This is a genomic window from Streptomyces sp. NPDC001493, assembly GCF_053597235.1.
Genome location: NZ_JBSFHV010000037.1, coordinates 1 through 56,871, shown reverse-complemented (window position 1 = coordinate 56,871; position 56,871 = coordinate 1). Strand labels below are relative to the sequence as shown.

The window sequence follows — 56,871 nt, the reverse complement described above, 5'->3', positions numbered from 1 at the left end:
CTCTCCGAGCAGACCGCCGAGAACGAGGCCTGCCTCGCCGCCCACGGCCGGACCCCCGCCCGGCTCCTCGCGGACCACGGCGTCCTCGGCCCCCGCACCACCGGCATCCACCACACCCACCTGACGCGGCAGGACATCGGGCTGATCGGCGCCTCCGGCACCGGCACCTGCATGTGCCCCACCACCGAACGGGACCTCGCCGACGGCATCGGCCCCGCCGTCGCCCTGCACCGCGCCGGCTCCCCGGTCTCCCTCGGCAGCGACAGCCACGCCGTGATCGACCTCTTCGAGGAGGCGCGCGCCATGGAGCTGAACGAGCGGCTGCGGACGAACATCCGGGGCCACTGGACCGCCGCCGCCCTGCTCCGCGCCGCCTCCGCGACCGGCCACGCCGCCCTCGGCAGGCCGGAGGGCGGCAGCCTCGTCGCCGGAGCCCCGGCCGACCTGACGACCGTCGCCATGGACTCCGTCAGGACCGCCGGACCCGTGGACCGGCTGGCCGCCGAGGCCGCCGTCTTCGCGGCGAGCGCCGCGGACGTACGCCACACGGTGGTGGCGGGCCGTCACCTCGTACGCGACGGCCGCCACACGAGAATCGACGACGTGCCCGCCGCGCTCGCCGACGCCGTCGCGGCCCTCCGCGACTGACACGCGACCCGTCGCGGCCCTCCGCGACCGACACGCGACCAGTGACCCCCGGCAAGCGCGAGCGACTGGAGCAGCAGCCCCGATGACGAGCACCGTCCTCACCCACATCTCCGGCCTGGTCACCAACGACCCCTCCCAGGGGGACGGCACCCCGTTGGGCCTGGTCCGGGACGCGGCCGTCGTCATCGACGGCGACCGCATCGCCTGGACCGGCGAGTCGGCGCGGGCACCCGCCGCCGACCGCGCCGTCGACGCGGGCGGCCGGGCCGTGCTCCCGGGGTTCGTGGACTCCCACTCCCACCTGCTCTTCGCCGGCGACCGCACCGCGGAGTTCAACGCCCGGATGTCCGGGCACCCGTACACCGCCGGGGGCATCCGGACCACCGTCGCCGCCACCCGCGCCGCCACCGACGAGGAGCTCGCGGCCGGGCTCGTACGCCATCTCGACGAGGGGCTCCGGCAGGGCACCACCACCTTCGAGACCAAGTCCGGTTACGGCCTCACCGTCGCGGACGAGGCCCGCGCCCTGGCCCTGGCCGCCGGGCTCACCGACGAGCTCACCTTCCTGGGCGCCCACGTGGTGCCGCCCGAGTACGAGGACGACCCGGCCGGCTACGTCGCGCTGGTCACCGGCCCGATGCTGGACGCCTGCGCCCCGTACGCCCGGTGGATCGACGTCTTCTGCGAGCGGGGCGCCTTCGACGGCGACCAGGCCCGCGCGGTCCTCACCGCCGGGAAGGCGAAGGGCCTGCTGCCCCGGGTACACGCCAACCAGCTCGGCCACGGTCCGGGCGTGCGGCTCGCCGTGGAGCTGGACGCGGCCTCGGCCGACCACTGCACCCACCTCGACGACGCGGACGTCGACGCCCTCGCCGCCGGGAACACCGTCGCCACCCTGCTGCCCGGGGCGGAGTTCTCCACCCGCGCCGCCTGGCCGGACGCCCGGCGGCTGCTCGACGCGGGGGTCACCGTCGCCCTCTCCACCGACTGCAACCCGGGCTCGTCGTACACCTCCTCGATGGCGTTCTGCGTCGCCCTCGCGGTACGGGACATGGGCATGACCCCCGACGAGGCGGTCCGGGCCGCCACCGCGGGCGGAGCCGCGGCCCTGCGCCGCACCGACGTCGGCCGGATCGTCCCGGGCGCCCGCGCCGACCTGCTGCTGCTGGACGCGCCCAGCCACGTCCACCTCGCCTACCGGCCGGGCGTCCCGCTGGCCGCCGGGGTCTGGCGGCGCGGCGTCCGCGTGGTGTGAGCGGCGCGGCGTCCGCGTGTGTGAGCGGTGCCCGGAAGCGCCGCCCGGACACGCGTGTGGCCGCCCGGAGACTCCGGGCGGCCACAGGCACGGGAAGGGCGCGTCACTCCTGGACGGTCAGCCCTTCGCGGAGCCGTCCCAGCGTCCGTGAGAGCAGGCGGGACACGTGCATCTGGGAGATGCCGAGCTCCTCGCCGATCTCCGACTGGGTGAGGTTGGTGACGAAGCGCAGCGACAGGATGAGGCGGTCGCGGTCCGACAGCGAGGCGATGAGGGGCTTGAGGGACTCGACGTACTCGATCCCCTCCAGCCCGTGGTCCTCGTAGCCGATGCGGTCCGCCAGGGAGCCTTCGCTCTCGTGGTCGTCGTGCTGGGCGTCCAGCGAGCCGGCGCTGTAGCCGTTGCTCGCGGTCAGCCCCTCCACGACCTCCTCGCGGGTCAGCCCGAGGTGCTCGGCGAGTTCGCCGGTGGTCGGCGCGCGGTCCAGCCGCTGCGACAGGGCGTCGCCCGCCTTGGCCAGGTCGATCCGCAGCTCCTGGAGGCGGCGCGGCACGCGCACGGCCCAGCTGGTGTCGCGGAAGAAACGCTTGATCTCGCCGATGATCGTCGGCATGGCGAAGGTCGGGAACTCGACGCCCCGGCTCAGCTCGAACCGGTCGATCGCCTTGATCAGCCCGATGGTGCCGACCTGGACGATGTCCTCCATCGGCTCACTGCGGGTGCGGAACCGGGTGGCGGCGAACCGCACGAGGGCGAGGTTCAGCTCGACCAGGGTGTTCCGTACGTACGCGTGGGCGTGGGTGCCCTCCTCCAGGGTGTCGAGCCGCTCGAAGAGCGTCTTCGACAGCGCGCGGGCGTCCAGCGCTCCGACGGTCGCGGGGGAGGGGATCTCGGGAAGTCCTTCGAGACCCTCGAATCCTTCGAAGCCGTCGCCGATGGGGACCTCTCCGTCGCTGGGGTCCTCTTCGCCGGGGGCGGCCTCGCGGCCGTGGACGGCCTTCTCGCCGGTGGGGGCGGCGAGGGGGATGGTGCCTCCGGCGGCGGTGCCGTCGGAGCTTCTGCGCGGGCCGGGTACGGCGCCGATGGCAGGGGAGTCGGAATTGGTCGGTCCCTGAGGACATGCCGACGCCGCGTCGTGGGTACGCGAACCGTCGAGCCGGGGTGACATGGTTCTCCTCCAGTGTCTCGGCATAGGGCTGCCGAAGCCGTTCGTGATGCTGCGGTGAAGCGGCGCCTCCAAAGCCGGTAAGGGGTGGATGAAGCAGGTGTCCCTCTACCCTTACCTGCTCGGCGGTAGGAGTGACAAGCTCCAATTAGCCGTTATGTCCGGTTTGTTGAGATCTCCTGCTACCGCGGGAGAGGCGGACCGCGTAATGTTTCGCGTATGTCGCGGCATGCGCGCGGACACAGGAATACGGGCGGCTCACCCGCCGCTCAAGGCCCCACTGACCAACGGTGAAGAGGGACGGCATGGACCGCGGGACGGTCGGCAGTACGAACCGGGGAAGACTTCTGGTCGAGACCCGGACGGAGGGCGGCAGCGAGATCGTGACGCCGGTGGGTGAGCTCGATCACCACACCGCCGATCTGCTGCGCGAACCTCTGGAGAGTGCGGTCGAGCAAGGGCGCGTGCGCCTGATCGTCGACTGTTCCGGGCTCGAGTTCTGCGACTCCACGGGACTGAACGTCCTGCTCGGCGCGCGGCTCCAGGCGGAAGAGGCCGGCGGGGAGGTCCACCTGGCCGGCATGCGGCCCGTCGTGGCCAGGGTCTTCGAGATCACTGGCGCGGAGGCGGTTTTCACCGTCCACGACACGGTCCAAGACGCCCTGGGCACCTGAGGTGCCCCTCTCGCACCACCCCCGGCCGGATCACGCGCCCCGCGCGTCACACGATCCGCCGGCCGGAGCGGGTGTCGTCGGAGCCCCGCCGGGCAGGAGTCCCGGCGGAGCCACGGAGGCCCGCATCCAAGAATCTGACCTGTATCTGTTCGATGGCGACACGGTGAATCGGTGAGGTGAAGCGCTGATGAGCACCACCCGGCAGCATCCGCCGGGCGGCCTCGGCCGCGAGCCGGACGGAGCGGACACGTCCGCACCGGCCCCGGCCGACCGGCAGTGGCGCACCCTCTCTCTGCGGGAGGCCACCGGCATCGTGCCGATGGCCCGCGACTTCGCACGCGAGGCCCTGCACGAGTGGGGCTGGCTGCCCGCCGAGGGCGCCGACCGCCGCGCCGCCGCCGAGGACGTCCTGCTGGTCGTCTCCGAGCTGGTAACCAACGCCTGCCTGCACGCGGGCGGCCCCGAGGAGCTCCGGATAGGAGCCACCTCCAAGGTGCTGCGGATCGAGGTCACCGACAACGGCGCCGGGCAGCCCGCCCCGCGCACCCCGCACCGGGCCGGCCGCCCCGGCGGCCACGGCATGTTCATCGTGCAGCGGCTCTGCCTGGACTGGGGCGTGGTACGCGTCCCCGACGCACCCGGCAAGACCGTCTGGGCGGAGCTGGCCGCACCCGCGTAACAGCACGTACGGAAACGGCGGAGGGCCGCCGCACCGATCACTCGGTGCGGCGGCCCTCCGCCGTCGTTGCGGGGTACGCGCGTCAGCGCACGTCGCCCATGAGGGACTTCACCTTGCCGCGGTACATGAAGATCGCGACACCCGCGAGCGCCGCGAGCGCGGCCTGCAGGGTGACGATCCCGGTGCCGTTGAGGTCCACGCCCGCCAGGGAGAGCAGGCTGGTGGTGCAGTCGCCCGCGGTGACCGCGAGGAACCAGACACCCATCATCTGGCTGGCGTACTTGGCCGGAGCCATCTTCGTGGTGACCGAGAGGCCCACCGGGGAGAGCGTCAGCTCACCGACGGTCTGCACGAAGTAGATCGCGACCAGCCACATCGCGGCGGCCTGGTGGCCGTCGGTGGCGATGGTCAGGGGCGCCAGGAAGAGGAAGAACGACGCACCGACCAGCACCAGGCCGGAGCTGAACTTCACGATCGTGCTCGGCTCCTTGCCGCGGCGGTTCAGCGCCATCCAGAAGGCGGCGAAGACCGGGGCCAGGGCCATGATCAGGATGGGGTTGACCGACTGGTACCAGGAGACCGGGAACTCCCAGCCGAACACCGAGTTCTTCGCCGAGTCCTCGGCGAAGATCGCCATCGTCGAGCCGCCCTGGTCGTAGATCATCCAGAAGAGCGCGGCGGCGACGAAGAACCAGATGTAACCGGAGACCTTGCGCTGCTCGGTGCCGCTCAGCTCCTTGTCGCGCTTGATGCGCGCCAGGACCATCACCGGGATGACCAGACCGGCCACGGTGATCGGGACCAGCAGCCAGTTCAGCGTGTAGACGCCGGTGACGACCGTGACGATGTAGAAGACCGCGGCGATGCCCAGCCAGATCATCGACTTGCGCAGCGTGGAGGCGCGCTCGGCGGACGAGAGCGGCTTCGGGGTCTCGAAGCTGCGCGCGTCCAGGTGGCGGCTGCCGAGCATGAACTGGAGGACACCCAGCCCCATGCCGACGGCGGCCAGGGCGAAGCCGAGGTGCCAGTTGACGTTCTCGCCGATGGTGCCGATCACCAGCGGGGCGACGAAGCCACCGAGGTTGATGCCCATGTAGAAGATCGTGAAGCCACCGTCGCGGCGCGGGTCGTCCGGGCCGTCGTAGAGGTGGCCGACCATCGTCGAGATGTTGGACTTCAGCAGGCCCGAACCGATGGCCACGAGACCGAGGCCGGCGAAGAACGTGCCCTCGGAGGGGAGGGCCAGTACGAGGTGACCGACCATGATCACCGCACCGGAGATGGCCACCGTCTTGCGCGGACCCCAGACCCGGTCGCCGAACCAGCCGCCGGGCATGGCGAGCAGGTAGACGAGCGACAGGTAGACCGAGTAGATCGCCGTCGCCGTGGCCGGGTTCATGTGAAGCCCGTTGGGAGCGATCAGGTACAGGGGGAGCAGGGCCCTCATGCCGTAGTAGGAGAAACGCTCCCACATCTCGGTCATGAAGAGCGTGGCCAGGCCGCGGGGGTGGCCGAAGAAGGTCGCCCCGCCGGTCTGGCCGGCGGTTTCCTTCGTCAGGCTGGACGCCATGGTCGATCCTTGCTGATGGGGACGTACCGCCGTGGAAGCGGGGTACGTCCGGTGGGGGGTGGCCGGCACCGACGCGTTCAGGGCCCTGCCCCTCGCCTGAAAGGGATTCGCTCCGCCTTCCGGCCCCTGGGAAGAGGTACGGAGACGGGGGACCGACCGCATCGGGATCCACACCCGGCGCGCATCGTCGCGCTCCGGGCCCGGCCCACAGGTCATTCACTCGTTACAAGACTGGCGGGAACCAGCCCGCACATGAAAGGGACCTTCGGCGCGAAACGCTGCCCAAAGGTCCCCATTAGTGCAACAGGCGTCGCAACACCATACGACACGACCTTGCACCATATGGAAGAGTATGAGACATCGATCACAGGTAGGAGTGGAACCGCGGTCGATCAATTGAAGGTCCTGAGGGGGATGGGGGTATGACTCGAAGGCGTTTTCGTGCGCCTCACTCCGGGCCTCCCTCGCGGACTACCATCACCCCATGACCCGTGTACTGCTCGCCGAGGACGACGCATCCATCTCGGAGCCACTGGCCCGCGCCCTGCGTCGGGAGGGCTACGAGGTCGAGGTCCGCCAGGACGGCCCCACCGCGCTCGACGCCGGACTCCAGGGCGGCGTCGACCTGGTCGTCCTCGATCTGGGACTGCCCGGCATGGACGGCCTCGAAGTGGCCCGACGGCTGCGCGCCGACGGCCACGCCGTGCCGATCCTGGTGCTGACCGCCCGCGCCGACGAGGTCGACACGGTGGTCGGCCTGGACGCCGGCGCCGACGACTACGTCACCAAGCCCTTCCGACTCGCGGAGCTCCTCGCCCGCGTCCGCGCCCTGCTGCGGCGCGGCGCCGCCGAGCCCGCCCCGCAGCCCGCCACCCACGGCGTACGGATCGACGTCGAGTCGCACCGCGCCTGGATGGGCGACGAGGAGCTCCAGCTCACCGCGAAGGAGTTCGACCTCCTGCGGGTGCTGGTCCGGGACGCCGGCCGGGTCGTCACCCGCGACCAGCTGATGCGCGAGGTCTGGGACACCACCTGGTGGTCGTCGACGAAGACCCTGGACATGCACATCTCCTGGCTCCGCAAGAAGCTCGGCGACGACGCGGCGAACCCCCGCTACATCGCCACCGTCCGCGGCGTCGGCTTCCGCTTCGAGAAGAGCTGACGGGCACAGAAGGCTGACGGACCGGGAAAGCCGACAGGTACGGAAAGCTGACGGGCACAGAAAGCCGACGAGCACAGAAAGCTGACGGGCAGAAGCACCTCATGCGCCGCCGACTGATCAACTCCACGCTCTCCGTGGTGCTCGTGGTGATCGCCGTCTTCGGCATCTCCCTGGTCCTCGTGGAGACCCGCACCATCAGCAACAGCGCCCAGGAGAGCGTGGACTCCGAGGCGCTGCGCCTGATCAGCGTCGTGGAGAGCCGGCTGCTCGGCGAGGAACGGATCACCGCCGCCGTACTCGACGAACAGGTCGTCGGTGACCGGTACGCCCGTATCGATCTCCCCGGCCGTGCCCCGATCGAGGTCGGCACCCGGCCCGGCGGCAACGCCATCACCTCCGTCGTGAAGGGGGAGGAGGGCGAGCGGGTCACCGTCGAGGAATCCCGCTCGGCCGTCACCCGCGAGGTCGGCCGCACCCTGCTGATCATCGGTGCGGTGGCCCTCCTCGCGATCATCTCGGCCGTCCTCCTCGCCGTACGCCAGGCCAACCGGCTCACCTCCCCGCTCACCGACCTCGCGGAGACCGCGGAACGCCTCGGCTCCGGCGACCCGCGCCCCCGCCACAAGCGGTACGGGGTGCCCGAGCTGGACCGGGTCGCCGACGTCCTCGACGCCTCCGCGGAACGGATCGCCCGGATGCTGACGGCCGAGCGGCGGCTCGCGGCCGACGCCTCCCACCAGCTGCGCACCCCGCTCACCGCGCTCTCCATGCGCATCGAGGAAATCTCCGTCACCGACGACCCGGACACGGTGAAGGAGGAGGCGAACATCGCCCTCACCCAGGTCGAGCGCCTCACCGACGTCGTCCAGCGGCTGCTGACCAACGCCCGGGACCCCCGCACCGGCTCCGCCGTCGTCTTCGACCTGGACGAGGTCATCAAGCAGCAGATCGAGGAGTGGCGCCCCGCCTACCGCGGCGAGGGCCGTGCCGTCGTCCGCTCCGGCCGGCACGGCCTGCGGGCGGTCGGCACCCCCGGTGCCGTCGCCCAGGTGCTCGCCGCCCTGATCGAGAACGCGCTGATGCACGGCGGCGGCACGGTCGCCCTGCGCACCCGCGTCACGGGCAACCAGGTCGTCGTGGAGGTCACCGACGAGGGCCCGGGCGTCCCCGCCGACCTCGGCGCCCGGATCTTCGAACGCTCCATCAGCGGGCGCAACTCCACCGGCATCGGACTCGCGGTCGCCCGCGACCTCGCCGAGGCCGACGGCGGCAGGCTGGAACTCCTCCAGCAGCAGCCGCCCGTCTTCGCCCTCTTCCTCGGCAGCGTCGCGCGCACCCCCGAGGAACAGGAACGCCCGGTCCGCTGAGCGCGGGACCGGGCGGGCTGGGTGTCGCGGTGCGGGGTGCGGTCAGTTCCGTACGGTGTCCGGCGCTACCGGCTCCGAGGGCTGTCGCCGCCCGGGAAACTGCTCCGCGACGACCACGGCCTCCTTCTCGGGGAGCGCCTTGAACACCCAGGTGCGGTACGACCAGAAGCGGAAGAGCGTGGCGATCCCGATGCCCAGGACCTTGGCGACGTTGCTCTGCACCGGGGTGTCCCAGCCGAAGCCGTACGTCGCCGCGTACAGCACGCCCGTCTCGATCACCGCACCCACCGCGCTGAACAGCAGGAACAGCACCAGTTCGCGGGTCCGGCCGCTCTTGTCGCGGTCCCGGTAGGTCCAGTACCTGAACCCCACGTAGTTGAAGAGGATGGCCACACAGGTGGCCATCAGCCCGGCCCGCACGGTCGGAATGTCCGTGGTGCGCCAGATCAGGTTGGATACCGCGATGTTGACCACCAGCCCGAGCGCGCCGACCACGCCGAACTTGGCGACCTCCCGGGCCAGCCGATCAAGCCGGGTCCGCAGTGCGCCCCGTTCGCTCATGATGATCGTTCAGCCCCGTCCGGTCGGTTTCGTCAACCCGCTCATGCTAACCAGCCCGACCGTGTGATGCCCCGGGCCTCGGGGCACCTGTCCAGCGACGACGGCGTCACCCGCCCCCGGGGGCCCTTTCGGGCCAGAGTCAAGGGGCACCTGGCTGGCGGATACCCTGGGGGCGTGACGTTCCCGGTAGTCGGCATGGTCGGCGGCGGTCAGCTCGCCCGCATGACCCACGAGGCGGGCATCCCCCTCGGCCTGACATTCAAGCTGCTCAGTGACACCCCGCAGGACTCGGCCGCCCAGGTGGTGAACGAGGTCGTCGTCGGCGACTATCGCGACCTGGACACCCTCCGCGCCTTCGCGCGCGGCTGCGACGTGATCACCTTCGACCACGAGCACGTGCCCACCGAGCACCTGCGGGCCCTGGAGGCCGACGGCATCGCCGTACGCCCCGGACCCGACGCTCTGCGGCACGCCCAGGACAAGGGCGTGATGCGGGCCCGGCTCACCGAGCTCGGCGTGCCCTGTCCCCGCCACCGCATCGTCACGGACCCCGCCGACGTCACCGCCTTCGCGGGCGAGGGTGACGGCTACCCGGTGATCCTCAAGACGGTCCGCGGCGGCTACGACGGCAAGGGCGTCTGGGTGGTGCGCTCCGAGGCGGACGCGGCCGAGCCCTTCCGTGCCGGAGTCCCGGTCCTCGCCGAGGAGAAGGTCGCCTTCACCCGCGAGCTCGCGGCGAACATCGTCCGCTCCCCGCACGGCCAGGCCGTCGCCTACCCCGTCGTGGAGTCCGTCCAGGTCGACGGGGTCTGCGACACGGTCATCGCCCCGGCCCCCGGTCTCGACGAGAAGCTGGCCGGCGAGGCCCAGCAGCTCGCGCTGCGGATCGGCGCCGAACTCGGAGTCGTCGGCCACCTCGCCGTCGAGCTCTTCGAGACCCGTGCCGCCGACGGGACACCCGGCATCCTCGTCAACGAACTGGCCATGCGCCCGCACAACTCCGGCCACTGGACCCAGGACGGCGCGATCACCTCGCAGTTCGCCAACCACGTCCGCGCCGTGCTCGACCTGCCGCTCGGCGACCCGCGCCCGCGCGCCCCCTGGACGGTCATGTGCAACGTCCTGGGCGGCGACTACCCCGACATGTACCAGGGCTACCTGCACTGCATGGCCCGGGACCCGCAGCTCAAGATCCACATGTACGGCAAGGACGTGAAGCCCGGCCGCAAGGTCGGACACGTCAACACCTACGGCGACGATCTGGCGGACGTGCGGGAGCGCGCCCGGCACGCGGCCGACTACCTACGAGGGACGATCACCGAATGACAGACCCGCGCACCGCACCCGTAGTCGGCATCGTCATGGGGTCGGACTCCGACTGGCCCGTCATGGAGGCCGCCGCCCAGGCCCTGGACGAGTTCGGCATCGCGTACGAGGTGGACGTCGTCTCCGCCCACCGGATGCCCCGCGAGATGATCGCGTACGGCGAGCAGGCGGCCGGCCGCGGCCTGAAGGCGATCGTCGCGGGCGCGGGCGGCGCCGCCCACCTGCCCGGCATGCTGGCCTCCGTCACCCCGCTGCCGGTCATCGGCGTCCCGGTGCCGCTGAAGTACCTGGACGGCATGGACAGCCTGCTCTCCATCGTCCAGATGCCCGCCGGCATCCCCGTCGCCACCGTCTCCGTCGGCGGCGCCCGCAACGCCGGACTCCTCGCCGCCCGCATCCTCGCCACCGCCGACGAGGAGCTCCGCGAGCGGATGACCACCTTCCTCGGCGAGCTGAACGAACAGGCCACCGAGAAGGGCCGGCGGCTGCGGGCCAAGGTCGAGGGCTCCGGATCCTTCGGATTCGGGAAGTAGGCAGGCAGCGCCATGGACCACGCGAACCACACGAACCACGCGGACCACCTGCGACGGGCCCGGGATCTGCTCGCCGTCCACCCCGTCGTCGACGGCCACAACGACCTCCCGTGGGCCCTGCGCGAACAGGCCGGCTACGACCTGAACGCCCGTGACATCGCCCAGGACCAGACCGGCCTCCTCCACACCGACCTGCCCCGGCTCCGCGCCGGAGGCGTCGGCGCGCAGTTCTGGTCGGTGTACGTGCGCTCCGACCTCGCCGGCGACGAAGCCGTCAGCGCCACCCTCGAACAGATCGACATCGTCGGCGAGATGCAGACGCGCTACCCCGCGCACCTGCGCCGGGCGCTGACCGCCGACGACATGGAGGCGGCCCGCACCGAGGGACGCATCGCCTCCCTGATGGGGGCCGAGGGCGGCCACTCCATCAACAACTCGCTGGCCACCCTCCGCGCCCTGCACACCCTCGGCGTCCGCTACATGACGCTGACGCACAACGACAACCTCGACTGGGCCGACTCCGCGACCGACGTCGCCCGCCTCGGCGGACTCTCCGAGTTCGGCCGCGAGGTCGTCCGCGAGATGAACCGTTGCGGCATGCTCGTCGACCTCTCGCACGTGTCACCCGGCACCATGCGCGACGCCATCGCCACCAGCGAGGCGCCCGTCGTCTTCTCGCACTCCTCCGCCCGCGCCGTCTGCGACCACCCGCGCAACGTCCCCGACGACGTGCTGCTCCAGCTGCGCGACAACGGCGGGGTGGCGATGGCCACCTTCGTACCCAAGTTCGTCCTGCCGGCCGCCGTCGAGTGGACGCTCGCCGCCGACCGGAACATGCGCGAGCACGGGCTGCACCACCTCGACACGTCCCCGCAGGCCATGCGGATCCACGAGGACTTCGAGGAAGCCAACCCGCGCCCGGTCGCCACCGTCGCCACCATCGCGGACCACCTCGACCACATGCGCGAGGTGGCCGGCGTCGACCACATCGGCATCGGCGGCGACTACGACGGCACGGCGTTCCTCCCCGAGGGCCTGGAGGACGTCTCCGGCTACCCGAACCTCGTCGCGGAGCTGCTGCGCCGCAACTGGTCCGAGGCCGACCTCGCCAAGCTCACCTGGCGCAACGCGGTACGCGTGCTGCGCGACGCGGAGGCGGTCGCCCGCGACCTCCAGTTCCGCCGGAGCCCGTCCCACGCCACCATCGAGCAGCTGGACGGCAAGGGCCAGGCCTGACGGCCCTCCGCCCGGCCCTGGAGTACGTACGCCGAGAGGCCGCCCCGATCCCTCGGGTGCGGCCTCTCGGCGTACGTACGTATGACGTGAGGGCGGTGATCAGGCGGTCGGGCGGCCCATCGCCCGGTACGTCCACCCGGCCGCCCGCCACACCGCGCTGTCCAGGGCGTTGCGGCCGTCCAGCAGTATGCGGTGCGCGGCGACCTCGCCCAGCGCCTCCGGGTCCAGCTCGCGGAACTCCCGCCACTCCGTCAGGTGCAGCACCACGTCCGCGCCGCGCACGGCGTCCAGCGCGGACTCCGCGTACCCGAGGGTCGGGAAGAGGCGGCGGGCGTTCTCCATGCCCTTCGGGTCGAACACGGTGACCTGCCCGCCCTGGAGGTGGATCTGCCCGGCCACGTTGAGCGCGGGGGAGTCGCGCACGTCGTCCGAGTCGGGCTTGAAGGTCGCGCCCAGCACGGCCACCCGGGTGCCCAGGAACGAGCTGCCGCCCACGGCCTCCCGGGCCAGCTCCACCATGTGGCCCCGGCGGCGCATGTTGATCGAGTCCACCTCGCGCAGGAAGGTCAGCGCCTGGTCGGCCCCCAGCTCACCAGCGCGCGCCATGAACGCCCGGATGTCCTTGGGCAGGCACCCGCCGCCGAAGCCGATACCGGCCCGCAGGAACTTCGAGCCGATCCGCTCGTCGTACCCGATCGCCTCCGCCAGCTTCACCACGTCCCCGTCGGCCGCCTCGCAGACCTCGGCCATCGCGTTGATGAACGAGATCTTGGTGGCGAGGAAGGAGTTCGCCGAGGTCTTCACCAGTTCGGCGGTGGGGAAGTCGGTGACGACGAAGGGAGAGCCCTCGGCGACCGGAACGGCGTACACCTCGCGGAGCAGCTTCTCGGCCCGCTCGCTCTCCACCCCGACGACGATCCGGTCCGGGTGCAGGGTGTCCTTCACCGCGAAGCCCTCGCGGAGGAACTCCGGGTTCCAGGCCAGCTCCGCGTCCGCGCCCACCGGGGCGAGCCCGGCCAGCAGCTCCGCCAGCCGGGCCGCCGAGCCGACCGGCACGGTCGACTTGCCGACCACCAGCGCCGGGCGGGTCAGGTGCGGGGCCAGCGAGGCGAAGGCGCTGTCCACGTAGCTCATGTCGCAGGCGTACTCGCCGTGCTTCTGCGGGGTGTTCACGCAGACGAAGTGCACGTCGCCGAAGGCGCCCACCTCCTCCCAGGAGGTGGTGAACCGCAGCCGCCCGGTGGAGCCCGGAATCCCCGCCACGTGCTTCTGGAGGATCTCCTCCAGACCGGGCTCGTACATCGGCACCCGGCCCGCCTGGAGCAGCTCGATCTTCTCCGGCACCACGTCGAGCCCGAGCACCTCGAAGCCCAGCTCGGCCATGGCCGCGGCATGGGTGGCGCCGAGGTAGCCGGTGCCGATCACAGTGATCCTGAGGGCCATGGGTGCTCCTGGATGAAACGGACGGACGTGCCTCGCCGAGCATAGTCGGGGCCGCCCGCCCGCCAATTCCGCCCCTTGTGCCCCTTGCGTACCGCTTCTTCCCCGCCCTGGGGCGACCGCGACCGCCCCGCCACTCGCTGTCGTCAAGCTCACGCGTCCGACGCGTAGGCCATCGCGCGCGGGCGGGACTAAAATTGGGTTACTGAACGGTAGTTAGCATCTTTGGGGAGTGAGCGTCTTGGCGGGTTCGACCGATTTCGACCTTTACCGTCCGGCCGAGGAGCACGACATGCTCCGCGAGACGATCCGGTCGCTCGCCGAGGCGAAGATCGCCCCGTTCGCGGCGGCGGTGGACGAGGAGGGCCGCTTCCCGCAGGAGGCGCTGGACGCCCTGGTCGCCGCCGACCTGCACGCGGTCCACGTACCGGAGGAGTACGGCGGCGCCGGCGCCGACGCGCTCGCCACCGTCATCGTGATCGAGGAGGTGGCCCGCGCCTGCGCGTCCTCCTCCCTGATCCCCGCGGTGAACAAGCTCGGCTCCCTCCCGGTGATCCTCTCCGGCTCCGAGGCGCTGAAGAAGAAGTACCTGGGCCCGCTCGCCAAGGGCGACGCGATGTTCTCGTACGCCCTCTCCGAGCCGGACGCGGGCTCCGACGCGGCCGGCATGAAGACCAAGGCCGTGCGCGACGGCGACTTCTGGGTCCTCAACGGCGTGAAGCGCTGGATCACCAACGCGGGCGTCTCCGAGTACTACACGGTGATGGCCGTCACCGACCCGACCAAGCGCTCCAAGGGCATCTCCGCGTTCGTCGTCGAGAAGTCCGACGAGGGCGTCTCCTTCGGCGCCCCGGAGAAGAAGCTCGGCATCAAGGGCTCCCCGACCCGCGAGATCTACTTCGACAACGTCCGCATCCCCGCCGACCGCATGATCGGCGAGGAGGGCACCGGCTTCGCCACCGCGATGAAGACCCTGGACCACACCCGCATCACCATCGCGGCCCAGGCGCTCGGCATCGCCCAGGGCGCCCTCGACTACGCCAAGGGGTACGTCCAGGAGCGCAAGCAGTTCGGCAAGCCCATCGCCGACTTCCAGGGCGTGCAGTTCATGCTCGCCGACATGGCGATGAAGCTGGAGGCCGCCCGCCAGCTCACCTACAGCGCCGCCGCCAAGTCCCAGCGCGTCGACAGCGACCTCACCTTCTTCGGCGCCGCCGCCAAGTGCTTCGCCTCCGACGTCGCCATGGAGGTCACCACCGACGCCGTCCAGCTCCTCGGCGGCTACGGCTACACCCGCGACTACCCGGTCGAGCGCATGATGCGCGACGCCAAGATCACCCAGATTTATGAAGGCACGAACCAAGTCCAGCGGATCGTCATGGCGCGCAACCTGCCGTAACGGGGAAGCGGCAGGACGGCCCGCCGGTCACGGCGGGGCCGTCCTGCCGCGCGCGGCGCAGTCACGTCAAAGTGATCCGGCCTGCGCTCCGATGGTCCTTCAGGCGGTGTAGAGCGTCGGGCGCTCCGCGACCTGTTCAGGGGCAAGCCCCTCCACGGTCAGATTCCCCGTCCAGAGCTGGTCACGGTTGGCGTACGGCGCGTCGAACCGGACACACATGCCTCCCGGCTCCAGCTTCCATCCCCGCTCCGGGAATTGCGCGATGCGGTCGCTGCCGCACACGAGCGCCCGGGTTGCCTGGGTGAGCAGCCACTGGGCCAGCTCTTTCTCGTCGGCTGTGGGGCGCCCGCAGTTCCTGGCCATCCGCCACAGGTGCCTCCACTCGGTCCCGGGGGTCAGTGGGCCGAGGACCGCCACGTCTCCGATCAGCCGGGTGTCCAGGTGGTGCGTGGCGTAGCCGACAACCACGCCGAACAGGGCGAAAACGGTGACTCTGCTGCTCCCGGTCAGACCCTCGCCAGATGCCATGGGCGGTACCTTCGCTCAGTGGAGGACCCGACTGCCCGCGACCCGCCAAGGCCCTCCTTCGTACGAGTGGGACACGACGGAAACCCTGCGGTGGGCGAGTCAGCAGCCGTCCCCGTCGCCGCAGCAGGCCGGCGGATTGCAGTTCTTCGCCGCGCCCCACATCCGCTCGTCGACCTGGAAACCGGCCGCCTTGACGCGCTCGACCACCGAGTCGATCGGCGGGCGGGTGCGGACCGCGGCCTTCGGTTCGTGGTCCAGGAAGTAGCCGAACTGCTCCTGGCACCAGGAGGCGTAGGCGCGCGTGTGGAGGGCGAACGAATGCCAGCCGGGGTCGACGTCCCGGGACGGAGTCATGTCGAAGGCGCGCGCGTCTCCCATGACCTTCAGGAAGGCGAGTGCCTGGTCCACGATGCTCCGGGCCATGGGCAGTTCGTGACCGTACTCCTCTGCGCAGAACGCGGACACTCTCTCGAACAGCTCGGGACTGACGAGGTCCCGGCCGCGCCGTAAGACGGCAGACGCATCCCTCGTGGTCGCTGTGGTCATGACGAGGCTCCTTCTGGTGAGGGTGGAGGCCGGACGGCATGCGGAGGCGCGAGGGGGACGACAAGTACGTCTCCCGTACGCACGGCACGCCCGAAACGTGCCGTTCCGTGCGTCTGCCGCGTTCCTTCACCGCCCTGCGGGTTCACCGCCCATCGTGGCGGGGCCGGGCGCGGCTTTCCAGCCTTATTCCTGTTCCCGCAAAAGGTCGTCCCGGACGGACTCGACCCATTCCCTCATGACGTCACCGGAGAGAGCGGAGGCGCTGAATCCTTCGAACTTGGCCACGTACAGAGCAACGTCTCGGGGGTCCGTCACCACTGTCTCGGCGTGCGCCATCTCCATGGTCACGGTGCGCTCGTCCCTGATGGAGAAGGAATGTCCGGGGAAATCGTCCTGAGGCTGGGAGAGTGCGACGACCCGGACATCGACATGAGGCAGCCGGGAGACGGAGATCAAGCGGTCCAGTTGCGCTGCCATCATCAAGGGCGGAAGGATGCGCCAGCGGAGAACCGATTCCGTGATGATGAAGCGAAATTCCTTGCCCTCCGCGTACAGGACGCTCTGCCGCGCCAGCCGTGCACCGATGGTGCGTTCCAGCTGCGCTGGTGGCAGGCCCTTTCGGACGAAGACCGCCCGCACATATTCAGGGGTCTGCATCAAGCCCGGGACGAGTGAAGGCTGAAACAGGCGCAGCAACGTGGTCCGTGACTCGAGAGCCTGTACCTGTTCCTGTTTGCGGCTGTGGCCCAGGCGGCGAATCAGGCGCCATGCCGTGACTTCTGTGGCCGCCTCTCTGGCGGCGGCCATGTACTCCGTCTTCACCTGATCCGACACGCCCATGGCGGTGAGGATGCAGTCGACATCGGTGACGCTCGGGGCTGCGCTCCCGGTCTCGATCTTGGAGAGCTTGGACCGGGACATGGCTGCGCCGCGGGCGACCGCCTTCGCTTCCATTCCGGAAGCATTCCGCAGTTCCCGCAGCGCCGACCCGAGACTCGATTTGTTCACGCGCCGTACTTCGCCCACCAGTCGGAGAACGGCACGGCATGGGCCATTGCCTTGTTCCTGTAACTGAGGAATGTGGTCAACTGATCCTCGTCGGGGAAAGCTGTTCCGAGGTATTTCCCTGCACTGTCGTAGCTCATGGTCCCGATGATCCGTTCATCGAAGAGCCAGAAATCGGGGGCGTCGGGGATCGGGTTCTCCTGGTCCGTCGTGTCCAGGATGAAGAACTCCTCCCCGGCGGCCATGTTCCGTCGGTATCCCCAGGACAGTTCGAATCGCAGATATTCCGTGAGTGGACGGGCGAGGACGTGCACGCGGTAGATCCGTTTTCCCGACCGGACCGCGTTCGCGACGGTTTTCGTCCAGGCGGCCGTCCTGTAACTCTCCGGCTGTGGCTCACCGGCAAGGAATGCGTGATACGCGTCCACGCCACCCGACTTGCTGTAATCGTCCAGAGTTTCAAGTCGGAACGCGTCCTGCTCGAATTCTTCGAGCCATTCACCAAGCGTCCTGGACGAGGTTGTCATCAATAACCTTCCGGATGAGTTCGATCGGGATTTCCACCAAGGACTCGTGCGCCGGAATGTCCAGTCCATGGTCGGACAGACGGTTCCCCTGGACGGCGAGCGTTCCCCGGTCCGTGGTGTAGATGGTCGGGCACTCTCCGTCGTCGCACTGGCCCACCAGTCGTGTCAGCTTCACGGCCTGCCCCCTCGTGGTCGGATGTCCCCTCTGATGCTCGCGGGCTCCACCCCCGGGGAACAAGGGGCCCGGGATTCCGTTTCTGGAAACCGGCGTATCGGGGAGGGACTGCCTTTGCGTGCCAACTCCCCGAAACTTTCGCCGAGTTCATGCGTTGTATCGGATCGTGTGAGAGTCATTGACACCCTGGAAACGCCCCGTTTACCGTCACCGCCGAAGCGTGCAAGGGGATCACTCCGTCCGAGGGGAAGCAGTCCATGGCTCGAAAAGTTTCGAAGGCCGGTCTGGCCGTGACGGTGGCGCTCGCGGCCACCCTGGCCACCGGTGTCGCCGTGGGAGCCGCCGGGGCCGCGGACACGGGGGAGCACCCGGCGGCGAACGGCGGGAGCGGGCGGAGCGCCACCGCGCACGCGCGGAAGGCGGGGACGCACTGGGTGAACACCTGGACGTCGATGCCGCAGCTGACCGAGCCGAACAACATGCCGCCCGCCCCGTTCAACCAGGACGGCAAGGTCCTCGACGACGCCACCCTGCGGCAGACCGTCCACGTGTCGGTCGGCGGGAAGCAGGTGCGGCTGCGGTTCTCCAACGCGTTCGGTGGCGCCGCGCTGCCGCTCACCTCGGTGTCGGTGGCGCTGCCCGCCGGGGGCCGGGCCGGAGCCAGTGCGATCCAGCCCGCGACCTCCCGGAAGGTGACGTTCGGGGGGAGCGCCTCGGCGGTCGTCCCGGTGGGCTCGCAGGTCGTCTCGGACCCGCTGGACTTCGACGTGGCGCCCGGGACGAACCTCACGGTGACCGTGTACCTGGCGGACGGGCAGGCGTCGAACAGCATCACCTCGCACCCCGGCTCGCGGACCACCTCGTACATGCTCGCCGGCGACCACGTGCGGGACGAGGACCTGGCCGGTGCCGCCTCGGCCGCCCACTGGTACTTCCTCAGCGGCGTCGAGGTCTGGTCCCCGGACACCACCGCCGCCGCCGTCATCGTCGGCGACTCGCTCACCGACGGCCGGGGCTCCACCACCGACGCCAACAACCGCTGGCCGGACCAGCTCCTCGACCGGCTGCGGTCGCGCCCGGACACGGCCGGTACCGCCATCCTCAACCAGGCGGCCGGCGGCAACCGCGTACTCAACGACGGCCTCGGCCCCAACGCCCTCTCCCGGGTGGACCGCGACGTCCTGGCGCAGAGCGGCGTGGAGTGGGCCCTCGTCTTCGAGGGCGTCAACGACATCGGTACGGCCGCGGCCACCGAGGCCGCCCAGCAGAAGACGGCGGACGACCTCATCGCCGCCTACGACCAGATCATCGTCCGGGCCCACACCCAGGGCATCCGGGTCTACGGGGCGACGCTGACGCCCTTCGGCGGCAACGCCGACTACGACGACCCGAACGGCTACCGCGAGCAGGCCCGGCAGAAGGTCAACGCCTGGATCCGCACCAGCGGCCGGTTCGACAGCGTGGTCGACTTCGACCGCGCGGTCCGCGACCCGGAGAACCCGCGCCAGATCCTGACCGCGTACAGCGACCCCGACCACCTGCACCTGAACCCGACGGGCTACGGGGCGATCGCCGCCGCCGTCCCGGCCGGGCTCTTCCACCAGGAGCCGCTGCCCAGGGGCTTCGGCTTCAACTGACCCCGCTCCGGCCGTCGCGGGCCCGGCGGACGCGACGGAGCCGGGACCCCGAACGGGTCCCGGCTCCGTCGCGTGTCCGGAGGGTCAGCTGCCCTGCACCGTCACCTTCTCGTCGTTCTTCAGCTGCTCCACGAGCTGCTTGACCTTCTCCTTGTCCCAGATGAGGTTGCCCCCACCGGTGCTCCGCCCGGAGAGCGGGATGTTCATCGACGTACCGTCGCCGCCGGTGACGCCCTTCATGGCGAAGAACATCCGGGCCAGCGACCAGAGCGACATGTCCTTGTCCACGACGAGGGTGTCGAGACCCGCGCCCAGCACCGGGTACAGCGTGAACGGGTTGATCAGCGTCGACGGGGTCGCCGTCTGGCTCGCGAGGGCCGCGAGGAACTTCTGCTGGTTCTTCGTACGGTCCAGGTCGCTGCCCGCGAAGGCGTAGCGGGTACGGACGAAGGCGAGGGACTGCTCGCCGTTCAGCGTCTGCTTGCCCGCCTGGAAGTCGGCGCCGGAGTTCTTGTCCTTGAAGGCCTTCGGGATGTCGAGCTCGACCCCGCCGATCGCGTCCACGATGCTGGCGAAGCCGCCGAAGCCGATCTCGACGTAGTGGTCGATGTGCAGCCCGGTGTTGTACTCGACGGTCCGCACCAGCAGCTCCGGGCCGTCCTCCGCGTACGCGGCGTTCAGCTTCACCGTCCGGCCGGTGCCCTCGTACCTCTTGCCCGACTCGGAGCCCACGAACGAGGGGATCTCCACGTTCGAGTCGCGGGGCAGCGAGACCAGCGTCGGCCCGTTCGACCCGGTGTGCAGGATCATCATCGAGTCGGTGCGCTTGCCCTCGGCCGAGCCGGTGTGCAGCTTCTTCTTGTCCTCGGCCGACATGCCCTCGCGGCTGTCGGAGCCGACGATCAGGTAGTTCGTGCCGTCGCCCGTGTCCGGGCGGTCGATGACCTTGGAGAGGTCGACCTCGCGCTTGAGCTTGGAGTCCGCCCAGAAGTACGTCGAGACGGAGACCGCCAGCACGACGACCACCAAGGCCAGCGCGCCGATCTTGATCCGGCGCCGCCAGTCCGGCGCGGGCCGGCCCTGGACGTAACCGCCGTCGCCGCCGCGCCCGCCACCGCCGCCGCCCGGCCCGTGGCCCTGGCCGTGGCCCTGGCCGTGTCCCGGCCCCTGGGGCGACCCGTAGACCTGGCCGGTGTTGTAACCGCTGTCGTACCCGGGCCCGGCGGCCTGGCCGTACGCGTCACCCTGGCCGTACGGGTCGCCCTGGCCGTACGGGTCGCGCCGAGGCGCCTCGGGGGTGCCATACCCCTGACGCCCCTGGTACCCCTGCCCCTGCGGCGGCACCTGAGGAGCGGGCGGCGGGGTGCGTCGCTGGACACGGGGCATGGAGCGCGCACCCTCGGGCTGGGGGGAGGCGCTGCCCCGGCCGTAGCGGTCGCTGTCGTCGGTCCATCCGGGCCTGTCACTCATGCGGACCAGTCTGCCGCCCCCGGGCACGCGGATCACAGGGTGTGAGAAGAAACGGTTCAGGGCTGTTGCGAAGCTGATGCAAATTCGGTCACGCATCGGCCGCATACAGTGGACGGTATGACAAAACTGGCCAATCGCCCCCAGGACGGAAGCAGCCCCGAGGACGGAAACAGCCCCGTGGACGGAAGCCGTTCCCGGACCAGCACGGACGGCGGTGACGGCCGCGACGGTGCCGGTGACCTCCCCGGCAAGCCCACCGAGGCGTCCCGCACCACCCTCAGCCACATCATGACCGGCACCGACACCAACCTCCTGGGCACGGTGCACGGCGGCGTGATCATGAAGCTGGTGGACGACGCGGCCGGGGCCGTGGCCGGCCGGCACTCGGGCGGGCCCGCCGTGACCGCCTCGATGGACGAGATGGTCTTCCTGGAGCCGGTCCGGGTCGGCGACCTCGTGCACGTACGCGCCCAGGTGAACTGGACGGGCCGCTCCTCCATGGAGGTCGGGGTACGGGTGATGGCCGAGCGGTGGAACGAGTCGACCCCCGCCCAGCAGGTCGGCAGCGCCTACCTCGTCTTCGCCGCCGTCGACGCGGACGGCCGTCCCCGGCCCGTACCGCCGGTGATCCCCGGCACCGAGCGCGACAAGCGGCGCCACCAGGAGGCCCAGATCCGCCGTACGCACCGCCTCGCCCGGCGCCGCGCGATCAAGGAGCTGCGCGAGCAGCGCGCCGCGGACGGCATCGACGAGAGCTGACCACGGCCGCGGACGAGCTCTCCGCCGGAGTCACGGGCAGACGACCTCGTCGCCGGTGACGGCGTGGAACGTGCCCCGGGGTACGGTCTCCGCCCGCACCGGCACCACCGCCTTCCAGTCCGCCCCGACCGTCACCCGCAGCGTGGCGCCCTGGCCGGGCGCCGCCCGCAGCTCGCTGCCGGGCAACGCCGTGGCCAGCGACTTCGCCGAGCGGTCCCAGCGCGGGTCGTAGGTGATCAAGGTGCGCGCGAGGTCGCGGACCGGGCCGTTGAGGGGCGCCGTGGTGGTGTTGAAGCCGGTGGCGCGCAGGGCGTCGTCCAGTTCCTTGCCGAGACCGGCCCGCGGCGTGCCGTTGTAGACCTGGACCCGGATCTGCTGGGGCGCCACGTCCACCACCGTGGCCTTCGACTCCGAGGGAGCGGCGGACGGCTTCGCTGCGGTGAGCGGCCTGTCCTCGCGCAGGGTCCGGAACAGCGCGTCCGCCCGCGCGGTGTCCCACTTCACGGTCGACCCGATCCCCTTGACCGGGAAACTCGGGTCGCCCACCGGGACGGAGGCGAACTCCGACGAGGCGGCGGTGAACCCGCGCATCGCCGAGCCCAGCTCCAGCAGCTGCTCGGTGCCGAACCCCTCGTCGGCCCGTACCGACCCCAGCATCGCCGAGACGACCTGCTGGAACTTCACGGGGTTCAGCAGCACCCCCTTGCTGGTCGCCCGCTCGATCACCGCGGCGACGAACTTCTGCTGCCGCTGCATCCGCCCCAGGTCGGCCGCCCCGTCGATGTGCCGCGAGCGGACGTACTGGAGGGCCTGGCCCCCGTCGAGCTCGTGGGTGCCTGCGGGGAGGTTCAGACCGGTGTACGCGTCCTTCAGCGGCCGTACCGTGCAGATGTCCACGCCGCCCAGCGCGTCCACCGTCTTCATGAAGCTGGTGAAGTCCGCCTCCAGGTAGTGGTCGATCTTGATCCCGGTCAGCTGCTCCACGGTGCGCACGGTCAGGTTCGGCCCGCCCTCCGCGTAGGCGGCGTTCAGCTTCACCGGGTGCGCGGCGTGCTGCTTGCCGGTCGTCCCGTCGGTGTGCGCGGGGATCACGGCGTAGCTGTCGCGCGGCAGGCTCACCACGCTCGCCCGCCGCCGGTCCTGGGAGAGGTGCACCAGCATGAGGGTGTCGGTGCAGTGGCAGGGGGCGCCGCCGAGCCGGTACTTCTTCTTCTCCGCCGCGGTGATGCTGTCGCGGCCGTCGGTGCCGACGAGCAGCAGGTTCGTCCCGCGGCTCCCGGGGGGCCGGTTCTTCATGTCCCGGAAGGGGTCCACCCGGTCGATGCCGGTCTCCAGCCCGGTGACCAGCGCGTGGCCGATGCCGCCCGCGCCGAGCACCAGCACCGAGAGCCCCGTCGCCAGCCGCATCCCCCAGCGGGGCCGTTCGTCCTGCCGCCGCGATCTCGGCGGCCTCCCGGACGGCGCCGGACCGCGCCGCGGCGGGGTGCGCCGGGGACGCGGTGGACGGGGCGGCCTGGGCGGCGTGGTCACGAGGGGGAAACCTCCTGGGCGTGGGCAGACCGTCCGTACGGTAAGTCCATACGATCTCCTCTCCGGGCTGCGACCCGGCGGGACGCGCCGTTGTCCCCCGTAAGCGGTAACGTGGCCGCGCGCACCACCTGTCGATCAACCGCCGTCTCCCGTGGTGCGACCCGGAGCCCGGCGCCCCCGAGGACCCCCCGAGGACCACATGTCTGCCGCGCAGTACCCCGCCGTCTCAGTGATCATGCCGGTGCTCGACGAGGAGCGGCACCTGAGGAACTCGGTCCGGCACATCCTGGAACAGGAGTACGCCGGTGAGATGGAGGTGGTGATCGCGCTCGGCCCGTCCAAGGACCGCACCGACGAGATCGCCGCCGAACTGGTGCGCGAGGATTCCCGCGTCCACACCGTCCCCAACCCCACGGGCCGCACCCCCGCCGCCCTCAACGCCGCCATCGCCGCCTCCCGCCACCCGATCGTGGTGCGGGTCGACGGGCACGGCATGCTCTCGCCCGACTACATCGCCACCGCAGTCCGCCTCCTGGAGGAGACCGGCGCCCAGAACGTCGGCGGCATCATGCACGCCGAGGGCGAGAACGCCTGGGAGGACGCCGTCGCCGCGGCGATGACCTCGAAGATCGGCGTCGGCAACGCCGCGTTCCACACCGGCGGCCAGGCGGGCCCCGCCGAGACCGTGTACCTCGGAGTCTTCCGCCGCGAGGCGCTGGAGCGGGCCGAGGGGTACAACGTCGAGTTCATCCGGGCCCAGGACTGGGAGCTGAACTTCCGCATCCGCGAGGCCGGCGGCCTGATCTGGTTCTCGCCCGAGCTGAAGGTCCAGTACCGCCCCCGCCCCTCGGTGCGGGCGCTCGCCAAGCAGTACAAGGACTACGGCCGCTGGCGGCACGTCGTCGCCCGCTACCACGCCGGCTCGATCAACCTGCGCTACCTCGCCCCGCCGACCGCCGTCTGCGCCATCGCCGCGGGCATCGTCGTCGGCGCCGCGGTCACCCCCTGGGCCTTCCTGGTCCCCGCCGCCTACGCCGCCGCCATCACCGCCGGATCGCTGCCCGCCGGCAAGGGGCTGTCGCTGAAGGCCCGCGCGCAGATCCCGGTCGCCCTCGCCACCATGCACATGTCCTGGGGGTACGGCTTCCTCACCAGCCCGCGCTCGCTGGCCCGGCGCGTCATCGCCGGCCGCCGCCCGTCGCTGAGCGAGCAGACCGCCTGACGGCCCGCCAGGGCCATGAACAACGAGGGAGGGGCTCCACCGCGACGGTGGAGCCCCTCCCTCGTGTGCGTGGTCCCGCGCCTACCAGGTGAAGTTCGGGTTCACGTGCATGCAGGCGTTCTCGTCGTCACCGTTGAGGGCCTTCGCCGATTCGGGGGTCTTGTCGTCCTTCGCGGCGGGGTAGCTGCCCCCGTCGCGCCAGTCGGCACCGACCGCCAGGGAGATCCCGGAGACGTCGGTCGACTGCTTCACCAGCGACACCGGGATGCCGAGCGCCTTGGCCACCGCCTGGGCGTCGCCCTCCAGTTCCGCGCTCGGGTACAGGACGCTGGTCCGCGCCGAGGCGGTGATGTCCGAGGAGTCGAGGGTGGCCCGGACGAAGCCGGCGTCCTTGAGCAGGTCCCGTACGTCACCGGCGCGGCCCGACGCCGGACCCTGCGTGTCGGACGCGGTCGCGTTGCGCACCGCCACGGCGATCTCGTCGACCGGCGCGGACGGGTCGGTGGGCGTGGGCGAGGCCGTCGCGGTGGGCTTGGACGCCTTGCCGCCGTCGAGCGGGACGTCGTCGCGCACCATCCGGAACAGCTGCTCGGCGTCGCCCGGCTTCGGAAGGACCCGGTCCTTGAGCGCCCCCGTGCCGTAGACGTTCGGCATGGTGGTCATCGTGATCCGCTTGGTCGGAACCTTCTTCAGCTCCCCGGCCAGGTCGTACAGCCCCTTCGGGTCGAGGGCCTTGTCGACCGTGAGCGCCTTGCTGGCGGCCTCGGCGAGGTCCATCAGCTTCCCGGGATCGGTCAGCTTGGTGCCCTTGCGGAGCTCGCGGACCATCGAGTTCAGGTACTGGTGCTGCGCCTGCTCCCGGCCCAGGTCCGTGTTGTCCTCGAAGCCGTAGCGGGTCCGCAGCCACTGGAGGGCCTGCTTGCCCTTGATGGAGGTGGTGCCCTCCTCCAGCTTGAGGCCGGAGCCCGAACCGGTGCTGTTGTGCGAGTAGATGTTGGCGTCGACACAGACGGGTACGCCGCCGACGGCGTCGGCCATCGACACCACACCGGCGAAGTCGATCATCATGAAGTGGTCGATGGTGATGCCGGTGAGCTCGTACCAGGCGGCGACCGTGCAGCCGGGGCCGCCGCGCCCCAGGCTCGTGTTGGTCATGACCAGGGACGTGGACGCCTCGTAGACCTTGCCGGTCTTCGGGTCGGTGCACTTGGGCATCTTCAGCATGGTGTCGCGCGGCATGCTGACCACGGAGATGTTGCTGCGGTCCGCCGAGACGTGCAGAAGCATCTGCACGTCGGCGAGAGGGGTGGAGTTGAAGGTCTCCTTCGCGCCGCCCAGCTTCTGGTTGGCCGCGGTGTTGCGGGCGTCGGAGCCGATGATCAGGATGTTCAGCGGAGTCTGACCGGCCGCGTTGGCCTTGTGCTCGGTCATCTTCTTGTCGCCGAGGGTCAGGTTCTCCTTCTTTATGTTGTGGTTCAGGTGCTGGTAGTACACGTAACCGGCCGCGCCGGTGGCGAGTATCAGCAGGGAGAGCACCGAGGCGACCCACCGCAGGACGCGGTGCTTGCCCTTCCTGGGCTTGCGCCCGGACGGTTCGGCGCCGCGGCCGGCCTTGTGGCCCTTCCGCGGGCCCGGGACGGTGCCTGAGCCCCCCGTACCGGATCCGGGCTTCCCGGCTTCCCCCGTACCGTCCCCCGCCGCTTCCCCGTCGGCGTAGAGACTGTCGTCCCAGCCGAGTTGATCGGCCTGCTGGACGCGTGGTCGCGTCCCCTCCCCGGGCGTACTGTTCCGTCCCAACGGGACCCCCCTGCTGCTCAGACTCTCGCGGTGGTGCGGCGAACGGGTTTCACTCGCTGCACACCGCCTTGTCGGCGCTAGCCCTCTGGATGTCGGTGGGCGCCGTGGCGGGTGCGTCGACGGCGACCCCGGCCCCCTTGAAGTCGGCGCCGAGCGTCAGCGTCATCGCTTCCAGCCCTTCGGCGTCCGTGGTGCCCTGCTTCAGCGCCGAGGCGGGCAGCCCCATCATGTCGGCGAGCGCCCGGGCCTGGTCCGCCTGGTTGGGCGCGTACTCGAGCGTCGTCTTGGCGATCTTCTCCGGCGCGTTCGCCTTGTTGGTGGACTTCAGCACGCCCTTTTCGAGCTGGAGCCAGCTGACGGTGGCTCCGGCCGCTCCGGAGATCTTCCCGCCGTTGTACACGTCCACCCGCACGTCGGCGGCCTTCGCCCGCGCCCCCTCCAGCAGGGCGTCCTGCGCGCTCTTCTGCTTCGCGGCGTCGGCCTTCTGCTGCGCCGCCACCTCGGTGAGGGAGACGTCCTGACGCATCGTCTCGAAGAGCTGCTCGGCCTTGGTCGGATGGACGACGACCGTGACCGGCTGCGGCTCGTCCGGGTTGTCTATGACCGGCACCGTGGTGAAGGTGATGTTCTTCGCCGGGACCTTGGAGAGCTCCTTGGCGAGGGTGGTCAGCTTCGCCACCGAACCGATGCCCGAGTCGACCGTGAGCGCCTTGGTCGCCGCGTTGGCCAGCTTGAAGAGCTTCGTGGGGCTCGTCAGGGTGTCGTCCGACTTCATCTGACGGATCATCGAGCCGAGGAACTGCTGCTGGACCTTGATCCGGTCCAGGTCGCTCTCGTTGCCGAAGCTGTGCCGGGTCCGCAGCAGTGCCAGGGCCTGCTCGCCCTGCACTTTCGACTCGCCCTTCGGCAGCTTGAGGTGGGACTTGGAGTCGTTGATCGGTTTGGCCATGCAGACGGTGACGCCGCCGACCGCCGTGGAGAGCTCCTTGACCGCGTTGAAGTCCACCATCATGAAGTGGTCGACCGACAGGCCGGTGAGCTCCTTCACCGTGCGCATGGTGCAGCCGGGGTCGCGGCCCTCCTGGCCGAGGCTGATGTTGAAGCGGTCGTTCGGCGTTCCGGGGATGACCTTGGTGGTGCCGTCCTCCTGCTTCGTCTCGCAGTCGGGTATGTCCATGACCAGGTCGCGCGGGATGCTGAGCGCGGTCGCGTTGGTCCGGTCCGCGGAGACGTGGAAGAGGATGTTGGTGTCGGCGTGGCCGGCGCTGCCGGCGTCGCCGTAGCCCTCGTTGCCCTTGCCGGTGCGCTTGTCGGTGCCGATGATCAGGATGTTCATCGGGCCGGAGCTGGTGACGTTCTTGTTGCCGGCGGAGCCCACGTCGACGGTGCCTATGTTGCCGTTGAAGTGCCGGTAGAGGGCGTAGGCGCCGCCCGAGCCGGCGACGACGAGGAACGCCGTTATGCCGCCGGTCCACACCAGCCACTTCTTCTTGCCGCTCTTCTTCGCCCTGCGGGTGCGGCGTCCCGCCGGGGCCTCCGCCGCGCGCTTGGGCCCGCCCGCCCGGCGGCTGCGCTGGCCGGGAACCCGCTCGTCCCCGCGCGCTGCCGAGTCCTCGCCCGATTCGGGAGAGGGCGCCCGGCGACGGCCGCCCGGACGGGGTTCTCCGGCGCTCGATTCGTTTCGGCCCCGCGGAATGCGAGGACCTTCGCCCACTCGCGGAGAATGCTCTTCGGAGTGGTTCAGTCGCAGTTCGTAATTGCCGGTCTGCGGGTTCAGGACCCACTGGTCCGCGGGGTCGATATCGTCCCGTCCACGGCTTTGCGCATCCACGGTTGCCTGGGTCCTCCGTCGGTGCCACGCGAGGCGCCTTCCCCGAAAAGGCGCTCCGAATCTGCGTTCCAGAAGTGCGCGGCCGGAAGGCCGGACGCACCGGATCGCGTCACACTATCCGCCCGTTCCGGAGTGCAGCGACGAGCGTGACACATTCCACGGCCCCTACAACCGGGCATTCCGCCCATTCCGCTCCGATTGTGCCGTTCCGCTTGGGAATTGCTTTACCGCTTACACAGGTCATCCGCAGCATTCGTACCCGAGTAAGTGGGGTTCGGCGTCGCCCTGGCCGCACCGGATGCGGTTCCGGGCGCCGCTTCCGCCCTTTCCGCCGGGGTGGGGCCGTTGCCCGAATTCTTGGCCGGTACGACGGTGACCGGAGCGTCCTCGCGCAGTTGCTTGAAAAGCCGGTCCGCGTCCGGTTGCACCAATTCGTCCCGATTCGCGTTCTGTCGGTAGGGCCGACGCGGGACGGTCAGGAACTGCACTTTGTCCGTCGGTACGTTCCGCATTCCTCGGACCAGTCCGTAGAGATCCCGCAGCGAGTCCAGTCCGGCGTCCGTCGTCAGCGACTTCGTGGCCGCGTCGAGAACCGGGTAGAGCCGGGTCGGATTGAGCAGGACACCATTGCTCTGCACCTTGTTCACCAGGGCGGCGAGGAATTGCTGCTGCCGGTTCATCCGCTCGGTGTCGCTGCCGTTGCCCAGCGACTTGCGCGCGCGTACGTAGCCGAGCGCCTGTTCGCCGTCGAGCGTGTGCCGTCCGGCGGGGAGCTTCAGATGCGCCGCCGGGTCGTCGATGGGCTCCCGGAGGCAGATCTGCACGCCGTCCACCGCGTCCACCATGTCCTTGAACCCGCTGAAGTCCACCACCATGTGGTGGTCGACGCGGATCTTCGTCATCAGCTCCACGGTCCGTACCGTGCAGGCCGTGCCGCCGATCTCGAACGCCCAGTTGAACTGGGCGGTCTGCGCGCCGGTCGCCTTGCCTCCGGAGCCGTGGCAGCTGGGGATCTCCACCATCAGGTCCCGGGGCACGGACACCGCGGTGGCGCTCTCCCGGTCCGCCGCGAGATGCAGCAGGATCACCGTGTCCGAGCGCTGCGCCCCGCCGTTGTCCCGGCCGTACTTCCGGTTGTCCCCGGCCCGGCTGTCCGAGCCGATGAGCAGGATGTTCTGGGCGTCCGTCACCAGGGCGGTGGGGCGCTCCCGCTCGTACGCCCGCAGCTCGGCCTCGGCGCCGGTGTCCGTGCGGATGTTGCCGTCCAGCTTCCGGTACAGCCACCAGCCGACGCCCGCCGCGGCCAGGAGGACGAGCGACGCGCCCAGCGCGGTCCAGCGCACCCAGTGCCGCTTGTGGCCCTGGGGGCGCACGGCCTCGGGGCGGGCCGCCCACGTCCCCGGCCCACGGCCGTCACGGCGCCCGCCGTCACGCGATCCGCCGTCCTGTGGACCGTCGTCCCGAGGCCCGTCGTCCCTGCCCCCGCCGGTGTCCGGGCCGCCGGGGCCGTCGGAGCCGGGGCCGGGTTCGGCGCCCGGGTCGGGGTCGGGGTCGGCCGGCGTGCCAGCGCTGTCGGTCACGTCTGCGTCCATCCTCGGGAGGTCGGTACCGCCGATGATGTACCCGAGTCGCCGCCCAGCCCCGGGGGACCGGGCCCGCGAGGGGCCGGACGAGTGACCCTCGCGGCGCTTTTCATACCGGTGCGGTCCGGGCCCTCCGTGCGGGCCCGGGCGCCGGGCCCGGCCGGTCAGACCGCGCGGTGGGTGACGCGCTCGCTCTCCACCCGCTTCGCCAGCCCGTTCTCGTCCAGCTGCCCGAGATGACGGCAGAGCACCACCGAGCCGCCCGACGCCAGCGGCGCCCAGAGCCCGGCGGCGAGCCCCTCCCAGCTGTCGTACGAACGCCCCGACAGCAGCCGTGAACCGGGCGCGAGCCCCAGCCCGGCGGCCTCCTCGCGGGCGCGGGCGACGAGCTGCGCGCCCGTCAGCTCCGTGCCGTCCACGACGAGCGCGGGGGCGTCCGGGTCCACCGGCTGGAAGGGGGCGAACCGGTCGCCCTGGCTCGGCACCTCGACCGCGTAGTCGGCGAAGCCCTCGGGCGCGACGGGGAAGCGTCCGCCCAGCGGGCGCAGCGCCAGGGCGATGCGCTCGCCCCGGCAGGCGCGGGCCCGCTCCACGGTGTCCGGGCCGGTCACCACGAGGTCGGCCGCCGCCGGGTCCCCGCCCACTTCGGCGACCACGCCGACCGAGGCGCAGGCCAGCAGCCAGACGGCCGACTGCCAGTGCGCGGGGAGCAGGAGAGCGAGCCGGTCGCCCGGTTCGGCGGCCAGGTCGCCCTGGAGCAGATTCGCGGTCTTGGCCACCCAATTGGCGAAGGTGGCGACCGAAAGTTCGACGCGCTCGCCGGTGGCGTCGTCGTAGAAAGTGACCAGGGGGCGGGCCGGGTCCGCGAGGAGCGCGGATCGCAGCAGGTCGGCGGGGGTGCGGTCGCTGGCGTTCATCCGCGCAAGCGTACGCGGCGGTGGCGCCGGGCGGCCGGTGAACGGGGATGCGGGGCCACCGTTCGGCAGACGGGCCGTCAGGGCGATCGGGGGGTCTGTCGAGTGGCCGGGCGTATCAGCCTATTTGAGGATCAATGACATGCGTACTCTCCACGCCGCAACGATCGGCGTCACCTGTGCGGCCGCACTCACCCTCTCGCTCGCCGTGTCCACCCCCGCGCTGCCCGTGGCGCCGGCCTCGGCGGCCCCGACCGCCGACCCTCCCGGCTCGACGCAGTCCCTGCCGCTGGTGCCGCTCACCGAGAACCGGGCCGCGGGGGAGACGTCCGCCGTCGTGCCGCAGGGCCTCACCCCCAAGGAGGTCAAGCCCTTCTCCCTCCTCGGCGTCGTCTGGGACGACGCGGCGGCGGAGCTGCCCGGCACGGTCGAGGTCCGGACCCGCGCCACCTCCACCGCCCGCTGGTCCGGCTGGCAGTCCGTCGAGACGCACAACGACGAGCACGCGGCGGAACCCGGCACCCCCGAGGCCGAGGCGGCCTCCGTGCGCGGCGGGACCGCCCCGCTCTGGGTCGGCGCCTCCGACGCCGTCGAGGTACGGGTCCGGCCCGCCGTCACCGACCTGTTCGGCCGCGCCGCGGAACCGGCGGCCCTCCCGAAGGGCATGCGCCTCGAACTCGTCGACCCCGGCGCGGACCCGGTGCCCGCCCCCGCGAGCACGACGGCGACGGGCACGACGGCATCGGGCGAGGCCGGCACGACGGGCCCGGCCGGCACGACGGGTGAGGCGGGCACGGACGCGGCGGTCCCGCCCGACACGGACACCGCCGACGTCGCGTGGCTGCCCGCGCTCAGCCGCGCCCAGACGATCGCCGACGCGCAGGCCCGCGGGCTGGGGCTCCCGGCGGAACCCGACGACCAGGACGGGAAGGCCGACCAGGACGGGACGCTCGACCAGGACGGGACGCTCGACGAGGACGGGACGCTCGATCAGGACGCGAAGCTCGACGAGGGGGCGGACGCACCCCGGGCCGGGGCGGCGGTCGCCGCGGCGAAGCCGTACATCGGACCCCGTCCGGGCATCATCACCCGCAAGGGCTGGGGCGCGGACGAGAGCCTGCGCGAGCGTCAGTTCGCGTACACCACGACGGTGAAGGCGGCCTTCGTCCACCACAGCGCCACCGGGAACAACTACACCTGCTCCCAGTCGGCCTCCATCCTGCGCGGCATCTACCGGTACCACGTCAAGAGCAACGGCTGGCGGGACATCGGCTACAACTTCGCCGTCGACAAGTGCGGGAACATCTACGAGGGCCGGGCCGGCGGTGTCACCAGGGCGGTCCTCGGCGCGCACACCCTCGGCTTCAACACCAACACCATGGGCATCGCGGTCCTCGGCAGTTTCGCCAGCACCAACCCGCCCACCGCGGCGGTGAACGCCGTCGCCAAGCTCACGGCCTGGAAGCTCGGGCTCTTCGGCATCAACCCGAAGGGCACCGTCACCCTCGTCTCCGGCGGCGGCAACAGGTACAAGAAGGGTAGTTCGGTCAAAATGAACGCCATTTCCGGGCACCGCGACGGATTCGCAACCGAATGCCCCGGGGCACGTCTCTACAAGAAGCTCGGCACGACCCGCACCACGTCGGCCCGCCTCCAGGGGCGCTGACCGGGGGCGGGCCGGCGGGTCTGCATACACTGGCCAGCCGAACGAGGCCCGGCCCCCGGCAGGAAGCAGAGAACAGACGCCGTGACAGAGGCAAGAGAAGCGATCCTCCTGGTCGGTGGGAAGGGCACCCGGCTCCGTCCCCTCACGGTCCGCACCCCGAAGCCGATGGTGCCCGCGGCGGGTGTCCCCTTCCTCACCCACCAGCTGGCCCGCGCGCGGGCGGCCGGCGTCGAGCACATCGTGCTGGCGACGTCCTATCTGGCCGAGGTGTTCGAGCCGCACTTCGGTGACGGTTCGGACCTCGGCCTGCACATCGAGTACGTCACCGAGCGCGAACCGCTGGGCACCGGCGGCGCGATACGCAACGTGGCCCACAAGCTCACCTCGGGCCCCGACGAGCCGGTGCTCATCTTCAACGGCGACATCCTCACCGGCCTGGACATCCGGGCCCTGGTGACCACGCACACCGACTCCGGCGCCGACGTCTCGCTGCACCTCACCCGGGTCCAGGACCCGCGTGCGTTCGGCCTCGTCCCCACCGACGCCTCGGGCAGGGTCAGCGCCTTCCTGGAGAAGCCGCAGACGCCCGAGGAGATCGTCACCGACCAGATCAACGCGGGGGCGTACATCTTCCGCCGCTCGGTCATCGACTCCATCCCCGCCGACCGGCCGGTCTCCGTCGAACGCGAGACCTTCCCCGGCCTGCTCGCCGCGGGCGCCCACCTCCAGGGCATGGTCGACTCCACGTACTGGCTCGACCTCGGCACCCCGCAGGCGTTCGTACGCGGCTCCGCCGACCTCGTCCTCGGCCGCGCCCCCTCCCCGGCCGTTCCCGGCCGCTGCGGCGAACGCCTGGTACTGCCGGGCGCGCAGGTCGCCCCGGACGCCAAGCTCAGCGGCGGCACGGTCGTCGGCGAACGCGCGGTGATCGGCGAGGGCGCCCGGATCACCGGCTCGGCGGTGCTCGCCGACGCGGTGATCGAAGCCGGGGCCGTCGTCACCGACTCCCTCGTCGGAGCCGGCGCCCGGATCGGCAGCCGTACGGTGCTGGCCGGCGCGGTCATCGGCGACGGCGCCCGGGTCGGCGCCGACAACGAACTCCGCGACGGGGTCCGCGTCTGGTGCGACGCCGTCCTCCCGGACGGGGCGGTCCGCTTCTCCTCGGACCAGTGACGCACGCGGACCGGTGACGCACGCGGACCGGTGACGCACGCGGACCGGTGACGCACGCGGGCTCGCGTACCCGTGACGCACGCGGACCGGTTCGCGCACCCCACGGGCCGGGACTTCGGCATGTGAGGCACCCGGGGCCGGTGAGGTACGTCTCCGGGTCCGGTGGTCCCGGAGACCGGAGCCGTACCCTCGGAGGGGCACCCCCGCACCCCGAACCGCCGAGGACACCGACCCGTGGCAGGACGCTTCGCCCCCCGCACCGCGCGCACCGGCCTGCCCCGGCAGACGCCGGCCGCCGCGCGCGGGGGCGTACCCGCCGCCTCCGGGCCCGTCCCCGCGGAGGTCCCGCTGACGCGGGAGTGGACCCCGCCGGGCCCGCTCGACCTGCGCCTGGTCCTCGGGCCGCTGCGGCGCGGAACCGGCGACCCCACCTTCCGTACGACCGACGACGGCAGCTTCTGGCGGGCCACCCGCACCCCGGCGGGCCCCGGCACCCTCCGTGTCCGCGCGGTGCCCGGCGGCCGGGTCGGGGCGACCGCCTGGGGGCCGGGCGCCGACTGGCTCCTCGACCAGCTGCCCGAGCTGCTCGGTGCCACCGACGACCCGGACGCCTTCGAACCACGCCACCGGCTGCTCGCCCTCGCCCGGCACAGCCGCCCCGGGCTGCGCCTGCTGCGCACGGGGCTGGTGATGGAGTCCCTGATCCCGTCGATCCTCGAACAGAAGGTCACCACCACCGAGGCCTACCGCGCCTGGCGGCTCCTGGTCCGCGCGCACGGCACCCCCGCCCCCGGACCCGCCGCCGAGCTGGGGCTGCACGTCATGCCCGACGCGCGCACCTGGGCGCTGGTGCCGTCCTGGGAGTGGCACCGGGCCGGCGTCGACGCCAAGCGCTCGGCGACCGTGCTGCGCGCGGTACGGGTGGCCCGCCGCCTGGAGGAGGCGGCCGGAATGGAGCTGCCCGAGGCGAAGGCCCGGCTGGAACTGATCCCGGGCATCGGCCCGTGGACCTCCGCCGAGACCCTCCAGCGCTCCAACGGCGCCCCGGACGCGGTCACCACCGGCGACTACCACCTGCCGGGCATCGTCGGCCACGCCCTCGCAAACGACCGGCACGCCGACGACGCCCGGATGCTGGAGCTGCTCGCCCCCTACGAGGGCCAGCGCCACCGGGCGACCCGACTGATCCTTCTCTCCGGGGCGTCCCGGCCGCGCCGCGGCCCCCGGATGACCCCGGGCGACATCGCGTCGCTCTGAGCGGGGCAGGAAGCCGGGATCCGGGGCGGACGTTCAGCGCACCGTGAGGAAGTCCTCCGCGTCCCGGGGCGCCCGCTCGCGGGGCGCCGTCGCGGGACGGCCGATGGCCACCGCGCCCAGCGGGTCCCAGGAGTCGGGCAGGTCCAGCACCTCGCGCACCACGGACCGGCAGAACATCGTGGAGGACACCCACGCCGAGCCGAGCCGCTCGCCCGCGAGCGCCACCAGGAAGTTCTGCACCCCGGCCCCGGCCGCGACCACGAACATCTCGCGCTCCGCGGTGTCCCGCCGCTCGTCCCCGTAAGGGTGCGAGCCGTCCATCACCAGGCACGGCACCGCCAGGTACGGCGCCGCGCGCAGCACGTCGCCCCGGCGCACCCGCTTCGCGATCGACCCCTCGCTCTTCCCGTCGCGCCGCAGATCGGCGATCCAGGCGTCCCGCATCGCGTCGAGCAGCCGGGTCCGCGACTCCTCGGACTCCAGCAATACGAACCGCCAGGGCGTCGTGTGATGCGGCGCCGGAGCGGTCACCGCGGCGGCCACCGCCCGCCGGACCGCCCCCGGGTCCACCGGGTCGTCGGTGAACTCCCGGACGGTGCGCCGCAGCGTCACCGCCTCCCGGACCGCCTCGGACGTGCCGAGCCGGAACATGTCGTCGGCGGCGCCCCGCACCAGCGCCCGCGCCCCGGTCTCCTCCTCGGAAGCGGCGGAAGAGGCGGAGGCGGAGGCGTCGCCCGCGGTGACCACGTGCCCGAGCCCGCGCACCACCGCGACGGGCAGCCCGGCCGCCTTGCCCTTCACCAGGTCGCCCGCGGCGGCCAGCTCGTCGGCGGTGGCGACCACCGTCGCGTTCAGCGGATTGCCGTACGCGTCCGTACCGCCCCGCAGGTCGTCCAGGACCCGCACCCCCGCCGCGCCGATCGCCACGTCGGTCAGACCGGCCCGCCACGGCCGCCCGAAGGTGTCCGTGACGACGACGCCGACCTCCACGCCCAGCGTGTCCCGCAGCCCGTCCCGGATCACCCGGGCCGAACGGTCCGGGTCCTCCGGCAGCAGCAGCACCGTCCCGGCAGGGGTGTTCGAGGCGTCCACCCCGGCGGCGGCCATCACCAGGCCCTGCCGGTTCTCGACGATGCGCAGGGTGCCGCGCCGCGCCACCACGCGCACGGTCTCCGCGTCGATCGCGGCCTCGCGGTCGGTCGCCTCCATGATCCGGCCCTCGGCCTTGGAGACGATCTTCGAGGTGACGAGCAGGACGTCACCGTCGGCCAGCCCCGGTTCGGCGGCGGCGATCAGCTTGGCGATGTCGTCGCCCGCCCGCACCTCGGGCAGTCCGGGCAGCGCCCACACCCGGAACGAGGGAACCGCACCCGTCTCCGCCGTGCTCACGCCCGTACCTCCTCGGCCAGCGCCAGCGCCTGACGGGCCATCTCGGCCGTGGCGTCCACGTCCGTCATCATCAGCGGCACCGCACGGCAGCGGATCCCCGCCGCCTCCACCGCGTCCACCGCACCGGCGTCCACGGTGTCCACCAGCCAGCCGTCCAGCAGCCCGGAGCCGTAGTGCTCGGCCACAGCCGCCGCCGTCGACTCCACGCCGACCGCGGCCAGCACCTTGTCGGCCATCCCGCGCACGGGGGCGTCACCCACGATGGGGGAGAGGCCGACGACCGGTACCCCGGCCTCGGCGATCGCCTCCCGGATGCCGGGTACCGCCAGGATCGTGCCGATGGACACCACCGGGTTCGACGGCGGGAAGACGATGACGTCCGCCGCGGCGATGGCCTCCAGCACCCCCGGGGCCGGCTTGGACTGCTCCGCGCCGACCGGCACGATCGCCCGCGCCTCCACGGACGCCCGCAGCCGCACCCAGTACTCCTGGAAGTGGATGGCCCGGCTCTCGCCGTCGATCTCCACGGCCACATGCGTCTCGACCCGGTCGTCGGACATCGGCAGCAGCCGGACCCCCGGCTGCCAGCGGGCGCAGAGGGCCTCGGTGACCGCGCTGAGCGGGAAGCCCGCGCCCAGCATCTGGGTACGGACCACGTGGGTCGCGAAGTCGCGGTCGCCCAGCCCGAACCAGTCCGGCCCCACACCGTAGGCCGCGAGCTCCTCCTTGAGGTGGAAGCTCTCGTCGGTGCGCCCCCAGCCCTGTTCCTCGTTGATGCCACCGCCGAGGGTGTACATCACGGTGTCGAGGTCGGGGCAGACCTTCAGCCCGAACAGATGGATGTCGTCGCCGGTGTTGCCGATGACGGTGATCTCCGCGTCGGGTGCGGCCTGTTTGAGGCCACGCAGGAAACGAGCACCACCGATACCGCCGGCCAGAACCACAATGCGCATGCCTCCAGTCTGTCAGCCGGGCCGCCCCCTCCGCGGGGCGGGTTCTCAGGCCGGTACGGCGTCCAGGGCCGCGGGGGCGCACCGCGCGGTGTGCATCGGCATCTCGGTCAGGCCGGGGAAGTACACGTGCAGGCTGACGGCGGGCGCGAGGGAGTCGTTGACCACCTCGTGGACGTAGCCGGGTGCGAAGACCCGCTGGCCGTCGGCGCCGATGGTGCGGCTGCCGCGCTCGGTGCGCTCGGTCAACTCGCCCTCCAGCACGGTCAGTACGCCGGACGACGGGCCGTGGTCGTGGAGCCCGCTGCCCTGTCCGGGGACCCAGCTGAGCAGCCAGACCTCGTAGCCGGGGCCGGTGCGCAGGCGGTGGTACCAGCGGGTGGTGGCGTCGTACTGGACGAGCGGGGCCCACTGGGCGCGGTCGGCGGCGATGGAGCGGGCCAGTCCGGCGAACTCGGCCACGGTGGTGGGGTGTTGCTTCGGCGGCAGGAGCAGGTGCTGGACCTCCAGGAGGTCGCCGGCGATCTGCAGGTCGCTGTCGTTGTTCATGGATGCGGTGGTCCTCGGCATCGGTGGTGCGCGTGGGGGTGTGGCTCGGTGGTGGTGCCCGGGAGCCCGCGGGTACACGCCGGTACGGCGGTTTCCTGCGCGGGATGCCCCGGGGGCGGGGTGCTGGGGGCCCACGGCGTCCGGCCGCTGCCGCACCCGCGCGGGGTACGGACAAGGAAGCGGGAACTCGGATTCAGAGCGGGAGCACTGATCGGAGCCGGAGCCGCGAGGGCATCAACAGCAGCGACAGCTGGAACAGCAACAGCGGGCCTGGACAGCGGTGCGGAACCCACGGTCGTGGGTGGCGTACATCGCGACGGTCGCTGGCATGGTGCCAAGGAGACCGGCTCGTTCCCCGCGCTGTCAACTCGGCGTCCCATTTGGCGGCAATGTTTCACCCCTTCCGGTCGCCGGCACTGAAGAAAGGTTTGTGCACCGACGGGGCAGGACAGGTGGCGCATCATCCGGGGGCTCAAACCTCGCTGACGGTCCGTGACTCGTCTGTGATCTTGGTCGCTTCGGTGATCGAATCGAACCGGCGAGGAAACTCCGTTCGTCTCACTCGCTGAAGAAGCGAGGGGTGCCTGAGCCCTGGGCATATGTCACGTTTTTGGTGATTTGGTAACCTTCCGCGTATGTTTGGTTCCGCAGAGTGAATACCGGGGCCAATAGCAGAAGCTCGCTTGACCGGCTCAGAGCTACACACTTGTAATTTCACTCGTGTTGTTCGGCCGCACGGAGAGTGACGGTCACGTCACGGGGACGTAAGAGACAGACGAGGGGCGCACATGACCGAGCTGTTCCAGCAACTGCTGGTCGAGGACGCGGACGAGGAACTCGGCTGGCAGGAGCGCGCACTGTGCGCCCAGACCGATCCCGAGTCCTTCTTTCCCGAGAAGGGCGGATCGACCCGGGAGGCCAAGAAGGTCTGCCTCGCCTGCGAAGTCCGATCCGAATGCCTGGAGTACGCCCTGTCGAACGACGAGCGGTTCGGCATCTGGGGCGGACTCTCCGAGCGGGAGCGGCGGCGCCTGAAGAAGGCCGCGATCTGACCGGTACGGCTCCGAGGGCCCGAGCCCTCCGCGGCGCACGGGCCTGACGCACGGTCAACCCGACGGGCCGACCGTACGGCTTCGCATCTTCACGACACCTCCACCGCATCGCCCCGCCGCCTCCGGCGCGGCACCCGGCACACCACCCGGTACGACCGCAGGGCCGCCACCGCTCCGCACGGCCCCGCACCCATGAGCCCCACCCGTGCACGGCCTCCCGATGGCCCGTGGCCCAGACCCTTCCCCCCAGGGTCCGGACCACGGGCCATCGGCGTGACCGCACCCCGCCCGTACCCCGGCCGCACCCCGCCGGGCACCGCTGCCCGGCCTCCATACCCTGCGGGGTGCGGCCGGGGTTCACCCGCTCGGCGCCGTCGCCCCCGATCCGTACCGTTAGTGTGGGGCCCCGTCCGAGACACGCCAACGCCCCGCCGGGGCGCGCGTGTACACCGATGCAGCCTCACCGGGGGGAACGCCCCCGGAACCCGGCCGGAGGGCCCGTACCTCGATGTCCGTGCAGAGTCACCCGGCGGCGCCGAACGCGTCCGTCGCCCCAGAGTTCCCCCGGCACGTCGTCACCGCCGTGCTCGTCTCCCACGACGGCGCGCGCTGGCTGCCCGACGCGCTCGCGGGGCTGCTCGGGCAGGAGCGCCCCGTACAGAACGCCGTCGCAGCCGACACCGGCAGCGCCGACGACTCCGCGCGGCTGGTCACCGAGGCGCTGGGCGGTGACCGCGTGCTCCACCTCGCGCGCCGGACCGGCTTCGGCACCGCCGTCGACGAAGCGGTCCGTACCGCCCCGGAGCTGACCGTCGACGACCTGCCGTACCTCAAGCGCCCCAGCGGCTGGGACCCCGTCACCAGGACCTGGCGCGACGACGCCTACGACCTGCCGGAACTCCCCCACGGCGAACCCGTCCAGTGGCTCTGGCTGCTCCACGACGACTGCGCCCCCGAGCCCGACGCCCTCGCCGAACTGCTGCGCGTCGTCGACACCGACCCGCACGCCGCGATCGTCGGGCCCAAGCTGCGCGGCTGGTACGACCGCCGCCAGCTCCTCGAAGTCGGCGTCACCATCGCCAACAGCGGCCGCCGCTGGACCGGACTCGACCGGCGCGAACAGGACCAGGGCCAGCACGACCAGGTCCGTTCCGTCCTCTCCGTTTCCTCCGCCGGCATGCTGGTGCGCCGCGACGTCTGGGAGGAACTCGGCGGCTTCGACCGCAGACTCCCCCTGATGCGCGACGACGTGGACCTCTGCTGGCGCGCCCACCAGGCCGGCCACCGGGTGCTGGTCGCCCCCGACGCCGTGCTGCGGCACGCCGAGGCGGCCGCCCGCGAGCGCCGCCCCATCGACTGCGCCGGACGCTCGGTCGTCGGCCCGCACCGCGTCGACCGGGCCGGCGCCGTCTACGCGATGCTCGCCAACACCCCGGTCAAGAAGCTCCCCTGGGTGCTGCTCCGCCTCGTCGTCGGCACCCTGCTCCGCACCCTCGCCTATCTCGTCGGCAAGGTCCCCGGCCAGGCGCTCGACGAGGTCACCGGTCTCGTCGGCACCCTGCTCCGGCCGGGCAGGATCATGGCCGCCCGCCGCGCCCGCGGCAAGGGCACCGTCGACCCGGCCGAACTCCGCTCCCTCTTCCCGCCGCCCGGTGCCACCGTCCGCGCCACCGTCGAACAGGTCGCCGGCAACTTCGGCTCCCGCTCCGACGCCGACGCCGCAGGCGGCTCGCGCCACGGAGCCGTCGAATCCGGCCCCGGCGGCGACGACGCCGACTTCCTGGAGATCGAACAGTTCGCCCGGCTCAAGCGGATCGGCCGCAAACCCGGCCCCGTCCTCTTCGCCCTCCTGCTGTTCGTCTCCCTGCTCGCCTGCCGAGGCCTGCTCGGTGGCGGCGCGCTCGCCGGCGGCGCCCTGCTGCCCGCGCCCGACGCCGTCTCCGACCTCTGGAGCCGGTTCGCGGACGGCTGGCACCCGGTCGTCACCGGCTCCACCGAAGCGGCCCCGCCCTACCTCGGCGTGCTCGCCGCCGTATCGGCCCTCTTCTTCGGCTCCACCGGCTTCGCGCTGACCCTGCTGCTCGTCTGCTCGGTACCGCTCGCCGGACTCACCGCCTACTTCGCGTCCCGGCCGCTCATCGAGTCCCGCCTGCTGCGGGCCTGGGCGAGCGTCGCGTACGCCTTCCTGCCCGCCGTGACCGGAGCGCTCGCCACCGGACGCCTGGGCACCGCCGTGCTCGCCGTGCTGCTCCCGCTGATGGCCCGTACCGCCGTCTCGGCCCACGGCCTGCGCGGCGACGGACGGGTCCGCGGCAGCTGGCGGGCCACCTGGGCCTTCACCCTGCTGCTCACCTTCACCACCGCGTTCACCCCGATCGTGTGGCCGCTCGCCGTCGTCCTCGGCCTCGGCGTGCTCGCCCTGCGCCGCCGGGACCTCGCCGCGTACGGGCTCCGCTTCCTCGCCACCGCCGGCACCCCGCTGCTCGTCCTCGCCCCCTGGTCGCTGAGCCTGCTCAGCCGGCCGTCCGGCTTCCTCCGGGAGGCGGGCCTGGACCTCGGCACGGGCACCGCCTCCGCGGTCGACCTGCTCTCGCTGAGCCCCGGCGGCCCCAAGGGCGGCGGCTCCGTCCTCTTCATCGGCATCGTGCTCGCGGCCCTCGCCGCTCTGCTGCGCGGCGAACGGCAGACCGCGATCCGCGCCGCCTGGGCCGCCGCGCTCGTCGGCCTGCTCTTCGCGGGCCTCAGCAACGGCTCCACCTGGGCCGGTCCCGCCACCCTCGTCTACGGAACCGCGCTGATCGCCGCCGCCCTGCTGGGCGCGGACGGGGCGCGCATCCGCGTCGCCGCCCTCAGCTTCGGCTGGCGGCAGCCGGTGGCCGCGCTGATCGCGCTGGCCTCCGCCGCCGCGCCGGTGGTGGCCGCCCTCGCCTGGATGGCGGGCGGCGCCGCCGGACCGCTGGAGCGGCGCGACCCGGTGCAGGTCCCCGCGTTCGTCGCGGAGGAGAGCATCACGGCGGACCAGCCGCGCACCCTGGTGCTCGGCGGGACCTCGGCGGGATCGGTCTCGTACACCCTGGTCCGCGGGTCCGGCGCCCGGCTCGGCGACGCCGAACTGACCGCGTCGACCGGCAGCGACAGCCACCTCGACAAGGTCGTCGCCAACCTGGTCGCCGGCTCCGGCGCCGACCAGGGCCACCAGCTCAGCGGGTTCGCCGTGCGGTACGTCCTCGTACGCGACGGCGCCCCGCGCGAGATGGCCCGGGTCCTCGACGCGACCCCCGGCCTCAGCCGCCTCAGCCAGCTCGACGGCAGCGCGCTCTGGCGGGTCGACCAGGACGTCGCCCGCCTCATGATCGTCCCGGCCTCCGGCGACGGCGAGGGCGTGGTGGTCCCCTCGGGCACCGTGGAGTCCCACACCAAGATCCCGGCGGGCGATGACGGCCGGCTGCTCCGCCTCGCCGACGCGGCCGACCCCGCCTGGCAGGCCACCCTGGACGGCAAGCCCCTCACCCGCAAGACCGTCGACGGCTGGGCGCAGGGCTTCGAGCTCCCCGCGTCCGGCGGCCGGCTCGACCTCACGTACGACACCCCGATCACGCACTCCGTGTGGATCTGGGCGCAGATCGGTCTCGCCGTGGTCCTCGTCGTCATGGCCCTGCCGGGCCGCCGCCGCGAGGTCGACGACGACCTCCCCGAGGACGCCGAAGCCGCTGCCGCCGCCGACGCGGCCGAGGGCGACGGACGCCGCGCCCGCAGGCTCCGCGCGGCCGCCGAGGCCGAAGCGGCCGCCGCCGCGGAGGCCGCCGAAGCCGCTTCGGCCTCCACCTCGGATTCCGCTTCCGCCTCCGCCGACGATGAGGGCCTGGCGCCGGACGCGTTCGGGAGCGGCGCGGACCCGGCCGCCGACGACCGGTCCGAGCCGGAGCCGTACGCCCCGGCGCAGGCCGACGGCGGCGCGTACATCCCGGCACAGGCCGGGGACGGCGACTACGTCCCGGCGCAGGCCGAGGGCGACGGCACGTACGCCGCGATTCCCCAGCAGGGTTACGCGGACTGGGACGGGCAGCAGCAGTACCAGCAGGCCGAGTACGCCCCCTACCAGGCGGAGCAGTACCCGGCGGAGCAGTACCAGCCCGAGCAGCACCAGCCGGAGCAGTACGGGGCCGACCAGTACGCGACCGACCAGTTCCAGCAGGTCGACCCCTACCAGCAGGCCGACCCGTACCAGCAGGGACACGTCTACGACCCGTACGGCTACGGGCAGCAGCAGCAACAGCAACAACAGCAGCAGTACCAGGGTTACGAGACCCAGGCCCCGTACGACCCGTACGCGGGGCAGCAGTACGGCGTCCACGACACCGACGAGCAGGTCGACCCGAACGCCCCGGACCAGGCGCCGTGGCAGACCCGTAACGCATCGCGAGGCGAGTCCGAGTGAAGTCCACCCCCCTGTCCCTCATCGCGGGCACCGTCGCCCTCGCCGCCGTCACCGGCTTCGCCGCGTTCAACGCGCCCGGCGGCTCGGCACCGGCGAAGGCCGCGTCGGCGTCCAGGCTGCCCGTCGAGCGGTCCAGCCTGCTCTGCCCGGCACCCAGCGACTCCGAGCTCGCTGAAACCGCGTACACCTCCTACACCCCGGCCGGGAAGGGGGCGAGCGGGGAGTCGGCCGCCGAGCTGAAGGAGACACGGCCCGTCACGGACGACGGCACCACCACCGAGAAGTCCGAGAAGTCCGAGAAGTCCGACAAGAGTGCCAAGACCGACAAGGCCGACGCGGGCAAGGCGGAGAAGACGGTCGTCGCGCTCAAGGAGGCAGGAAAGCCCGTCACCGCCGACGCCGACGGCGCCGACGCGCCCGCGCTGGTCGGCACCGCCACCGGCGCGCTCGCGCCGGGCTGGAGCGCGCAGCAGACCACCTCGGTCACCGCCGGCTCCACCCGGGGGCTGCTCGGCGTCAGCTGCACGGCGCCCGACACGGAGTTCTGGTTCCCCGGCGTCAGCACCGCCGCCAAGGCGCAGGACTACATCCACCTGACCAACCCGGACAGCGGCGCGGCCATCGTCGACATCCAGCTCTTCGGCCCGGACGGCGACCTCAAGGCGGACGTCGGCGACGGGATCGCCGTCCCGGCGCACTCCAGCGTGGCCATGCTGCTCTCCACCCTGACCGGCGAGGCCGTCGACGACGCCACCGCCCACGTCACCACCCGCAGCGGCCGGGTCGGCGCGGTGGTCCGGGGAGCCCGGGAGGACAGCGGCAGCGACTGGCTCACCGCCTCGGCGGACCCGTCCGCCACCGTGGTGCTGCCCGGCATCCCCGCCGACGCCACCTCGGTCCAGCTGATCGCGTACGCGCCCGGCGAGGACGACGCGGACCTCAAGGTGCAGCTGATCGGGAAGTCGGCGACCTTCTCCCCGGCCGGCAACGACACCCTGCACGTCAAGTCGGGGATGACCGCGAGCGTCGACCTGAAGAACGTCACCCGCAAGGAGCCGGGCTCGCTGCGGCTGACCCCTGTCGAGGGCGAACGGGCCACCCCGATCGTCGCCGCGCTGCGCGTGGTGCGGGGTACGGGCTCCGCGCAGGAGATCGCGTACATCCCGGCCACCCGGCCGGTGGGTGCCCGGGCGAGCGTGGCCGACAACCGGGCCAAGGGTTCGACCCTGTCGCTCGTCGCGCCCGGCGCCACGGCCCAGGTGAAGGTCACCGCCTCGGCGGGCAGCGAGGGCGGCGAACAGACCGTCAAGTCGTACACGGTCAAGGGCGGGACGACGCTCGCGTTCACCCCGCCCGTCCCGTCCGGTCTCAAGGGCTCGTACGCGCTGACGGTGGAGACGGAGTCGGGCGGCCCGGTCTACGCGGCCCGCACGCTCGCCCTCCCGGAGGACGGGGTGCAGATGTTCACCGTCCAGACGCTGCCGGACGACCGGGGCACGGTCGACGTCCCGGCCGCGGTGCAGGACCTGACGGTGCTGGACGACTGACGGCACGGGCCGGCCGACGGCCTCCGACCTCGTCGGTACGGGCGGGGCTCAGTCCTGCCCGTACCGGGGGTCCACGGACTCCGGGGAGAGCCCCAGCAGGTCCGCGACCTGCTCGACCACGACCTCGTGCACCAGCAGGGCCCGCTCGTCCCGGGTCTTCGACCGGATCTCGACGGGGCGCCGGTAGACGACGATCTGTGCGGGCCGCCCCTTCGCCGCCGAGATCGCGCGCCCCAGCGGCACCGTGTCCTCGGCCGTCACCTCAGGTACCTCGAGCACCACGAAGTCCACCTCGGCGAGCTGCGGCCACCGCCGCTCCAGGCGCTCCACCGAGTCCTGCACGAGATCGGCGAACCTCTCCGCGCGGTTCATCGACAGCGGCACCTGCGGCGGCGCCACCGGCCCGCGCATGCCGCGGCCGTGTCGGTCGCGGCGCCGGGGCCGGGGATCGGGCGAGGGCGAAGGTACGGAACTGTCCATCACCGACGCAGCGTAACCCTCCCGGCGGGGGTGGTCGGCCGCCCGGGCGCGGGGCGGTGCCGCATCGTCCGCGCATCCCCCGAGACTCGTCTCAACCTCGATTTTCCGGCCAAGTTGAACCACATTTCGGCCCGGCTCGTGATCACCGAATCCTCACGCCCCGCCCTTCCCGCCACCACGGGGCGCCCACGCGCACACACAAGCGGAACCTCTGTGACCAGCCGCTCTCCCCTCGACCGCGGATCGCCACGGCCCCCGGGAGACCCGCTGCCACCGGGGACGATCAACGACACGGTGGCCCGACCCGGGGGAGAGTCGTCGCAGCCCGCTCAAGAGTGCGGTACCGTCCAACATCGTGAGCCCTGTACGTCGCTGTTCGCGCACCGCGTGCGGCCGTCCTGCCGTCGCGACACTGACGTACGTCTATGCCGACTCGACTGCGGTCCTCGGCCCGCTCGCCACCTACGCCGAGCCCCACTGTTACGACCTGTGCGCCGAACACAGTGAGCGCCTCACCGCGCCCCGGGGCTGGGAGGTCGTCAGGCTCACCGACTCCTCCGCACCACCCCGCCACAGCGCCGACGATCTCGAAGCGCTCGCCAACGCGGTCCGCGAGGCCGCCCGCCCGCACGACCGGGGCCAGGACGGCACCGTCCGCGGCCCGCGCACCGCCGACCCCGTCGAGGTCGCGCGCCGGGGTCACCTGCGGGTCCTGCGTTCCCCCGACTCCTGACGGCGCCCGCCCGCAGCCGCGTACCGCCGCCTCGGCCCGCCACCCCGGACCGCCGGTGGGCGGCCCGTAACGGCGTACCGGCGGCCGGGTAGTTTGGGCGCTCAGCCCAGACCCCAGGAGGACCGGCCGTGGTTGCTGATCTGTCGCAGCTCGTGAAGGCGTACGACGTACGCGGCGTCGTACCCGACCAGTGGGACGAGCCGCTCGCCGAACTCTTCGGCGCGGCGTTCGTCCAGGTCACCGACGCGGACGCGATCGTCATCGGCCACGACATGCGCCCGTCCTCGCCCGGCCTCGCGGGCGCCTTCGCCCGCGGCGCCCGGGCGCGCGGCGCCGACGTCACCCTGATCGGGCTCTGCTCGACCGACCAGCTGTACTACGCCTCCGGTGCGCTCGGTCTGCCCGGTGCGATGTTCACCGCCTCGCACAACCCGGCGCGGTACAACGGCATCAAGATGTGCCGGGCCGGTGCCGCACCCGTCGGCCAGGACAGCGGCCTCACCGAGATCCGCGCGCTCGTGGAGCAGTGGTCCGAGGAGGGGGCGCCCGCACCGGCCGCCGACAGGGGCACGCTCACCGAGCGCGACACCCTCGGCGACTACGCCGCCCATCTGCTCGGCCTCGTCGACCTCACCGCGATCCGGCGGCTCAAGGTCGTGGTGGACGCGGGGAACGGCATGGGGGGCCACACCGTGCCGACCGTCCTCGCGGGGCTGCCGCTCGACGTCGTACCGATGTACTTCGAGCTCGACGGCACCTTCCCGAACCACGAGGCGAACCCCCTCGACCCGGCCAACATCGTCGACCTCCGGGCCCGCGTGCTCGCCGAGGGCGCCGACCTCGGGCTCGCCTTCGACGGGGACGCCGACCGCTGCTTCGTCGTCGACGAACGCGGCGTGGGCGTCTCGCCCTCCGCCGTCACCGCGCTCGTCGCCGAGCGGGAACTCGCCCGCAACGGCGGCAAGGGCACCGTCATCCACAACCTGATCACCTCGTGGTCCGTCCCCGAGGTCATCCGCGAGAACGGCGGCACCCCCGTCCGCACCCGCGTCGGCCACTCCTTCATCAAGGCCGAGATGGCCGAGCACGGCGCGATCTTCGGCGGCGAGCACTCGGCCCACTACTACTTCGCCGACTTCTGGAACGCCGACACGGGCATGCTCGCCGCCCTCCACGTGCTCGCCGCCCTCGGCGGACAGGACGGCCCGCTCTCCACGCTGCTCGCCACCTACGACCGCTACACCGACTCCGGAGAGATCAACTCCACCGTCGCCGACCAGGCGGCCCGCCTCACGGCGATCCGCGCCGCGTACGCCGACCGCGAGGACGTGACCTTCGACGAGCTGGACGGCCTCACGGTCGCCACCACCGACTGGTGGTTCAACGTCCGCGCCTCCAACACCGAACCCCTGCTGCGCCTGAACGTCGAAGCCCGCGACGAGGCCACGATGACGGCGGTACGGGACGAGGCACTGGCCCTCATCCGGGGATAGCACGCGGGGGAGGGGACAGCACGCGGGGGAGTGGGGCTCGGGGGAGTGGGGCCGCCCGGCCGTGGGCGCCGGTCCAGGGACGGCCGCAGGGCCGTCCCGGTGCGGGGACGCGGTCCGTTCGTCTCCGGGCCGCAGCCCGTTCGCCCCGCGGCCACGTCCGCGTACCGTCGCCGGGCGATGCTGCGAGCGACGCCGGTGAGTCCACCCGGTCGTCGCGCGGCCCCGGTGCCTTCCCGCCCGGCCGCCGCGCAGCGGGGGACCGCGGTCCTGCCGGACCGCGACCCCCGCCCCCGGCGGTAGGCTGGCCTCGCCCCAACCGCGCGAAGTTCAACCGCATGTTCGAAGGGACCCGCCCCATGGCGCTCGAAGCCGGCCTTCTGGAGATCCTCGCCTGCCCGGCGTGCCACTCCCCGCTCGACGACCGCACGGCGGACGACAGCCCGGAGCTGGTCTGCACCGGTGCCGACTGCGGTCTCGCCTACCCGGTCCGCGACGGCATCCCGGTCCTCCTCGTCGACGAGGCCCGCCGCCCCGCGTGACGGGACGCCAGGCACGTACAGCCGGCGCCTCCGGAACCCCCGGCGGCGACCGACCGCGACCGCGCCCGGCACCCGCACCCTGATCCGTACGGTGATCGGAGGCCCACCGCCATGCTCGACGAGACGTTGCTCGACGCCCCGGACGCCCTGGCCAGGGCAGACCGCCGAGGGCTCCTGCGCGGGGCCGCCGAGGCCGGCGCCCGCGTCCGTACCGCCGCCCTGCACACGGCCGAAGCCGGCATCGGAGCGCTGACCCCGGAGGGCAGGCCGCGCTCCGTCCTCGTCGCGGGCCCCGGTACCGCCGCCACCGGAGTCGCCGACATCATCGGCGCCCTCGCGGGAGCCGCCGCACCGGTCACCCGCATCCGCCCCACCGGGGTCGCCCCGGCCGGCGGCGCACTGCGCTGGACCCTGCCCGGCTGGGCCGGCCCGGTCGACCTGCTCCTCATCGCCACCGCCGACGGCGCCGAACCCGGCCTCTCGCTCCTCGCCGAACAGGCGTACCGGCGCGGCTGCTCGGTCGTCGCCGTCGCCCCCACCCGCTCGCCGCTGCGCGAAGCCGTCGAGAGGGCCCACGGGCTCCTCGTGCCCATGGCCGCCGCCCCGCACGGCGAGTACGACGCCGAGACCTCGGCGGCGGGCCCCGGCACCCTCTGGGCCCTGCTCACCCCGCTCCTCGCCCTGCTCGACCGGGTCGGTCTGCTCGCGGCGTCCGAGGAGGACCTGCGCAAGGTCGCGGACCGGCTGGACCGCACCGCCGAACGCTGCGGGCCCGCCATCGCCACGTACAGCAACCCGGCCAAGACCCTCGCCGCCGAGCTCGCCGACACGCTGCCGCTGGTGTGGACCGAGGGTGAAGCGGCGGGCCCGGTCGGCCGCCGGTTCGCCGCCGTCCTCGCCGAACTCGCCGGCCGCCCCGCGCTCACCGCGCCCCTCCCCGAAGCGCTGCCCTCGCACGGCGCCCTGCTCGCCGGGGACTTCGCCGCCGGAGCCGACCCCGAGGACTTCTTCCGCGACCGCGTCGACGAGCAGGAAGCACTGCGCGCCCGCGTCGTCCTCCTCCGCGACCGGCCCACCGGCGGCCTGACCGCCGCCCCGGCAGCCCGCGAACTCGCCCTCGGCCACGACACGGCCATCAGCGAACTCGAACCCGACGAGGGCAGCGAACTCGAAGCGCTCGCCGAACTCCTCGCCGTCACCGACTTCGCCGCCGTCTACCTCTCGCTGGCCACCGAGCCGCCGACCGCCGAGAACCCCACCTGACCTGGCCGACCGGCCCGACCCGCGGCCGTGCCGGGCCTGCCGCTCTGCCCGACCGGCAGGGCGGCGGCCGCCCCGGGAGCCGGAGCGTGGACGCCAGGACTCCGGGACGCCGGGACGCCGGGACGCCGGGACGTCCGGATGCATGGTCATCCGGTTGCCCGGTTGCCCGGGAGCCTGGTTGCCGGACGCCCGTTACTCGCCCGGATGCCGGAGACGCCGTCCCCGAGCCGGTCCCGTCCGTCACACCCGCACCACCTGTCCCACCGCCGTACCTGCCCCACCCGCCCCACCTGCTCCACCCGCACCACCTGCTCCACCGTCGTATCTGCCCCACCTGTCCCACCGCCGTACCTGCCACGCCGCACACCTTCACGAAAGCCCGAGGACAACTCCATGGACCGGCTCTCCAACACCGTGCGCCCCTACGCCTGGGGCTCCACCACGGCCATCCCCGAGCTGCTCGGCACCCCGCCCACGGGGGAGCCGCAGGCCGAGATGTGGATGGGAGCCCACCCCGGAGCGCCGTCCCTGCTCACCCGCGACGGTGCCGAACTCCCGCTCGACCAGGTCATCACCGCCGACCCGGCCCGCGAACTCGGCACCGCGACCGTCGAGAAGTTCGGCCCCCGCCTCCCGTTCCTCCTCAAGCTCCTCGCCGCCGGAGCCCCGCTCTCCCTCCAGGTCCACCCCGACCTGGAGCAGGCCCGGCTCGGCTTCGCCGACGAGGAGGCCCGCGGCATCCCGCTCGACGCCCCGCACCGCACGTACCGGGACGCCAACCACAAGCCCGAACTGATCTGCGCCCTCACCCCCTTCGAGGGACTCTGCGGCTTCCGCCGCCCCGACGAGGCCGCCGCCCTGCTGGAGGCGCTCGGCGTCGACTCCCTCAAGCCGTACACGGACCTGCTGCGCGCCCACCCGGAGGAAGCCGCCCTCCGCGAGGTACTCACCGCGATCCTCACCGCCGACCCGGAGGAGATGGCCGCGACGGTCGGCGAGGCGGCCGCCGCCGCCGAAGCCCTGGGCGGCGACCACGCCCCGTACGCCGAAATCGCCCGCCACTACCCGGGCGACGCCGGGGTCATCGCCGCGATGCTCCTCAACCACGTGCGGCTCCAGCCCGGCGAGGCGCTCTACCTCGGCGCGGGCGTCCCGCACGCCTACCTCGACGGCCTCGGCGTCGAGATCATGGCCAACTCGGACAACGTCCTGCGCTGCGGACTCACCCCCAAGCACATCGACGTGCCCGAACTCCTGCGCATCGTGCGCTTCGAGGCCACCGAGCCCGGCGTGCTGCGCCCCGAGGCGGCCCCCTCCGGCGAGGAGCCGTACGAGACCCCGGTCGACGAGTTCCGGCTGTCCCGTTTCGACCTCTCGCCCGGCGCCGCCCCCGCCGACCTGACCGCCGCCACCCCGCAGATCCTGCTCTGCACCGCCGGATCGCTCCGGACCGGCGAGCTGGACCTCGTTCCGGGCGGCTCGGTCTTCGTCCCCGCGGGCGAAACGGTCGAAGCGTCAGGTAACGGCACACTCTTCCGGGCCACCGTGGTGGCCTGACGTACCGTCCGTCCCCGGTGCTGCAACAATGTGCGGCCGTACCGCGGCGATCCGGGTGCGCAGCACCGATCCGCGTTTGCAGCACCGAGGAAGGGACACCAGGCAACCCATGAGCGCGTCAGGCGGAACCAAGGCGATCGTGGCGGCACTCTCCGCCAACCTCGCCATCGCGGCGGCCAAATTCGTGGCGTTCCTCTTCAGTGGCTCCTCGTCGATGCTCGCGGAGAGCGTCCACTCGCTGGCCGACTCGGGCAACCAGGGACTCCTGCTGCTCGGAGGGAAGAAGGCGCAGCGCCAGGCCACCCCCGAGCACCCCTTCGGCTACGGGCGCGAGAGGTACATCTACGCCTTCCTCGTCTCCATCGTCCTGTTCTCGGTCGGTGGCATGTTCGCGGTCTACGAGGGCTACGAGAAGATCAAGCACCCGCACCCCATCGAGGCCTGGTACTGGCCGGTGGGCGTGCTGGTCTTCGCGATCATCGCCGAGGGATTCTCCTTCCGCACGGCGATCACCGAGTCCAACCAGACCCGCGGCACGCTGAGCTGGACGGACTTCATCCGCCGCGCCAAGGCCCCCGAGCTCCCCGTCGTACTCCTGGAGGACTTCGGGGCGCTCATCGGCCTGGTCCTCGCCCTCGGCGGCGTCGGGATCTCGCTCGCCACCGACGACGGCGTCTGGGACGGCATCGGCACCCTCTGCATCGGCATCCTGCTCATCGTCATCGCGCTGGTGCTCGCCGCCGAGACGAAGTCCCTCCTCCTCGGAGAGTCGGCGGGGGCCGAGCAGATCGAACGGATCAGGGACGCCGTCGTCGACGGCGACACCGTGACCGGCATCATCCACATGCGCACGCTCCACCTCGGTCCCGAGGAACTGCTGGTCGCCGCCAAGATCGCCGTGCAGCACGACGACACCGCGACCGAGGTCGCCAACGCCATCAACGCCGCCGAGACCCGCATCCGCGCCGCCGTGCCGATCGCCCGCGTCATCTACCTGGAGCCCGACATCTACAACGCGGACGCCGCGTCGACGGGCACCAACCCCGGCCGGTCCCCCCTGGCCGGCGCGTCCGAGCAGCCCACCGAGGGCGCGGCGGGCCCGACCGGCGCGGACGGCCCGACCGAGGTGGACGGCCCGGCGGGCGCCACCGGTCCGGACGGCGAGCACCCCTCCGGTCCGGGGCACTGATCCCAGCCGTTCCGTACGTCCCGTGAGCGCACCGTTCCCCCGTGGGCCGGTGCGCTCACGGCTGCTCGGTGTAGATTCGTACGCGTACCAGACGTCGCTGCTGATGGCGGTCGATCGGCCCGCGGAAGCGGACCGGCCGAGGGAGAGAGGGCCTCCGACGGACTGCGCTGCGAGTCCCGGGCATTCCTGTGCCCGGAGCCGCACAGCCAGCCAGCCCACCCTCGACCCTTACGAGGAGCAGACCCGCCATGACGACGGTCACCCAGAACCAGGACTTCAAGGTCGCCGACCTCTCCCTCGCGGCCTTCGGCCGCAAGGAGATCACCCTCGCCGAGCACGAGATGCCCGGCCTGATGTCGATCCGCAAGGAGTACGCCGCCGCGCAGCCGCTGGCCGGCGCGCGCGTCACCGGCTCCCTGCACATGACGGTGCAGACCGCGGTGCTCATCGAGACCCTCGTCGCCCTCGGCGCCGACGTCCGCTGGGCCTCCTGCAACATCTTCTCCACCCAGGACCACGCGGCCGCCGCCATCGCCGTCGGCCCGACCGGCACCCCCGAGGCCCCCGCCGGCGTGCCGGTCTTCGCCTGGAAGGGCGAGACGCTGGAGGAGTACTGGTGGTGCACCGAGCAGGCCCTGACCTGGCCGAACAGCCCCACCGGCGGCCCGAACATGATCCTGGACGACGGCGGTGACGCCACCCTCCTGGTCCACAAGGGCGTCGAGTTCGAGAAGGCCGGCGCGGCCCCGGACCCGTCCACCGCGGACAGCGAGGAGTACGCCCACATCCTCACGCTCCTCAACCGCACCCTCGGCGAGTCCCCGCAGAAGTGGACCCAGCTCGCGTCCGAGATCCGCGGTGTCACCGAGGAGACGACGACCGGCGTCCACCGTCTGTACGAGATGCACCGCGACGGCACCCTCCTGTTCCCGGCGATCAACGTCAACGACGCCGTCACCAAGTCGAAGTTCGACAACAAGTACGGCTGCCGCCACTCCCTGATCGACGGCATCAACCGCGCCACCGACGTCCTCATCGGCGGCAAGACCGCCGTCGTCTGCGGCTACGGCGACGTGGGCAAGGGCTGCGCCGAGTCCCTGCGCGGCCAGGGCGCCCGCGTGATCATCACCGAGATCGACCCGATCTGCGCGCTCCAGGCGGCCATGGACGGCTACCAGGTCGCGACCCTCGACGACGTCGTCGAGCAGGCCGACATCTTCGTCACCACGACGGGCAACAAGGACATCATCATGGCGTCCGACATGGCCCGGATGAAGCACCAGGCGATCGTCGGCAACATCGGCCACTTCGACAACGAGATCGACATGGCCGGCCTGGCCAAGATCGACGGCATCGTCAAGGACGAGGTCAAGCCGCAGGTCCACACCTGGACCTTCCCGGACGGCAAGGTCCTCATCGTCCTCTCCGAGGGCCGCCTGCTGAACCTCGGCAACGCGACCGGTCACCCCTCCTTCGTCATGTCCAACTCCTTCGCGGACCAGACCCTGGCCCAGATCGAGCTCTTCACGAAGCCGGAGGAGTACCCGACCGACGTCTACGTGCTCCCGAAGCACCTCGACGAGAAGGTCGCGCGTCTCCACCTGGCCGCCCTGGGCGTCAAGCTCACGACCCTCCGCCCGGAGCAGGCCGCCTACATCGGCGTCGAGGTCGACGGCCCGTACAAGTCCGACCACTACCGCTACTGATACCACCCGCCGCCGGCCCGCCCCCGCAGGGGGAGGAACCGGCCGACGGCGACCGGAACAGTCTCAGCAGCAGGTCCGAGCGCAGGCCCCCGCACCCCCGTGCCGGGGGCCTGCCCCGTACCCCGCCCGCGCAGCCCGAAGGACCCCATGCCCCGCGGCCGATATTCGTTCCACGATCCGCACGATCACACCCCCCTCGGTGAAGAGCACTTCCACTGCGCCCCCGGCCCTTCCGGCTGGCGCTACGTCGCCCAGAGGACCGCTCCCTCCGGCGACCACCTGGGCTCCACCGACCTCGCACTCGACGAGCTCGGCCGGCCCATCCGCCTGGAACTGCACGCGGGCGGCTGGCAGATCCGCGGCGCCGCCCTCGAAGGCGTCACCTGGGTACGGACCGACCCCACCGGCACCGAAGCGACCGAGGGCAACGTCCGCGCCCACGCCTTCTCCGGCACCTCTCCCGCGTTTCTCGTCGCCGTCACGCGACTGCTGCGCCTCACCCCCGGTTCCCCCGAGACCCGCATCCGTCTGGTCACCTTCACGGATCCGGTCCTCGCGCCCCTGACCGTCGATCAGTCCTGGGCCCTGGTGGACAGTGAAGCGCACCCCACTGACAACGGCCCCCTGCACGTGGACACGTACCAGGTCAGCGACTTGAACACGGGGGAGCGGCACACAGTGCACCTCGCCGGGGACGTGGTCCTCGCCGCCCCCGGCATCGAGCTCGAAGACCTCGAATCCCCGCCCTCCCCGAAACCCGCACCGCGATCCGAGCAGCCGGCCGAGTAGCGCGCCGGCCCAGTCGGACCGCGGCTCAGGCAGGCGGCGCGAACCCGGTGGAGGCAGGCGCGGCGGCAGGGGCCGCGGGTGACACCGGCACCGGCGGTACGGGTGCCGCGAGCGGGCCCGGCACGGCCTTCGGGCCGGCGACGGGCGCACCCGCGGGCGCACCCCATCCAGCCGTCCCGCCGGCCGTCGCACCGACCCCCGGTACGGGCGCTCCCGCCACAGCCCCCGGCACCCGGTCCGCCGCGCGTTCGGCCGACAGCATCCGCCGTACCTCGCGTGTCCGGCGTTCGTGCAGCACGGCGGCCAGATAGGCCGCGTGGGGCACGCCCTCCGGCGGCGGCACGGCCGTCCTGGCCGCCAGCTCCCCGGCAAGCCTCTCGCCGATCGCGTACCCCACGGCGGGATCGAGTTGGTGCAGGCGGGAGACGTACTGGCGTGCGGAGAGCCAGAACTCGTCCGGCACGGCCGACAGGTCCAGCTGGGCGAAACGGCCCGCGAGCCACGGCGGAGGCGGCGGCAGCGCCCGGGACCGGTCGTCCGGCACCCGTTCCCGTACGACGAGCGTCCCCGCGAACACGTCCCCGAGCCGCCGGCCCCGGGCGGAGACCAAGGACGCGATCGCGGCCACCGCACCGAAGGACGACAGGATCTCGACGACGCCCATCGCCCCGCGCACCAGCGCGTGCCGGAACGCGATGGGCCCCCCGTCCTCGCGCACCACTCGCAGACCGCAGGCGAGTTTCCCCAGCGAACGACCGTGGCTCAGGGTCTCCACCGCGATCGGCCCGCCCACCAGTACCAGGAGGAACGACGCCACGGAGACGGCGGCGACGGCCGCGTCGTCGAGCGTCGACGTGGCGAGGGCCAGCGCGATGCTGAGCACCACGAAGACGATCAGGAGCAGCGCGGTGTCGATGGCCTGTGCCAGCGCCCTGCTCGGCAGCCGTGCCGGTCTGAGCTCCAGAACCACCGCGTCCCCGGTCACGAGTTCGCTCATTGCCCCGCCCTTCTTCGCCCACCCCAGCCCCCGTTGTGCGACAGTCTGCCAAGCTGATCGCCGGCGCGCCGCCGTGTTCGGGACCCGTACGCCTCTTCGCCCTTCGCCTGGAGCAGACACCCACCATGGACCTCGATGTCTTCGTCACCGCCCACCGCGCGGAGTGGGACCGTCTGGAACAGCTGCTGAAGAGGGGCCGAGGGCTCACCGGCACCGAGGCGGACGAACTCGTCGTGCTCTACCAGCGGACGGCCACCCATCTCTCCCTCATCCACTCCCAGGCCCCCGACCCGCGCACCGAGGGACGCCTGACCCAGCTCGTGGCCCGCGGCCGGTCAGCCGTGACCGGCACCCGCAAGGCGTCCTGGCGGGACGTGACCCGGTTCCTCACCGCCGGATTCCCCGCCGCGGTGTACCGCTCGCGCCACTGGTGGGTGCCCACGGCGGTGCTCTCCACCCTCCTCGCCGCGCTCATCGGCTGGTGGATCGGTACGCACCCCGAGGTCCAGGCCGCCATCGGCGCCCCCGACGACCTGCGCGCACTCACCCGGCCGGGCGGCGAGTACGAGACCTACTACTCCAGCCACCCCGCCGCCTCCTTCGCGGCCCAGGTGTGGACGAACAACGCCCAGGCGGCCGCCATGTGCCTCGTCCTCGGCGCGTTCTTCTGCCTGCCGGTGATCTGGATCCTCTTCACCAACGTGCTCAACCTCGGGGTCGGCATGGGCCTGATGTCGTCCGCCGGCCGACTGGACACCTTCCTCGGGCTGATCCTGCCGCACGGCCTCCTCGAACTCACCGCAGTCTTCGTGGCCGCCGGTACGGGCCTCAAACTCGGCTGGACCCTCATCGACCCGGGCCCCCGTTCCCGCCGCGCCGCGCTCGCGGAGGAGGGCCGGGCCGCGCTCGGCATGGCCATCGGTCTCGCCCTCGTCCTGTTCGTGTCCGGAGTCATCGAGGGATTCGTGACCCCCTCCGGTCTCCCCACCTGGGCCAGGATCACCATCGGCGTCGCCGCCGAGCTGGCCTTTCTGCTGTACGTACAGGTGCTGGGCGGCCGCGCGGTCCGGGCCGGCGACACCGGTGACGTAGCCGCGGCGGAGCGCGCCGCCGCTCTGCCGACCGTCGCGTGACCCGCCACGCCACGGCGGATGTGCATCAGACCTTGCTGAGCTGCTAGTCTCCTCTTCGCCCACAAAAGCTGTTGACACGGCGGTTGTGGGGAGGTAGATTTTACTAGTTGGCTCGAACTGGACAGGTTCGGGTTCGACGGCTAATGTGTATCTCGCTCTTGCAGGGAATGTTCATTCCCGCGGAGCCACTTGATTCCTCTTAATGCAGAGTCCGGGTCGTTCATTCGTCCCCATTCGCTCTGATAAAGTCGGATCAGCCGAAAGGCAAAAGCCCACCAACTGGCTGCCGGAATCAAATTCGGACCGGAAACGGAACGAAAAAGAGTCTGGTAAGGTTGGACTCGCCGGAAAGGGAAACGCGAAAGCGAAGAACTGGAAAGCGAAACCCGCTTCGACCGGGAATCGGACACGAAAGAGTCTGATAGAGTCGGA

The 56,871-nt window shown here is 71.9% G+C and carries 48 protein-coding genes (1 of these 48 only partly in view); 28 read left to right on the top strand and 20 right to left on the bottom strand.

The genetic code is table 11. The features are described from left to right. Positions 1-648: the end of a formimidoylglutamate deiminase gene (locus ACWCWD_RS34150; RefSeq protein WP_450779058.1), read on the top strand. Its footprint begins 690 nt before the window's first position; 648 of the gene's 1,338 nt are visible here — the last part of the coding sequence; the start codon falls outside the window, past its left edge; it ends in the stop codon at positions 646-648. An 82-nt stretch (positions 649-730) separates the two neighbouring features. Continuing rightward, positions 731-1,903 carry an imidazolonepropionase gene (gene hutI / locus ACWCWD_RS34145; RefSeq protein ID WP_450779056.1) on the top strand — a complete coding sequence of 391 codons (1,173 nt, stop codon included), beginning with the start codon at positions 731-733 and terminating at the stop codon, positions 1,901-1,903. A 103-nt stretch (positions 1,904-2,006) separates the two neighbouring features. Here hutI and ACWCWD_RS34140 read toward each other — a convergent pair whose 3' ends face one another. Continuing rightward, positions 2,007-3,071, bottom strand: coding sequence for an RNA polymerase sigma factor SigF (locus ACWCWD_RS34140; RefSeq protein ID WP_450779054.1), 1,065 nt, complete (start codon positions 3,069-3,071; stop codon positions 2,007-2,009). A gap of 302 nt (positions 3,072-3,373) precedes the next feature. Here ACWCWD_RS34140 and ACWCWD_RS34135 point away from each other — a divergent pair, with 302 nt between their 5' ends. Next, positions 3,374-3,742: an STAS domain-containing protein gene (locus ACWCWD_RS34135; RefSeq protein WP_450779052.1), complete on the top strand. Its 369-nt coding sequence runs from the start codon at positions 3,374-3,376 to the stop codon at positions 3,740-3,742. Positions 3,743-3,929: 187 nt separating this feature from the next. Continuing rightward, positions 3,930-4,421: an ATP-binding protein gene (locus ACWCWD_RS34130; protein ID WP_450779051.1), complete on the top strand. Its 492-nt coding sequence runs from the start codon at positions 3,930-3,932 to the stop codon at positions 4,419-4,421. An 82-nt stretch (positions 4,422-4,503) separates the two neighbouring features. Here ACWCWD_RS34130 and ACWCWD_RS34125 read toward each other — a convergent pair whose 3' ends face one another. Then, positions 4,504-5,991 (bottom strand): oligopeptide:H+ symporter, encoded by a 1,488-nt coding sequence (locus tag ACWCWD_RS34125; RefSeq protein ID WP_450779049.1) that lies wholly within the window; start codon positions 5,989-5,991, stop codon positions 4,504-4,506. 484 nt (positions 5,992-6,475) lie between these two features. On the opposite strand from ACWCWD_RS34125, the gene ACWCWD_RS34120 reads away from it, so the two are divergent. Beyond that, entirely contained in the window at positions 6,476-7,153 is a 678-nt protein-coding gene (locus tag ACWCWD_RS34120; RefSeq protein ID WP_327176135.1) for a response regulator transcription factor, read from the top strand. A gap of 101 nt (positions 7,154-7,254) precedes the next feature. Further along, on the top strand, positions 7,255-8,520 hold the full coding sequence (locus ACWCWD_RS34115) for an ATP-binding protein (RefSeq protein WP_450779046.1): 1,266 nt from the start codon (positions 7,255-7,257) through the stop codon (positions 8,518-8,520). A gap of 42 nt (positions 8,521-8,562) precedes the next feature. On the opposite strand, the gene ACWCWD_RS34110 is transcribed toward ACWCWD_RS34115, so the two are convergent. Further along, positions 8,563-9,081 (bottom strand): GtrA family protein, encoded by a 519-nt coding sequence (locus tag ACWCWD_RS34110; RefSeq protein WP_450779044.1) that lies wholly within the window; start codon positions 9,079-9,081, stop codon positions 8,563-8,565. A 174-nt stretch (positions 9,082-9,255) separates the two neighbouring features. Here ACWCWD_RS34110 and ACWCWD_RS34105 point away from each other — a divergent pair, with 174 nt between their 5' ends. Genes ACWCWD_RS34105 through ACWCWD_RS34095 form a run of 3 tightly spaced genes read left to right on the top strand, consistent with a single transcriptional unit; the run spans position 9,256 to position 12,176 of the window. Further along, positions 9,256-10,407: a 5-(carboxyamino)imidazole ribonucleotide synthase gene (locus tag ACWCWD_RS34105; protein ID WP_450779042.1), complete on the top strand. Its 1,152-nt coding sequence runs from the start codon at positions 9,256-9,258 to the stop codon at positions 10,405-10,407. Next, positions 10,404-10,940, top strand: coding sequence for a 5-(carboxyamino)imidazole ribonucleotide mutase (gene purE, locus ACWCWD_RS34100; RefSeq protein ID WP_327176131.1), 537 nt, complete (start codon positions 10,404-10,406; stop codon positions 10,938-10,940). Before ACWCWD_RS34105 ends, purE begins: the two co-directional genes overlap by 4 nt. Before the next feature lie 12 nt (positions 10,941-10,952). Next, positions 10,953-12,176 (top strand): dipeptidase, encoded by a 1,224-nt coding sequence (locus ACWCWD_RS34095; protein WP_450779040.1) that lies wholly within the window; start codon positions 10,953-10,955, stop codon positions 12,174-12,176. A 99-nt stretch (positions 12,177-12,275) separates the two neighbouring features. Here the strand turns inward: ACWCWD_RS34095 and ACWCWD_RS34090 are convergent, their stop codons facing one another. Further along, complete coding sequence (locus tag ACWCWD_RS34090) at positions 12,276-13,619, bottom strand: UDP-glucose dehydrogenase family protein (RefSeq protein ID WP_450779038.1); 1,344 nt, start codon at positions 13,617-13,619, stop codon at positions 12,276-12,278. A gap of 238 nt (positions 13,620-13,857) precedes the next feature. On the opposite strand from ACWCWD_RS34090, the gene ACWCWD_RS34085 reads away from it, so the two are divergent. Further along, the gene (locus ACWCWD_RS34085) at positions 13,858-15,015 is read left to right on the top strand and encodes an acyl-CoA dehydrogenase (protein ID WP_450779068.1); all 1,158 of its coding nucleotides are present in this window, start codon (positions 13,858-13,860) and stop codon (positions 15,013-15,015) included. 99 nt (positions 15,016-15,114) lie between these two features. Here the strand turns inward: ACWCWD_RS34085 and ACWCWD_RS34080 are convergent, their stop codons facing one another. The 5 genes from ACWCWD_RS34080 to ACWCWD_RS34060 all read right to left on the bottom strand — a co-directional run bounded on the left by ACWCWD_RS34080 (position 15,115) and on the right by ACWCWD_RS34060 (position 17,796). Beyond that, positions 15,115-15,543, bottom strand: a complete 429-nt coding sequence (locus ACWCWD_RS34080) for a hypothetical protein (protein WP_450779037.1) — start codon at positions 15,541-15,543, stop codon at positions 15,115-15,117. 99 nt (positions 15,544-15,642) lie between these two features. Continuing rightward, positions 15,643-16,089, bottom strand: coding sequence for a hypothetical protein (locus ACWCWD_RS34075; RefSeq protein WP_450779036.1), 447 nt, complete (start codon positions 16,087-16,089; stop codon positions 15,643-15,645). Positions 16,090-16,272: 183 nt separating this feature from the next. After that, positions 16,273-17,097: a helix-turn-helix domain-containing protein gene (locus tag ACWCWD_RS34070; protein WP_450779034.1), complete on the bottom strand. Its 825-nt coding sequence runs from the start codon at positions 17,095-17,097 to the stop codon at positions 16,273-16,275. Next, entirely contained in the window at positions 17,094-17,621 is a 528-nt protein-coding gene (locus ACWCWD_RS34065) for a DUF6879 family protein (protein ID WP_450779032.1), read from the bottom strand. Before ACWCWD_RS34065 ends, ACWCWD_RS34070 begins: the two co-directional genes overlap by 4 nt. Beyond that, positions 17,593-17,796, bottom strand: coding sequence for a hypothetical protein (locus tag ACWCWD_RS34060; RefSeq protein ID WP_450779030.1), 204 nt, complete (start codon positions 17,794-17,796; stop codon positions 17,593-17,595). Before ACWCWD_RS34060 ends, ACWCWD_RS34065 begins: the two co-directional genes overlap by 29 nt. A gap of 257 nt (positions 17,797-18,053) precedes the next feature. Here ACWCWD_RS34060 and ACWCWD_RS34055 point away from each other — a divergent pair, with 257 nt between their 5' ends. After that, positions 18,054-19,433 (top strand): SGNH/GDSL hydrolase family protein, encoded by a 1,380-nt coding sequence (locus ACWCWD_RS34055; RefSeq protein ID WP_450779028.1) that lies wholly within the window; start codon positions 18,054-18,056, stop codon positions 19,431-19,433. A gap of 84 nt (positions 19,434-19,517) precedes the next feature. Here ACWCWD_RS34055 and ACWCWD_RS34050 read toward each other — a convergent pair whose 3' ends face one another. Continuing rightward, the gene (locus tag ACWCWD_RS34050) at positions 19,518-20,903 is read right to left on the bottom strand and encodes an LCP family protein (protein ID WP_450779026.1); all 1,386 of its coding nucleotides are present in this window, start codon (positions 20,901-20,903) and stop codon (positions 19,518-19,520) included. 117 nt (positions 20,904-21,020) lie between these two features. On the opposite strand from ACWCWD_RS34050, the gene ACWCWD_RS34045 reads away from it, so the two are divergent. Beyond that, on the top strand, positions 21,021-21,662 hold the full coding sequence (locus ACWCWD_RS34045; protein WP_450779024.1) for an acyl-CoA thioesterase: 642 nt from the start codon (positions 21,021-21,023) through the stop codon (positions 21,660-21,662). Between the two features lie 30 nt (positions 21,663-21,692). On the opposite strand, the gene ACWCWD_RS34040 is transcribed toward ACWCWD_RS34045, so the two are convergent. Then, positions 21,693-23,192 carry an LCP family protein gene (locus ACWCWD_RS34040; RefSeq protein ID WP_450779022.1) on the bottom strand — a complete coding sequence of 500 codons (1,500 nt, stop codon included), beginning with the start codon at positions 23,190-23,192 and terminating at the stop codon, positions 21,693-21,695. 199 nt (positions 23,193-23,391) lie between these two features. Here ACWCWD_RS34040 and ACWCWD_RS34035 point away from each other — a divergent pair, with 199 nt between their 5' ends. Then, positions 23,392-24,414 carry a glycosyltransferase family 2 protein gene (locus ACWCWD_RS34035; protein WP_450779020.1) on the top strand — a complete coding sequence of 341 codons (1,023 nt, stop codon included), beginning with the start codon at positions 23,392-23,394 and terminating at the stop codon, positions 24,412-24,414. Positions 24,415-24,495: 81 nt separating this feature from the next. Here the strand turns inward: ACWCWD_RS34035 and ACWCWD_RS34030 are convergent, their stop codons facing one another. From ACWCWD_RS34030 to ACWCWD_RS34015, 4 genes are all read right to left on the bottom strand, one after another. After that, positions 24,496-26,211 carry an LCP family protein gene (locus tag ACWCWD_RS34030; RefSeq protein WP_450779018.1) on the bottom strand — a complete coding sequence of 572 codons (1,716 nt, stop codon included), beginning with the start codon at positions 26,209-26,211 and terminating at the stop codon, positions 24,496-24,498. A gap of 49 nt (positions 26,212-26,260) precedes the next feature. Then, a complete protein-coding gene (locus ACWCWD_RS34025; RefSeq protein WP_450779017.1) occupies positions 26,261-28,042 on the bottom strand; it encodes an LCP family glycopolymer transferase in 1,782 nt (593 codons plus the stop codon). Between the two features lie 224 nt (positions 28,043-28,266). After that, entirely contained in the window at positions 28,267-29,622 is a 1,356-nt protein-coding gene (locus ACWCWD_RS34020; protein WP_450779015.1) for an LCP family protein, read from the bottom strand. A 167-nt stretch (positions 29,623-29,789) separates the two neighbouring features. Next, entirely contained in the window at positions 29,790-30,542 is a 753-nt protein-coding gene (locus ACWCWD_RS34015) for a TIGR03089 family protein (protein ID WP_450779013.1), read from the bottom strand. Between the two features lie 139 nt (positions 30,543-30,681). Between ACWCWD_RS34015 and ACWCWD_RS34010 the strand changes: the two genes are divergently transcribed. The 3 genes from ACWCWD_RS34010 (at position 30,682) to ACWCWD_RS34000 (ending at position 34,635) form a co-directional block, all read left to right on the top strand. Then, complete coding sequence (locus ACWCWD_RS34010) at positions 30,682-32,205, top strand: peptidoglycan recognition protein family protein (protein ID WP_450779011.1); 1,524 nt, start codon at positions 30,682-30,684, stop codon at positions 32,203-32,205. An 81-nt stretch (positions 32,206-32,286) separates the two neighbouring features. Beyond that, complete coding sequence (locus ACWCWD_RS34005; protein ID WP_450779009.1) at positions 32,287-33,378, top strand: sugar phosphate nucleotidyltransferase; 1,092 nt, start codon at positions 32,287-32,289, stop codon at positions 33,376-33,378. Positions 33,379-33,612: 234 nt separating this feature from the next. Continuing rightward, complete coding sequence (locus tag ACWCWD_RS34000) at positions 33,613-34,635, top strand: DNA-3-methyladenine glycosylase family protein (RefSeq protein ID WP_450779007.1); 1,023 nt, start codon at positions 33,613-33,615, stop codon at positions 34,633-34,635. A 33-nt stretch (positions 34,636-34,668) separates the two neighbouring features. Here ACWCWD_RS34000 and ACWCWD_RS33995 read toward each other — a convergent pair whose 3' ends face one another. The 3 genes from ACWCWD_RS33995 to ACWCWD_RS33985 are packed head-to-tail and all read right to left on the bottom strand — an operon-like array spanning position 34,669 to position 37,523. After that, on the bottom strand, positions 34,669-36,024 hold the full coding sequence (locus ACWCWD_RS33995) for a coenzyme F420-0:L-glutamate ligase (RefSeq protein WP_450779005.1): 1,356 nt from the start codon (positions 36,022-36,024) through the stop codon (positions 34,669-34,671). Beyond that, positions 36,021-36,977, bottom strand: coding sequence for a 2-phospho-L-lactate transferase (gene cofD, locus ACWCWD_RS33990; protein ID WP_450779003.1), 957 nt, complete (start codon positions 36,975-36,977; stop codon positions 36,021-36,023). Before cofD ends, ACWCWD_RS33995 begins: the two co-directional genes overlap by 4 nt. Before the next feature lie 45 nt (positions 36,978-37,022). Next, positions 37,023-37,523 (bottom strand): cysteine dioxygenase, encoded by a 501-nt coding sequence (locus ACWCWD_RS33985; RefSeq protein WP_450779001.1) that lies wholly within the window; start codon positions 37,521-37,523, stop codon positions 37,023-37,025. Between the two features lie 788 nt (positions 37,524-38,311). Between ACWCWD_RS33985 and ACWCWD_RS33980 the strand changes: the two genes are divergently transcribed. From ACWCWD_RS33980 to ACWCWD_RS33970, 3 genes are all read left to right on the top strand, one after another. Further along, on the top strand, positions 38,312-38,575 hold the full coding sequence (locus tag ACWCWD_RS33980; protein WP_003968728.1) for a WhiB family transcriptional regulator: 264 nt from the start codon (positions 38,312-38,314) through the stop codon (positions 38,573-38,575). Positions 38,576-39,083: 508 nt separating this feature from the next. Then, complete coding sequence (locus tag ACWCWD_RS33975) at positions 39,084-43,013, top strand: glycosyltransferase (protein ID WP_450778999.1); 3,930 nt, start codon at positions 39,084-39,086, stop codon at positions 43,011-43,013. Next, complete coding sequence (locus ACWCWD_RS33970; RefSeq protein WP_450778997.1) at positions 43,010-44,560, top strand: DUF5719 family protein; 1,551 nt, start codon at positions 43,010-43,012, stop codon at positions 44,558-44,560. Before ACWCWD_RS33975 ends, ACWCWD_RS33970 begins: the two co-directional genes overlap by 4 nt. A gap of 48 nt (positions 44,561-44,608) precedes the next feature. On the opposite strand, the gene ACWCWD_RS33965 is transcribed toward ACWCWD_RS33970, so the two are convergent. Next, positions 44,609-45,040 (bottom strand): metallopeptidase family protein, encoded by a 432-nt coding sequence (locus tag ACWCWD_RS33965; protein WP_450778995.1) that lies wholly within the window; start codon positions 45,038-45,040, stop codon positions 44,609-44,611. Positions 45,041-45,395: 355 nt separating this feature from the next. On the opposite strand from ACWCWD_RS33965, the gene ACWCWD_RS33960 reads away from it, so the two are divergent. The 8 genes from ACWCWD_RS33960 (at position 45,396) to ACWCWD_RS33925 (ending at position 54,309) form a co-directional block, all read left to right on the top strand. Further along, the gene (locus ACWCWD_RS33960) at positions 45,396-45,773 is read left to right on the top strand and encodes a DUF3499 domain-containing protein (protein ID WP_450778993.1); all 378 of its coding nucleotides are present in this window, start codon (positions 45,396-45,398) and stop codon (positions 45,771-45,773) included. 128 nt (positions 45,774-45,901) lie between these two features. Then, positions 45,902-47,266, top strand: coding sequence for a phosphomannomutase/phosphoglucomutase (locus ACWCWD_RS33955; protein ID WP_450778991.1), 1,365 nt, complete (start codon positions 45,902-45,904; stop codon positions 47,264-47,266). A 356-nt stretch (positions 47,267-47,622) separates the two neighbouring features. Next, positions 47,623-47,805 (top strand): Trm112 family protein, encoded by a 183-nt coding sequence (locus ACWCWD_RS33950; RefSeq protein ID WP_266710528.1) that lies wholly within the window; start codon positions 47,623-47,625, stop codon positions 47,803-47,805. 111 nt (positions 47,806-47,916) lie between these two features. Next, positions 47,917-49,068: an SIS domain-containing protein gene (locus ACWCWD_RS33945; RefSeq protein WP_450778989.1), complete on the top strand. Its 1,152-nt coding sequence runs from the start codon at positions 47,917-47,919 to the stop codon at positions 49,066-49,068. A gap of 393 nt (positions 49,069-49,461) precedes the next feature. After that, positions 49,462-50,625: a mannose-6-phosphate isomerase, class I gene (gene manA, locus ACWCWD_RS33940; RefSeq protein WP_450778988.1), complete on the top strand. Its 1,164-nt coding sequence runs from the start codon at positions 49,462-49,464 to the stop codon at positions 50,623-50,625. Between the two features lie 109 nt (positions 50,626-50,734). Beyond that, positions 50,735-51,814 (top strand): cation diffusion facilitator family transporter, encoded by a 1,080-nt coding sequence (locus ACWCWD_RS33935; protein ID WP_450778986.1) that lies wholly within the window; start codon positions 50,735-50,737, stop codon positions 51,812-51,814. Positions 51,815-52,062: 248 nt separating this feature from the next. Then, positions 52,063-53,520, top strand: coding sequence for an adenosylhomocysteinase (gene ahcY / locus ACWCWD_RS33930; RefSeq protein ID WP_450778984.1), 1,458 nt, complete (start codon positions 52,063-52,065; stop codon positions 53,518-53,520). 147 nt (positions 53,521-53,667) lie between these two features. Beyond that, positions 53,668-54,309, top strand: a complete 642-nt coding sequence (locus ACWCWD_RS33925; protein ID WP_450778982.1) for a hypothetical protein — start codon at positions 53,668-53,670, stop codon at positions 54,307-54,309. 25 nt (positions 54,310-54,334) lie between these two features. Here ACWCWD_RS33925 and ACWCWD_RS33920 read toward each other — a convergent pair whose 3' ends face one another. Further along, on the bottom strand, positions 54,335-55,306 hold the full coding sequence (locus ACWCWD_RS33920) for an RDD family protein (protein ID WP_450778981.1): 972 nt from the start codon (positions 55,304-55,306) through the stop codon (positions 54,335-54,337). Between the two features lie 125 nt (positions 55,307-55,431). On the opposite strand from ACWCWD_RS33920, the gene ACWCWD_RS33915 reads away from it, so the two are divergent. Then, positions 55,432-56,439: a stage II sporulation protein M gene (locus ACWCWD_RS33915; protein WP_450778979.1), complete on the top strand. Its 1,008-nt coding sequence runs from the start codon at positions 55,432-55,434 to the stop codon at positions 56,437-56,439. The last annotated feature ends 432 nt before the right edge of the window (positions 56,440-56,871 follow it).

Bases quoted from the DNA above. Each gene is read 5' to 3' on its own strand.
- ACWCWD_RS34065 (WP_450779032.1), bottom strand. From the start codon at position 17,621: ATGACAACCTCGTCCAGGACGCTTGGTGAATGGCTCGAAGAATTCGAG.
- ahcY (WP_450778984.1), top strand. From the start codon at position 52,063: ATGACGACGGTCACCCAGAACCAGGACTTCAAGGTCGCCGACCTCTCC.
- ACWCWD_RS33945 (WP_450778989.1), top strand. From the start codon at position 47,917: ATGCTCGACGAGACGTTGCTCGACGCCCCGGACGCCCTGGCCAGGGCA.
- ACWCWD_RS34115 (WP_450779046.1), top strand. From the start codon at position 7,255: ATGCGCCGCCGACTGATCAACTCCACGCTCTCCGTGGTGCTCGTGGTG.
- purE (WP_327176131.1), top strand. From the start codon at position 10,404: ATGACAGACCCGCGCACCGCACCCGTAGTCGGCATCGTCATGGGGTCG.
- ACWCWD_RS33925 (WP_450778982.1), top strand. From the start codon at position 53,668: ATGCCCCGCGGCCGATATTCGTTCCACGATCCGCACGATCACACCCCC.
- ACWCWD_RS34050 (WP_450779026.1), bottom strand. From the start codon at position 20,903: ATGAGTGACAGGCCCGGATGGACCGACGACAGCGACCGCTACGGCCGG.
- ACWCWD_RS33965 (WP_450778995.1), bottom strand. From the start codon at position 45,040: ATGGACAGTTCCGTACCTTCGCCCTCGCCCGATCCCCGGCCCCGGCGC.
- ACWCWD_RS34130 (WP_450779051.1), top strand. From the start codon at position 3,930: ATGAGCACCACCCGGCAGCATCCGCCGGGCGGCCTCGGCCGCGAGCCG.
- ACWCWD_RS33920 (WP_450778981.1), bottom strand. From the start codon at position 55,306: ATGAGCGAACTCGTGACCGGGGACGCGGTGGTTCTGGAGCTCAGACCG.
- ACWCWD_RS34035 (WP_450779020.1), top strand. From the start codon at position 23,392: ATGTCTGCCGCGCAGTACCCCGCCGTCTCAGTGATCATGCCGGTGCTC.
- ACWCWD_RS34010 (WP_450779011.1), top strand. From the start codon at position 30,682: ATGCGTACTCTCCACGCCGCAACGATCGGCGTCACCTGTGCGGCCGCA.
- ACWCWD_RS33975 (WP_450778999.1), top strand. From the start codon at position 39,084: ATGTCCGTGCAGAGTCACCCGGCGGCGCCGAACGCGTCCGTCGCCCCA.
- ACWCWD_RS34125 (WP_450779049.1), bottom strand. From the start codon at position 5,991: ATGGCGTCCAGCCTGACGAAGGAAACCGCCGGCCAGACCGGCGGGGCG.
- ACWCWD_RS33980 (WP_003968728.1), top strand. From the start codon at position 38,312: ATGACCGAGCTGTTCCAGCAACTGCTGGTCGAGGACGCGGACGAGGAA.
- ACWCWD_RS34090 (WP_450779038.1), bottom strand. From the start codon at position 13,619: ATGGCCCTCAGGATCACTGTGATCGGCACCGGCTACCTCGGCGCCACC.
- hutI (WP_450779056.1), top strand. From the start codon at position 731: ATGACGAGCACCGTCCTCACCCACATCTCCGGCCTGGTCACCAACGAC.
- ACWCWD_RS34015 (WP_450779013.1), bottom strand. From the start codon at position 30,542: ATGAACGCCAGCGACCGCACCCCCGCCGACCTGCTGCGATCCGCGCTC.
- ACWCWD_RS33915 (WP_450778979.1), top strand. From the start codon at position 55,432: ATGGACCTCGATGTCTTCGTCACCGCCCACCGCGCGGAGTGGGACCGT.
- cofD (WP_450779003.1), bottom strand. From the start codon at position 36,977: ATGCGCATTGTGGTTCTGGCCGGCGGTATCGGTGGTGCTCGTTTCCTG.
- ACWCWD_RS34120 (WP_327176135.1), top strand. From the start codon at position 6,476: ATGACCCGTGTACTGCTCGCCGAGGACGACGCATCCATCTCGGAGCCA.
- ACWCWD_RS34110 (WP_450779044.1), bottom strand. From the start codon at position 9,081: ATGAGCGAACGGGGCGCACTGCGGACCCGGCTTGATCGGCTGGCCCGG.
- ACWCWD_RS34095 (WP_450779040.1), top strand. From the start codon at position 10,953: ATGGACCACGCGAACCACACGAACCACGCGGACCACCTGCGACGGGCC.
- ACWCWD_RS34135 (WP_450779052.1), top strand. From the start codon at position 3,374: ATGGACCGCGGGACGGTCGGCAGTACGAACCGGGGAAGACTTCTGGTC.
- ACWCWD_RS33935 (WP_450778986.1), top strand. From the start codon at position 50,735: ATGAGCGCGTCAGGCGGAACCAAGGCGATCGTGGCGGCACTCTCCGCC.
- ACWCWD_RS34140 (WP_450779054.1), bottom strand. From the start codon at position 3,071: ATGTCACCCCGGCTCGACGGTTCGCGTACCCACGACGCGGCGTCGGCA.
- ACWCWD_RS33985 (WP_450779001.1), bottom strand. From the start codon at position 37,523: ATGAACAACGACAGCGACCTGCAGATCGCCGGCGACCTCCTGGAGGTC.
- ACWCWD_RS34055 (WP_450779028.1), top strand. From the start codon at position 18,054: ATGGCTCGAAAAGTTTCGAAGGCCGGTCTGGCCGTGACGGTGGCGCTC.
- ACWCWD_RS34045 (WP_450779024.1), top strand. From the start codon at position 21,021: ATGACAAAACTGGCCAATCGCCCCCAGGACGGAAGCAGCCCCGAGGAC.
- ACWCWD_RS34075 (WP_450779036.1), bottom strand. From the start codon at position 16,089: ATGACCACAGCGACCACGAGGGATGCGTCTGCCGTCTTACGGCGCGGC.
- ACWCWD_RS34080 (WP_450779037.1), bottom strand. From the start codon at position 15,543: ATGGCATCTGGCGAGGGTCTGACCGGGAGCAGCAGAGTCACCGTTTTC.
- ACWCWD_RS33950 (WP_266710528.1), top strand. From the start codon at position 47,623: ATGGCGCTCGAAGCCGGCCTTCTGGAGATCCTCGCCTGCCCGGCGTGC.
- manA (WP_450778988.1), top strand. From the start codon at position 49,462: ATGGACCGGCTCTCCAACACCGTGCGCCCCTACGCCTGGGGCTCCACC.